A 57,671-nucleotide genomic window follows, 5' to 3' on the forward strand; every position below is an offset into this window, starting at 1 on the left:
CACCGAACTTGCGGTCCGCCTCCAGGGCGAACAGCGCGGCCGCCAGGACCGGGAAGGCCAGCAGGACCAGGACACCGGTCAGCAGGACGTTCCACACGAAGATCGGCATGCGGAACATCGTCATGCCCGGCGCGCGCATGCAGATGATCGTGGTGATGAAGTTGACCGAGCCGAGGATGGTGCCGAAGCCGGAGAAGGCCAGACCCATGATCCACATGTCGGCGCCGATGCCCGGGCTGCGGACCGCGTCCGACAGCGGGGAGTAGGCGAACCAGCCGAAGTCGGCCGCACCCTGCGGGGTGAGGAAGCCGGCGACGGCGATGAGCGAGCCGAACAGGTACAGCCAGTAGGCGAACATGTTCAGCCGCGGGAAGGCCACGTCCGGCGCGCCGATCTGGAGCGGCATGATCCAGTTCGCGAAGCCGGCGAACAGCGGCGTCGCGAACATCAGCAGCATGATCGTGCCGTGCATCGTGAACGCCTGGTTGAACTGTTCGTTCGACATCATCTGCAGGCCCGGACGCGCCAGCTCGGCGCGCATGAGAAGCGCCATCACGCCACCGATGCAGAAGAACACGAACGACGTGACCAGGTACAGCGTACCGATGGTCTTGTGGTCGGTGGTGGTGAGCCACTTGACCACGACATTGCCGGGCTGCTTGCGCCGGACCGGCAGCTCATTCTCGTAGGAGTCTTCAGCTGCCGCGGCACCCTGGGGTTCGTTGAGGATGCTCACAGGTTGTTCGTCTCCCGGTTCTTCTCGTGGGCGGTCTGCTCGATGCCCGCGGGAACGTAACCGGTCTGCCCCTTCTTGACGAGGTCCTTGAGGTACTGCTCGTAGCGCTCGGGGGAGACGACCTTCACGTTGAACAGCATCCGGGAGTGGTCGACACCGCACAGCTCGGCGCACTTGCCCAGGAAGGTGCCCTCATGGTTGGGGACCACCTGGAAGGCATTGGTGTGACCCGGGATGACGTCCTGCTTCATGAGGAACGGCACCACCCAGAAGGAGTGGATGACGTCACGCGAAGTGAGGACGAAGCGGACCGTCTTGCCCTCGGGGAGCACAAGGGTCGGGCCCGGGTTGTTGGTCTGCGGGTTCCGCTCACCGGGGACACCGCAGTTGTAGACACCGCCGGCGTCGGCCGGGAAGTCCTTCTTGAACCGGTCCGGGATCGCGGACAGGTTCGCGTCGGTCTTCGCGTCGCCGCTGGAACCGTCGACGTTCTCGATGTAGTTGAAGCACCAGCTCCACTGGAAGCCGACCACGTTGACCGTGACGTCGGGCTTCTTGTCGAGGCTCAGCAGCTTCGTCTCGTCACGTGCCGTGAAGTAGAACAGCACCGAGACGATGATGATCGGCACCACCGTGTACAGAGCCTCGATGGGCATGTTGTACCGGGTCTGCGGAGGAACTTCGACCTTCGTACGGCTGCGCCGGTGGAAGAAAGCACTCCACAGGATCAGGCCCCACACCAGCACGCCGGTGGCCAGCGCGGCCGCCCAGGAGCCCTGCCACAGGGAGAGGATCCGCGGAGCCTCTTCTGTGACCGGGGTGGGCATGCCAAGGCGGGGGAAGTCCTTGTATGTGCAACCGGTGGCGGTCGCCAGGACCAGGCCCGCGGTCATTGCCTGCAGCAGCTTCCGCCGCATCGGGCGCCGCGGCGAGCGGTCGGAGCCGTTGGGACTCACGTAGCGCCTTCCCGAGAGTCTCGCCCGCGCGGTTGGCTGCGGCCTGCCTTCTCGCTGGTCGGTCGCCGCCCTGCGTCGGGCAGGGGTTTGGATGTTTATGCGGACCAAACCCTAGCCGACGCCCTCCGGGGGTTCGCGGGGAGGGTGGCATACGCGCCGCCTGTCACCCCGAAGGGGTGGGAAGGGGCTCGGGAGGGGCGCCTAATAGCTCGTCAATGCGGCTTGTGCGGCGAGTGCGGCTTTGGTTGTGGCTGGTCGCGTCGCTCCCCGTGCCCCCGCACCGCGTCCCCACGTCTAACGTTGCGGTGTGTCCTACTTCGACGCCGCCTCCGCCGCTCCCCTCCATCCCGTCGCCCGGCAGGCCCTGTTGGCCTCGCTCGACGAGGGGTGGGCCGATCCCGCCCGGCTCTACCGCGAGGGGCGTCGGGCGCGGATGCTGCTGGACGCGGCACGGGAGGCCGCCGCCGAGGCCGTCGGCTGCCGGCCCGACGAGTTGGTGTTCACGTCCTCCGGGACGCGGGCCGTGCACAGCGGGATCGCGGGGGCGTTGGCCGGACGGCGGCGGACCGGACGTCACCTGATCGTGTCATCCGTCGAACACTCCTCGGTGCTCCATTCGGCCGAGACGCACGAGGCCGGCGGCGGCACGGTGAGCCGGGTGGAGGTCGACCGGGGCGGCGCGGTGTCCGCGGAGACCTACACGCGGGCGCTGCGGCCCGACACCGCGCTCGTCTGTCTTCAGTCCGCCAACCACGAGGTGGGGACCGAGCAGCCGGTCGCGGAGGTGGCCGACAGGTGCCGGGCCGCAGGGGTGCCGCTGCTGGTGGACGCCGCCCAGTCGCTCGGCTGGGGGCCGGTGGACGGGCCCTGGTCGCTGCTGACGGGCAGTGCGCACAAGTGGGGCGGGCCGTCCGGGGTGGGGCTGCTGGTGGTCCGCAAGGGGGTGCGGTTCGCTCCCCAAGGAGCCCTGGACGAGCGGGAGTCGGGGCGGGCCGCCGGGTTCGAGAACATCCCGGCCGTGGTGGCCGCGGCGGCCTCGCTGCGGGCGCTGCGGGCGGAGGCGGCGGCCGAGGCGGCCCGGCTGCGGGAGCTGACGGAGCGGATCCGGGCCCGGGTGGCGGCCGTGGTGCCCGATGTGGAGGTGGTGGGGGATCCGCGGCGGCGGCTGCCGGGGATCGTCACCTTCTCCTGTCTGTACGTCGACGGGGAGGCGCTGCTGCACGAGTTGGACCGGGAGGGGTTCTCGGTCTCCTCGGGGTCCTCCTGCACCAGCAGCACCCTGACGCCGAGCCATGTGCTCAGGGCCATGGGGGTGCTGAGCGAGGGGAACGTGCGGGTGTCGCTGCCGTTCGGGGCGGCCGAGGAGGACGTGGAGCGGTTTCTGGCCGTTCTGCCCGGGGCCGTGGCGGGGGTGCGGGAGAAGCTGGGGGCGTCGGCCCCGGTGGCGGACGTCCGCGGCGACGAGCTCGTCGTGGACGCCCTCGGCAAGCGCTGCCCGATCCCCGTCATCGAGCTGGCGAAGGTCATCGGGGACGTACCGGTCGGCGGCACCGTGCGGGTGCTCTCCGACGACGAGGCGGCCCGGCTCGACATCCCGGCGTGGTGCGAGATGCGGGGGCAGGAGTACGTCGGTGAGGAACCGGCGGACCACGGCTTCGCCTATGTGGTCCGCCGGGTGTCCTGACCCGGGCTTCCGCCGGGGTCAGGACACGGCTCAGGGGGCCTCAGCCGAGGTGCTTGCGGACCTCGGAGGCGGCCTCGTCGCCGTACTTGGTGGCGAAGCGGTCCATGAAGTGGGCGCGGCGCAGCTGGTACTCCTGCGTGCCGACCGTCTCGATGACGAGGGTGGCGAGCATGCAGCCGATCTGGGCGGCGCGCTCCAGGGAGACGCCCCAGACCAGACCGGACAGGAAGCCCGCGCGGAACGCGTCGCCGACGCCGGTGGGCTCGGCCTTGCGCTCCTCCTGCGGGCAGCCGACCTCGATCGGGTCCTCGCCGTCCCGCTCGATGCGGACACCGCGGGAGCCGAGGGTGGTGACGCGATGGCCGACCTTGGCGAGGATCTCCCGGTCGCTCCAGCCCGTCTTCGTCTCGATGAGGCCCTTCTCGTACTCGTTGGAGAAGAGGTACGTCGCCCCGTCCAGCAGGATGCGGATCTCCTCGCCGTCCATCCGGGCGATCTGCTGCGAGAAGTCGGCGGCGAACGGGATCGACCGGGAGCGGCACTCCTCCGTGTGGCGGAGCATCGCCTCCGGGTCGTCGGCGCCGATCAGGACCAGGTCGAGGCCGCCGACGCGGTCGGCGACGGTCTTCAGCTCGATGAGACGGGCCTCGCTCATCGCGCCCGTGTAGAAGGAGCCGATCTGGTTGTGGTCGGAGTCGGTGGTGCACACGAAACGGGCGGTGTGCAGGGTCTCCGAGATACGGACCGACTCGGTGTCGACACCGTGGCGGTCCAGCCAGGCCCGGTAGTCGTCGAAGTCGGAACCCGCGGCGCCGACCAGGACGGGCTGGGTGCCGAGCTGCCCCATGCCGAAGGCGATGTTCGCCCCGACCCCGCCGCGCCGTACGTCCAGCTTGTCGACCAGGAAGGACAGCGAGACCGTGTGCAGCTGGTCCGCGACGAGCTGGTCGGCAAAGCGGCCGGGGAAGGTCATGAGGTGGTCGGTTGCGATGGAGCCGGTGACTGCGATGCGCACGGCGTGGACTCTCCTGAGGGGAGGGGGATTGACAGTTCACGCTACCCGGTGGAGCAGCGCCACTGAAGCAGTCGAAACTACCCGATAGTAGATCTTTCTTCGCGGGCTCCAGCGTGCTTACGGTTCCGCTATGACGAACCTCGAGCTCCACGCGACCGCTCCGGCCGACTTCGAAGGCGGCCTGGCGTCGCTGCGGGGCGACTGCGCCCGGATGGTTCCGCACTGGGCGGCGCCGGAGAAGGTCGCCTCCCGCCCGGTCTCCCCCTCCCTCATCCACGGCGTCTCGGTCCCGGCGACCTCGGCCCGGCTGCTGGAGGCCATGCCGGACTACGGAAACTAGGACAGATCCCAGGAGCCCGCAGGACTTTCCGGGGTTTCCCGGGTTTTCCCGGGCCCCGCCCGGACTTTTTCCTTCGGCACGGCGCTCGGGAGGGAACCGTGCGCTCCCCCGCCGCGTCCCATCGCTGTCCCCCGTAAAGGGGATGTGGGGTACGACAGCAGGGCAGCCGAAGGAGCGATGCGGTGAACACCGAGCGACCCGAGAACGACGACGCCGCGCGCGAGCCGGAGCGGACGGGTTCCGGCGAGGCGACGACGGAGACCCCGGGGGCCGGGAAGGGCGTGGCCGGTCCCGAGGCGTCCGGGACCGAGCGGGCCGAACCGCTTGCGGAGCAGGCGGAGCAGGCGGAACAGGCCGAGGCCGGGGCTGCCGTGGGGGAGAAGGGCCCGGCCGAGGCCGACGGTCGTGTTCCCGCGGCGACCGGGGGCGGACAGGCCGAGGGCGAGAAGGAGCAGGCCGCCGACACCGACGAGGCCGACTCCGACTCCGACGCCGACGCCGGTGAGGTCGCCGGCGCCGATGACACCGCCGCCTCCGCCGTCGGCGCGCCGGCCGGTGCCGCCGGCACCGACGTCACCCCCGAGCCCGGCGCCGCCGCCCGGCCGGACGGTGGGTCCTCCCCCGCTCCTCGCCGCCGTTCCCCGCTCCTCGTCGCCTCCGTGGCCGCCGCGGTGCTGCTGGTGGGCGGAGGCGGGGCGTATCTCACGGCTCAGGCCGGTGGCGGTTCCGGTGGGGCCGGGGCGCCCTCGGGGGACGGGACTCCCCCGGCGCTCGCGCTGGACGACTACGCGGGGAACACCTCCGGTGGCGGTACGAGCGGTATCGCGCCCGGGGAGCCGAACCCGTACGGGGTGACGTACACGGCGGCCGGCGACCTGCCCGACGGGCCCGGTTCGGCGCCCGTGTACCGGGCGACGGGCACGGTCACGAAGGACGAGGTGGCACGGCTGGCGAAGGCGCTCGGGGTCGACGGGGCGCCGGTGGCCGACGGGGACGCCTGGAAGGTCGGCTCCGGCAACGACGGCTCCGGGCCGGTGCTGCGGGTGAACCGGCAGGCGCCGGGCATGTGGACGTTCACCCGGTTCACGCCGGGCACCGACAACTGCACCGGCGGCATCGCCAAGTGCACCAAGGACCCCGTGGCCCCGGCGGTCGACCCGGTGAGCGAGGCGGCCGCGAAGAAGGCGGCGGCTCCGGTCCTGAAGGCCGTCGGGCAGGAGGACGCCGAGCTGGACGCGAGCCAGGTCATGGGCGCCCAGCGGATCGTGAACGCCGACCCGGCGATCGACGGCCTGCCCTCCTACGGCTGGACGACCGGTGTCACGGTCAGCGCCCAGGGTGCGGTGGTGGGCGCGAACGGGCAGCTCAAGACGCCGGTGAAGGGTGACACGTACCCGCTGCTGAGTGCCGAGGAGGCGCTGGCGGCGATGAACGCGGCGCCGGGGACGGAACACCGGATGGGCATCGGCGGGTGCGCCAGCCCGGTGCCCCTGAAGGACCGGCTGGAAAGCCCCTGCGGGTCGTCGGCCGCCACCCCGCAGAAGCAGGAGACGGTCACGATCGAGGACGCGGTGCTGGGGCTCGCCCCGCACACCTCCGGCGGCCGGCAGGTGCTCGTACCGTCCTGGCTGTTCGACGTGAAGGCGTCGGGGGCCGCGGACGAGTACACGCTGACGCATCCGGCGGTGGAACCGGCGTATCTGGCGTCGGCCTCCACTCCGACGCCGACGGCGAGTGCCGGCGGGTCGTCGCGTGAGGTGCAGGTCGAGGACTACACGGCCGAGGGCGACGAGCTGGTGGTGAGCTTCACCGCCGGGGTGTGCGCCGACTACACGGTGACGGCGGACGAGAGCGGCGACCGGGTGAAGGTCACGGTGACCGAGACGCCCTGGCCCGACAAGGTCTGCATCATGATCGCCAAGGAGTACCACCGGACCGTACGGCTGGACGAGCCGCTCGGCGCCCGGCAGGTCGTCGGCTCGGACGGCACGTCGATCCCGCTGGAGAAGCCGGGGGCGCGGCTGCCGCAGTAACCCGCCGCAGGGACACGCGAAAGGCGGCGGCCCCCCTCACCGGGGGGCCGCCGCCTTTCGCGTACCGCGGCGCGGCCTAGCTGAAGGAGTCGCCGCAGGCGCAGGAGCCCGTCGCGTTCGGGTTGTCGATCGTGAAGCCCTGCTTCTCGATGGTGTCGACGAAGTCGATGGACGCGCCGCCCAGGTACGGGGCGCTCATCCGGTCGGTGACGACCTTGACGCCGTCGAAGTCCTTGACGACGTCACCGTCGAGCGAGCGCTCGTCGAAGAAGAGCTGGTAGCGCAGGCCGGAGCAGCCACCCGGCTGAACGGCGACCCGCAGGGCCAGGTCCTCACGGCCTTCCTGGTCGAGCAGGGCCTTGACCTTCGCCGCGGCGGCGTCGGACAGGATGATGCCGTCGGTGACGGTGCTGGTCTCGTCCGATACGGACATCTACATCTCTCCCGGGTTGTACGGAGACTGCTTGCCGACGGTTGCAACCGACGGGGCCGCGGATTCATTCCGGGCCGGGCACTTCTCTTTCGCCTGTCTCTTCATGCTCGCACACCGGCGCCGAAGCGAACAGCGACCGTCCGGCTCGGCGGAGGCACCTTTCCGGGATTCATGTCACATCGACGCAATGACCATCGTCAAAGTGACGTGAAGCAGGCTATCATAGATAGCGTCAGTTCGACGAAAAGTAGAAAGGGTGCGTGACGTGACCACCGCCCAGACCACGGAGCTCGACGTACAGCCGACTCCACTCGCCCTGTTGCTGCTCGGCCGCGAGGCCGACCCGAGGAGCGAGCGGGGCGTCGAGTGCCCCGGCGACCTGCCCTCGCCGTCCGACCCGGACCTGGTCGAGCGCGCCCGCGCGGCCAAGGAGAAGCTCGGTGACAAGGTCTTCGTGCTCGGCCACCACTACCAGCGCGACGAGGTCATCCAGTTCGCCGACGTCACGGGCGACTCCTTCAAGCTGGCCAAGGACGCGGCCGCCCGCCCGGAGGCCGAGTACATCGTCTTCTGCGGTGTGCACTTCATGGCCGAGTCGGCCGACATCCTGACGTCGGACGACCAGAAGGTGGTCCTGCCCGACCTCGCCGCCGGCTGCTCGATGGCCGACATGGCGACCGCCGAGCAGGTCGCCGAGTGCTGGGACGTGCTGACCGAGGCCGGCATAGCCGAGCAGGTCGTGCCCGTCTCGTACATGAACTCGTCCGCCGACATCAAGGCGTTCACGGGGAAGCACGGCGGCACGATCTGCACCTCCTCCAACGCCCAGCGAGCTCTGGAGTGGGCCTTCCAGCAGGGTGAGAAGGTCCTCTTCCTGCCCGACCAGCACCTCGGCCGCAACACGGCCGTGCGGGACATGGGCCTGTCCCTGGAGGACTGCGTCCTCTACAACCCGCACAAGCCGAACGGCGGGCTGACCGCCGAGCAGCTGCGCGACGCGAAGATGATCCTGTGGCGCGGCCACTGCTCGGTGCACGGCCGCTTCAGCCTGGAGTCGGTCGAGGACGTCCGCGCCCGCATTCCCGGCGTGAACGTCCTGGTGCACCCCGAGTGCCGGCACGAGGTCGTGGCCGCGGCGGACTACGTCGGCTCGACCGAGTACATCATCAAGGCGCTGGAGGCGGCCCCGGCCGGCTCCAAGTGGGCCATCGGCACGGAGCTGAACCTGGTCCGCCGCCTGGCGAACCGTTTCGCGCCGGAGGGCAAGGAGATCGTCTTCCTCGACAAGACGGTCTGCTTCTGCTCGACCATGAACCGCATCGACCTCCCCCACCTCGTCTGGACCCTGGAGTCCCTCGCCGAGGGCAAGCTGGTCAACCGCATCGAGGTCGACCAGGAGACCGAGACGTTCGCGAAGCTGGCACTGGAGCGCATGCTGGCGCTGCCGTAACCGGATCGCCGTGGACCCGGATCACCCCGACAGCGGCTCCCGGTCGGGGTGGGCCGGGTCCAGCGCGAACGCGGTCCCGTCGGGGGCGAGCACCACCAGGGAGCCCCCGTCGGGAAACACCCGCGCCGTGTGGAAACTCGTCGGGAAGACCTGCTCGGCCCGCGCCGGGGACTCCCACAGCAGCCGGCCCGTCGCCGTGTCGAGCGCGGCCGCCCGCCCGGAGGCACTGGCCGCGAACAGGGTGCGGCCCCGCTCGTCGGGGACGGGCCTGCCGGGCTGCTGGAGAGTGGTCGAGGTCGCCCACAGCCTCTTGCCCGTCCCGGGCGCGTGCGCGGTCACCCGTCCGCTGGAGGCGGCGAAGCAGAGCACTCCGCCCACCAGCGCGGGTTCGCCCCGTGGGCTGCCCGCGAGGCTCTTCCTCCGTACGGTCCCGGTGTCCGGGTCGATCAGCAGGACCGCGGTGTACGTCGAGTCCCCGGACAGCGCCTCGTCCTGTTCGCCGAACTCCAGGAAGACCAGATCGCCGTCGGCCTCGCCGACGTGCTCGAGCTCGCCGTCCGGCACGCTCACCTTCCGGGTCGTGCCGTCGGCCGGGTCCACGGCGTAGAACACGGTGCGCGACGGGTAGCCCGCGTCGGAGCAGCCGGCGTACGGAAGTCCGCCGATGTCGTGGAACTTGCAGGAATACGTCGGCCCGGCGGGCAGGTCCGTGGTCCAGCGCGCGGTGCCGTCGCGCGGGTCGCGGGCCGTCACGCGGCTGCCGTCCGGGGCCAGCAGCAGATCGCCGATGACGGCCGGCTCGACGGCCCGGCTGTCCATGGGGCGCGACCAGAGCCGCTCGCCGGTGCCGGAGTCGAGGGCCACGGCCTTCATCGTCGGGTCGCCGCCCGTGCTGCTCACGACCGACTGTCTCACCAGCACCACGCCGTCCCGCTCCCCCAGGACCGTGCTGTCGTACTCCTCCCGGGACACCCCCGAGGGCACGGAGTCCGCACGCCAGGCGAGCCGGCCCGTCGCCCCGTCCACGCGGACGGGGAGGACACCGGAGCCCCCGCAGTACAGGGCGTCCTCGCCCATCGCGCAGGACAGGGTGTTGCCGGAGAAAGCCCCGTCGTCGTTCATCGGCCGGGTCACGCCGGAGAGCGCGGCCCCGTAGACCGAGGTCCGCCACGGCTTCCAGCCGGTGGGCAGCGGATCCCAGCGGGACGTCCGCGGGGCGGTGGTGTCCGACTGCGCCTTCGCGTCGTTGCGCTGGAACGGGTCGAGCAGGACGTAGCCGGTGACCGCCACGGCCACGACACCCGCCACCGCCGCCAGGACCGGCCACCGGCGCAGCCGGGAGCGGCGGGGCGGCCGGGGCGCGGCGGCGGCCTGGGTGGGCTCCTCGCGGGTGGTGCGGGCCGGCGGCAGCCGCAGGGTCACCGTCGCGTCGTCGCCCGCCGCCGGCTCGGGCAGCGCCTCGGCGAACTCCCGGCCCAGTTCCTCGAGTCCGGGCCGGTCGCCGGCCTCCTTGGCCAGGCAACGGGTCAGGACCGCGCGCAGCGGCTCGGCGACGGCGTCCACCGACGGTTCCTCGTGCATGACGCGGTACGCCGTCAGGTAGGGGCTGTCGGCGTCGAAGGGGCCGCGGCCGGTGGCGGCGAACACCAGCAGCGCGCCGAGGGAGAAGACGTCCGAGGCGGGTCCGACCGAGCGGGCGTCCGCGAACTGCTCCGGGGACATGAACGGCGGGGTGCCGATCGCGTGGCCGGTCTCGGTGAGGGTCTGGTTCTCGGCGGCGCGCGAGATGCCGAAGTCGATGACCCGGGGGCCGTCCTCGGCCATCAGGACGTTGGCGGGCTTGAGGTCCCGGTGGACCACCCCGGCGCGGTGGATGTCCCGCAGCGCCTCCACCAGCCCGAGGGCCAGCAGCCGCAGCTCCGCGCCCTTGAGCGGGCCGGCGCCGCGGATCCGGGCGGAGAGCGCCGGGCCGGGCACGTACTGGGTGGCCATCCAGGGCCGTGCGGCCTCCGGGTCGGCGTCCACGACCGGGGCGGTGAAGGCGCCGCTCACCTTGCGGACGGCGTCGATCTCCTGCCGGAAGCGGGCCCGGAAGACCTTGTCCTCGGCGTACTGGGCGTGCACCACCTTGACGGCGACCTCACGCCCCGATCGGGACCGGCCCAGGTAGACGACGCCCATGCCCCCGGACCCGAGCCGGTCGACGATCCGGTATCCGCCGAGCGCCTTCGGATCGTCCTTGTGCAGCGGCAACGCCCCGTTTCCCTTCCCCCGCCGAGCAGTTCGAGCTCACAGGATATGAAACCCGTACGGGGGAAGGGACATCGGCGCGTCAGGAGCTCAGACTCCGGCCGGTTCCGGGGTCTTCTCGGGCTCCGCGGGCTGCCGCTTCGCCGCGCGCTTCTTCGCACGGCGCTCCTTGCGCAGCTCCAGCATCGCGTAGAGCGTCGGGACGAGGAGCAGGGTGAGCAGCGTCGAGGTGATCAGACCGCCGATCACGACCACAGCCAGCGGCTGGGCGATGAAGCCGCCCTCGCCGGTGACGCCCAGGGCCATCGGGAGCAGGGCGAAGATGGTCGCCAGCGCCGTCATGAGGATGGGGCGCAGACGGTGCCGCCCGCCCTCGACGACGGCCTCGACGACGCCGTACCCCTGCTTGCGGTACTGGTTGATGAGGTCGATCAGGACGATCGCGTTGGTCACCACGATGCCGATGAGCATCAGCATGCCGATCATCGCCGGGACGCCCATCGGGGTGCCGGTGACGATCAGCAGGCCGATCGCGCCGGTCGCCGCGAACGGGATGGAGACCAGCAGGATCAGCGGCTGGGCGAGCGAGCGGAACGTCGCGACCAGCAGCATGAAGACGATCGCGATCGCCGCGAGCATCGCGAGGCCCAGGTTGGCGAAGGCGTCGTCCTGGTCCTGGCTGACCCCGCCGATCTCGGCCGTGGCGCCCGCCGGGAGCTTCAGGGCGTCGATCTTCGACTGGAGCTTGGTGCTCACCGCGCCCGTGTTGTCGCCGGTCGGGCGAGCGGTCACGGTGGCCGCGCGCTGACCGTCGATCCGGGTCATGGAGACCGGGCCGTCGACCAGTTCGACGGTCGCGATGTCGCCGAGCTTCACCGCGCCGAGGCGCAGCGCCTTGAGCTGGGCGAGGGTCTCGGCGGGCTGCTCGGACCGGATGACGACGTCACGCTCGGTGTCGTCCAGGATCGCCTTCGCCGCCGTCGTGCCGCGGACCGCCTGGGCGACCGCCGCGCCGAGCGACTGGTCGTCGAAACCGGCCGCCGCGGCCTTGGTGTTCGCCTTGACCGAGATGCGCGGCACGCTCTGCGAGAGGTCGCTGGTCACGTCGGTGACGTGGTCGAGCCCGGCCACGGTCTTGCGGACCTGCTCGGCCGTCGTGCGCAGCACGTCCGCGTCGGCCGCCTTCACCACGACGCTCAGGTCCTGGTTGCCGAAGCCGTCACCGGCGGCCACGGTGGTGGTGCCGACGCCGTCGAGCTTCTTCAGCCCGTCCTCGATGCGGTCCTGGACGTCCTCGTAGGAGGCGGAGTCCGTCAGCATCACCTGGTAGGACGCCTGGTTGGTGTCCGTGCCGCCGCCGAAGGCCGCCATGAAGCCGGAGGAGCCGATGGTGACCTGGTAGTCCTTGACGCCCTCAATACCGGCGAGCAGCTTCTCGACCTTCTTCGCCTGGGCGTCGGTCGCCGCGAGGCTGGTGCCCGGCTCCAGTTCCTGCTTGACCGTCAGGACCTGCTGCTCGCCCTGGTCGAAGAAGTTGGTCTTGAGCAGCGGGGCCATGCCGAAGGTGCCGATCAGGACGACGACGGCGATGGCCACACTGGTCAGCCGGCGCCGGGTCGCGAAGCGCAGGACGGGGACGTAGAAGCGCTGGAGGCGGCTCTTCGCCTCCTTCTCCTCGGCCGCGCGGCGGGCCTCCTCGGCGTCCTCGGGGGTGCCCTTGGGGGCGCGCAGGAACCAGTACGACAGGACGGGGACGACCGTCAGCGAGACGAGCAGGGAGGCCAGCAGGGCCGCCGTGACCGTGAGGCTGAACGAGCCGAACAGGGCGCCCACCATGCCGCCGACCAGGCCGATCGGCAGGAACACGGCGACCGTGGTGAGGGTGGAGGAGGTGACCGCGCCGGCCACCTCGCGGACGGCGGTGATGATCGCGCTCTGGCGCTCCTCGCCGTAGCCGAGGTGGCGCTTGATGTTCTCCAGGACGACGATCGAGTCGTCGACGACCCGGCCGATCGCGATGGTCAGCGCGCCCAGGGTCAGCATGTTCAGGGAGAGGTCGCGCGTCCACAGGACGATCAGCGCCAGCACCACGGACAGCGGGATGGAGACCGCGGTGACCAGCGTCGAGCGGACCGACGCCAGGAACACCAGGATGACGAGGACGGCGAAGAGCAGGCCGAGCGCGCCCTCGGTGGTGAGGCCCTCGATGGCCTTGGACACGGCCGGGCCCTGGTCGCTGACGACCGTGATCGCGGCGTCGGAGCCGAGGTCCTCGCGCAGGCCGGGGAGCTTGTCCTCGACGGCGTTCGAGATGGCGACCGCGCTGCCGTCGTGGTCCATGGTGACCATGACGGCGAGGCTGGGCTCGCCGTCGGTGCGGGTGAGGGAGTCGGCCGGGGCCTCCTCCTGCTTCACCGTGGCCACGTCACCGAGGCGGACCGGCTTCGCGCCGCCCACGCCGGGGATCCGCAGGTTCTCGATCTGGGCGACGGAGGTGTAGCCGCCGCCGACCCGGACGGTGCGGTTGCTGCCGGCCTCGTCGAAGGAGCCGGCCGGGACGGTCGCGCCGCCCGCCTGGAGGGCCTGGGCCAGGGACGGCCCGTTGAGGCCGGCCTTCGCCAGCTTCGCGTCGTCCGGGGTGACGGTGACCTGGAGGTCGCGGACGCCGGTGACGGTGACCTGGGCGACGCCGTCGATGCCCTTGAGCTCCGGGACGACGGTGGTGTCGAGCTGGTCGGCGAGGGCCTGCTGGTCCTTGCCGGAGGTGACGGCGAGGACGACCGTCGGCATGTCGTCCGTGGAACCGGCGACGACCTGCGGGTCCACGGCGTCCGGGAGCTGGACGCGGGCCCGGTTGACGGCCTGCTGGACGTCGGCGACCAGCTGCTTGGTGTCGTTGCCGTAGTCGAAGGACGCCAGGATGACGGCGTTGCCCTCGCTGGCGGTGGAGGTGACGCCGGTGATGCCGTCGACCGCCTCGAGGTTGTCCTCGATCGGCTCGATCACCTGCTTCTCGACGACGTCCGGGGAGGCGCCCTGGTAGGGGGCGAGCACGGACACCATCGGCAGTTCGATGGTGGGCAGCAGCTGCTGTTTGAGCTGCGGGATGGCGATCGCGCCGAAGACGAGCGCGACGATGGACATCAGGCCTATGAGGGCCCGCTGCGCGAGGCTGAATTTCGACAGCCAGGACATGGGTGAAGGGTCTCTCTTCTGTGAGCGTCAGAAGCGGCACTCGCCGTGCCAGGTGTGATGTCAGGTGTGGCCCTTACACCCTGTGGCATCGCCGGACGCCGATCCGTAGGCCCCAGGTCCCGTTCCTTATGCCGCTCCTACTCCGCCCGCAGTACGGCCGGGTGGAGGTCAGTCCACCCGTGGGCGTACCAGCCCGGACTCGTACGCGATCACCACGAGCTGGGCGCGGTCGCGGGCGCCCAGCTTGGCCATGGCCCGGTTGACGTGCGTCTTCACGGTCAGCGGGCTGACTTCGAGGCGTTCGGCGATCTCGTCGTTGGAGTGGCCGCCGGCGACCTGGACGAGGACCTCACGCTCGCGGACGGTCAGCGCGTCCAGGCGCTGGGCGCGGGCCGGGTCGCGGTGGTCGCCGAGCGCGTCGCCCTGGGCGAGGAAGCGGGCGATGAGGCCCTTGGTGGCGACCGGGGAGAGCAGCGCCTCGCCGCCGGCGGCGATCCGGATCGCGCTCAGCAGCTCCTCCGGTTCGCTGCCCTTGCCGAGGAAGCCGGAGGCGCCCGCGCGCAGCGACTGCACCACGTAGTCGTCGACCTCGAAGGTCGTCAGGATGACCACCCGGACCTGCGCCAGCGCGGGGTCGGCGCTGATCAGCCGGGTCGCGGCGAGCCCGTCCGTGCCGGGCATCCGGATGTCCATCAGGACGACGTCGGGGCACTCCTCCCGCGCCAGCCGGACCGCCTCCGCGCCGTCCGAGGCCTCGCCGACCACCTCCATGTCGGGCTCGGAGTCGACCAGCACCCGGAACGCGCTGCGCAGCAGGGCCTGGTCGTCGGCGAGCAGGACACGGATGGTCATACGGGGTCCTTCGCGTCCGGGGTACGGGGCTTGACCGGCAGGATCGCATGGACGCGGAAGCCGCCTCCGTAGCGGGGGCCGGTGGTGAGGGTGCCGCGCAGCGCGGTGACGCGTTCGCGCATGCCGAGCAGGCCGTGGCCGCCGCCCTCCTGCGGTCCGAGGGCGTTCCCGGAGCCGTCGTCGAGGACGGTGATCTCCAGGCTCGGTCCGACGCGGACGACGCTGACCTCGGCCTTGGCCTCCGGGCCCGCGTGCTTCTGCACGTTGGTCAGGGCCTCCTGGACGACCCGGTAGGCGGCCAGGTCGACGGCGGCGGGCAGCCGGGTGCCGGCGTCGCCGCGGGCCACCTCGACCTGGAGCCCGGCGCTGCGGAAGGTGCCGGCGAGTTCGTCGAGGCGGTCCAGGCCGGGCGCGGGTTCGGTGGGGGCCTCGGGGTCGCCGGACTGGCGCAGCAGGCCGACGGTGGCCCGCAGCTCGTTCAGGGCGGAGCGGCTGGCCTCGCGGACGTGCGCGAGGGCCTCCTTGGCCTGGTCGGGCCGCTTGTCCATGACATGGGCGGCGACCCCGGCCTGGACGTTGACCAGGGCGATGTGGTGGGCGACGACGTCGTGCAGGTCCCGGGCGATGCGCAGGCGCTCCTCGGCGACCCGGCGGCGGGCCTCCTCCTCCCGGGTGCGTTCGGCCCGCTCGGCCCGCTCGCGGATGGCCTGCACCACCGCCCGCCGGCTGCGCACGGCGTCCCCCGCGGTGGCGCCGATGCCGGTCCAGGCGAGGATCCCGAGGTTCTCCTGGGCGTACCAGGGCAGTGGTCCGGCGAGCATGGCGGCGCCGGTGAGGACGGTCATGGTGAGCAGGGCGGCCCGCACGGTGGTGGGGCGGTCGGTGGTGGCGGCGACGGTGAAGAGGGCCACGACGGCGGACATCGCGACGGGGGCGCGGGGGTCGCCGGTGACGGACTCGGCGACGGAGACGGTGCCGGTGACGGCGAGGACCGCCATGGGGGCGCGGCGGCGGAAGACGAGGGCGACGGCGCCGAGGGTCATCAGCAGCAGGCTGAGGGGGTCCGGGGTGCGGATGCGCCAGCTGACGGTGTGGCCGCTGTGGGGGTCGACGAAGGAGCCGGCGAGCATGCACAGCAGGACACCCGCGGCGAGGGCGGCGTCCGCCGCGAGGGGGTGCGCCTTCAGCTGGCGCTGGGCTCGGGCGAGGGTGGTCACTGTTCAGTTACCGTCGCTTTCCGTGCCGTGGCCGGTGCTGAACGTCAGGCCGTGACACGGATCCTCATCCGGGAATCAGCCCGTCGTCGCTCAGCATCTCCCGGACCTCCTCCAGGCTCGCGTCCGGGGCCGGGAGGATCAGTTCGGAGGGTTCCAGGGCGTCGTCCGGGAGGGGTGCGCCGAGGCGTCGGACGGCGTCGAGGAGAGCGCCGAGGGTGCGGTGGAAGCCCGCGTCGTCGCCGCTCTCCATCTCTTCCAGCAGGTCGTCGTCCAGCGTGTTCAGCTCGGCGACGTGGGAGTCGGCCAGCTTCCACTGGCCCTCCCCCATGATCCGTACGATCATGTCGGCCTCCTCGGCTCCGGGCCCCGGCGCCGGACTGCGGCTACTGCTTGTCGAAGCGCGGGGTGTCCTGCGGCTGCTGCTGGGGCTGCGCCTGACCTGTGCCGCCTTCGATGGCCTGCTGACCGGAAGAGCTGCCGCCGGCCAGTTCCGCCTTCATGCGCTGAAGCTCCAGCTCTACATCCGTACCACCGGAGAGGCGGTCCAGCTCGGCCTGGAGGTCGTCCTTGGCGATGCCGGTCGGGTCGTCCAGGGCGCCGGAGGCGAGCAGCTCGTCGAGGGCGCCGGCCCGGGCCTGGAGCTGGGCGGTCTTGTCCTCGGCGCGCTGGATGGCCAGGCCGACGTCGCCCATCTCCTCGGAGATGCCGGAGAAGGCCTCGCCGATGCGCGTCTGGGCCTGGGCCGCGGTGTACGTGGCCTTGATGGTCTCCTTCTTCGTACGGAAGGCGTCGACCTTGGCCTGGAGGCGCTGCGCCGCGAGGGTGAGCTTCTCCTCCTCGCCCTGGAGCGTGGCGTGCTGCGTCTCCAGGTCGGTGACCTGCTGCTGAAGCGCCGCGCGGCGGGACAGGGCCTCGCGGGCGAGGTCCTCCCGGCCGAGCGCGAGGGCCTTGCGGCCCTGGTCCTCCAGCTTGGAGGACTGCGTCTGCAACTGATTGAGCTGGAGTTCCAGCCGCTTGCGGGAGGTGGCCACGTCGGCGACGCCGCGGCGGACCTTCTGGAGCAGCTCCAGCTGCTTCTGGTACGAGTAGTCGAGGGTCTCGCGCGGGTCCTCGGCCCGGTCAAGGGCCTTGTTCGCCTTCGCGCGGAAGATCATCCCCATACGCTTCATGACACCGCTCATGGGCTTCGCGCGCCCCCTTCTGACGTCCAGCTCCAGCTCTGCGACAGAACCCACAGTACGGGCCCTGCATCCATTGACGCACTGTTCGGGGACGGATGCGCTCCTCCCCAAGGACGACTGACCACGGCCTTGCTCCGGCGTAGGGAGTAGGTGGTCTTCAGGGTGACCGTGAAGTCACCGGACGTCCCTGTTCCTCGGTGTTCCCCGGTCTCGTCCGGGTCTGTCCCCTCTACAGACGACTGGTGTTGCCGGATCGTTCCCCGCCGGGCTGGGGTCCATGCCCCGAAGCGCTTACCCTTGGGTTTTGTGTTCCGTAGCCGTGCCAAGGAAGAGAAGGCCCCCGCCGACAAGGCCGTGGTGACCGACTCCAAGCAGACCCGCGACCCGCAGGCCCCCAAGGGCAGGCCCACGCCCAAGCGCAGTGAGGCCCAGTCCCAGCGCCGCAGCGTCGCCAGTACCCCGATGACGCGCAAGGAGGCGGGCAAGCGTCAGCGCGACGAGCGCCGCAGCCAGATGGAGCGCCAGCGCCAGGCCCTGGCGGGCGGTGACGAGCGCTATCTTCCGGCCCGCGACAAGGGTCCGGTGCGCAAGTTCGCCCGCGACTTCATCGACTCACGGTTCAACGTGGCGGAGTTCTTCCTGCCCATGGCCGTGATCATCCTGGTGCTGAGCATGGTTCGCGTGGGGTCGCTCCAGACCATCGCGCTGCTGCTGTGGCTGGTCGTGATCGTGCTGATCGTCCTCGACTCGATCCTCACCGGGTTCCGTCTGAGGAAGCGGCTCGCCGAGCGCTTCCCCGACGACAACCGTCGCGGCGCGGTGGCCTACGCGCTGATGCGCTCCCTCCAGATGCGTCGGCTCCGGCTGCCCAAACCGCAGGTCAAGCGCGGAGAGCGGCCCTGAGCACTGCGGCTTTCTCCGGGGGGGCGGCCGAGGCCTGGCTGAGCAGGCTGGGCGGGCTGCGTGATGTCGTACGGCAGGAGCTGGTGGCCCGGCAGCTCGACGAGCAGATGGCGGGGCGCTACCCGGTCGGGCAGCGGCTGCGGGTGCTCGACGTCGGAATGGGCCAGGGCACGCAGGCGCTGCGGCTGGCCCGGCTCGGCCACCAGGTGACCGGGCTGGAGCAGGACGCGACGATGGTCGCGGCGGCCCGTGAGGCCCTGGCGGGTGAGCCGGAGGGCATCCGGGAGCGGATGCGGATCATCGAGGGCGACGGCCGGGACACGGGCGTGCACTTCCTGCCCGGCAGTTTCGACGTGGTGCTGTGCCACGGTGTGCTGATGTACGTGCAGGAGCCGGACGCCCTGCTGGCGGGGCTCGCGCGGATGCTGGCCCCGGGCGGGCTGCTGTCGCTGCTGGTGCGGAACGCGGACGCGCTGGCCCTGCGGCCGGGGCTGAGCGGCGACTGGCCGGGCGCGGTGGCGGCCTTCGACTCCGTGACGTACCGCAACCGGCTGGGTCTGGACGTCCGGGCGGACCGGCTGGTCACGCTGACGGACGCGCTGGCCGGCATCGGGGCGCCGCTCCAGGCCTGGTACGGCGTGCGCGTGTTCACCGACACGGCCACCGACGGGGCCGAGATCCCCCAGGACCTTCAGACCCTGCTGACCGCCGAGGAGCGGGCGGGCCGCACGGATCCGTACCGGAGCGTGGCGGCACTGCTGCATCTGTGCGGGGTGCGCGGCTAGGGGCCGCGTCGGGCACGGGCGGGGCGGCCGTGGTGGCGGCCACCCCGTCGTGCGGCCAGGCGGCCGCGCCTACGACTCGTCGGCGTGCAGGCTCATCGGCCCGTAGATCTCGGTGGCGTCCTCGAACAGCCGCACCTGGTCCGCGCCGCCCTCCAGCAGGTCCTTCCACTGCTCCCCGATCCAGGACTCGGCGTCCCCCTGAGTGGTGAACTCCTCGGGCTGGACCGCGGGCTGGACCTCCGTCCCGTCGGCCTTCTCGAACCGCCACGTCCATGCCGCCATGTACGCCTCCCTGATGTGAACACGTGCAGAGCAGAAGCCGGATCTTGGTCCGGCTTCTGCTGTGCAGCCTAGTCGGATGCGCAAGACCAGGTCAGACAGGCGAAAATCTGTCCGTGGAAGTCACTCTTCTCGGTACCGGTGCCCCCGCGGGACTGCCCCGCCCCGACTGCTCCTGCGCGGTGTGCGCGCTCTCGCTCGCGGCACACGCGCGTGCGGCGACCGCCTTGCTCGTGGACGGGACGCTGCTGCTCGATCTCACCCCGGGCGCGGCCTTCGCGGCGGCCCGCGCGGGGCATTCCCTGGGCGGCGTGCAGCAGGTGCTGCTGTCGCATCCGCACGACGGTCCCGCCGTGGAGGTGCCCGCCGGGCTGCCGCAGCCGGTCCGGGTGCCGGACGGACGGGAGTTGACGCTGCTGACGGGGCATCGGGTGCGGGCGGTGGCGACGGACGCACCGGGCACGGGGTACGCGGTGCTCGGGCCTGACGGGCAGCGGCTGCTGTATCTGCCGCCCGGGAGCGCGCCGGCCGGGCTGGAGGAGGGGGCGAATCCGGTCGAGGGCTACGACCTGGTCCTCGGGGACGTCGTGGGCCGGCCGGACGCGCTGGCGAAGCTGCGGGCGGTGGGCGCCGTGGGACCGACCACGGACGTCGTCGCCGTCCATCTGGACCACGACGTGCCGCCGGGCGACGAGGTGCGGCGGCGGCTGGCCGCGGCGGGGGCGCGGGCGGTGCCGGACGGGACGACGCTGGCGGTGGGGGTGTACGAGGACGTGCCGGACGTACCGCGGCGGACGCTGGTGCTGGGCGGGGCCCGGTCGGGGAAGTCGGTGGAGGCCGAGCGCCGGCTGGAGTCGTTCCCGGACGTGCTGTACGTGGCCACGGGGGGCTCCCGGGGCGGGGACACCGAGTGGGCGTCACGGGTCGCCACGCACCGGGAGCGGCGGCCGGGGTCGTGGCGGACGGCGGAGACCTGCGATCTGGTGCCGCTGCTGGCGCAGGAGGGGGCGCCGCTGCTGATCGACTGTCTGTCGTTGTGGCTGACGGACGCGATGGACTCCGTGGGGGCCTGGGACGACGCGGTGTGGGCGGACGGGGGTGAGCGCGCCCTGCGGGCCCGGGTGGCCGAGTTGGTGGGGGCGGTGCGCGGGACCCGGCGGACGGTGGTGCTGGTGTCGAACGAGGTGGGGTCGGGGATCGTGCCCGCCACGGCCTCCGGGCGCCGGTACCGCGACGAGCTGGGACGGGTGAACGCGGCGGTGGGGGCCGAGTGCGAGCAGTTGCTGCTGGTCGTCGCGGGGCAGGCGGTGGTGCTGCGGGGGTGACCCGCGGCCTGGCCGGTTCGGGCCGGGCCCTTCGGCCGGGCCGGTTCGGTGGATCATGACGGACGGGCCCGGGCGGTCTTGCGTGCGACGACCCGGTACGCGTTCGAGAAGCGGGTGCGGCGCAGGGCCGGGGCCAGGAGGTGGTCCAGGGCCGCGGCCAGGGTGACGGCGGGACCGGTCAGGGGACGGAGGCGGCTGCCGGCCAGGCGGAGGGCGACGGCCGTCGAGAGGTCGTGGGGGGTGTGGGGGGTCCTGCGGTCCGTGCTGACGATGTCGCAGCCCTGGGCCTCCAGTTCGGTGCGGAGGTTGGCCAGCGGGATCAGGTGCAGGTGGCGGGGCTGGTCGTAGGGGTGCCACCACTTGCCGAGGACGGTCGCGGACGCGCTGGCGGGGTCGGAGAGTTCGAGGAGGAGGTGGCCGCCGGGGCGCAGGGCGGTGAGCGCGGCCGCGAGTTCCTCCTTCGGGTCCCGGGTGTGTTCCAGGTGGTGGAGCATGCTGACCACGTCGTAGCGGCCGCGCAGCCGGGCGAGCACCTCCGGGGTCGTCAGCCGGCCCCGGTGGGCCTCGTCCAGGCGGCCCGCCGCGCGCGCCCGCTCCACCCTGGGGGTCGGGTCCAGGCCGTCGAACGCCGTGTAGGTGAACAGTTCCTTCGCCGCCCGGGGGAAGGACGCGTCCCCGGTACCGACGTCCAGCCAGCTCTCCGGCTCCGGGAAGGGCAGCATCACCCGGGCCGTCGCCCGCAGGCGTCCGCGGCTGAACCGCGGGTCCCCGTCGGAGTCGTACAGCATCAGGCCCTCGGGGGTGAGGCGCGGGTTCTGGAAGGCGTGGGCGCAGTCCCGGCACTCGTCGACCACGAAGGTGCCCGGCCGGCGGTGGCGGAGGTCGGGGGACCGCAGTCGGGTGCGCAGGCGTTTCGAGCCGCACCAGGGGCAGTCGTCGCGGCGCGGATCGTGGATGGGCCTGGGCCGGGAGGGCATGAGCGGCTCCGGGGGGACGGCAAAGCACGAGACTGCGACATTCCGCAGCAAAGCGGAACGTATGGGATACGGATCTTGGGTGCAAAGACGTCGTGGGGGTGTGGTGCCCCTGTGGCGCTCTGACGTTCGGCCGGTGCCGGTACTGTTCGGCGAATGAGCTCGCTTAATCTCGACGACTTCACCGATCTGATCGAGCGCCCCGACGGCGGGGTGCGCCGCGACGCGGAGGCGCGCCGGGAACGTCAGATCGTGCCGCCCGGATCGCTGGGGCGCCTGGACGACCTGGGTGAGTGGCTGGCGGCGGCGCAGGGCGCGGTGCCCGTACGGCCGGTCGCCCGGCCCCGGGTGGTGCTGTTCGCCGGTGACCACGGTGTCGCCGAGCTCGGCGTGTCGGCCCGACCGGCGGGCAGCGCCGCGGAGTTGGTGCGGGAGATCCTGGAGGGCGGCCGCCCGGTCGCGGTGCTGGCCCGGCGGCTCGACGTGCCCGTGCGGATCGTCGACATGGCGCTGGACTGCGAGCCGGACACGTTCCCGGCGGACGTCGTACGGCACCGGGTGCGGCGCGGCAGCGGGCGGATCGACTTCGAGGACGCGCTGACCCTGGAGGAGACCGAGGCGGCCTTCCGCGCGGGCGTCGCGGTCGCCGACGAGGAGGCCGACTCCGGTACGGATCTGGTCGTGCTCGGCGATGTGAGCGTGGGCGGGACGACCGCCGCCGGCGTGCTGGTGGCCGCGCTGTGCGGGACGGACGCGTCCGTGGTGACCGGGCGGGGCGGCGAGGCCATCGACGACCTGGCGTGGATGCGCAAGTGCGCGGCGATCCGGGACGCGCTGCGCCGGGCGCGGCCGGTGCTCGGGGAGCAGCTCCAGCTGCTGGCGACCGTGGGCGGGGCCGACCTCGCCGCGATGACGGGCTTTCTGCTCCAGTGCGCCGTACGGAAGTTGCCGGTCGTGCTGGACGGTGTCGTGGCGGCCGCGTGCGCGCTCGTCGGGCAGCGGATCGCGTTCCGGGCGCCGGACTGGTGGCTGGCCGCGCACAGGAGCGGGGAGCCGGGGCAGGCGAAGGCGCTGGACCGGATGGCGCTGGAGCCGCTGCTCGACCAGGGCGTGAAGGTCGGGGAGGGTGCGGGGGCGCTGCTGGCCCTGCCGCTGGTGCAGGCCGCGGCCGCCCTGGCGGCCGAGCTGCCCGAGAAGCCGGTGAAGACCGAGAAGACCGAGAAGACCGAAGAGGCCGAAGAGGCGGAAGGGGCCGAAGGGGCCGGAGAGGCCGGAGAAGCCGGAGAGGCCGGAGAGGCCGAGGCTTCCGCCGAGGAGCGCGGAGGTCCCGGGGCCTGAGGGCCCGACGGGTCAAAAGAGACAGGCTGCACCAAAAGAGCGTTCTGGGTGAAGTACGCCCATATCATCACCGCTCATGGGACATCCCCGGGTCGCCGCCGCCGTCGCCGTCTGGTACCTGCGTGCCGTCGCGTTCGTCAACTTCCTCAGTGCGGTGTGGGTTTCGCTGGGGCAGGACGTGCGGCGGCACAACCAGGAGGACCTCTTCACGCCGTATCTGCTGACGGCCGGATTCGCCTCCGGGGTGTTCACCGCGTTCCTGGCCGTCACCATGCGGCGGCGCAAACGGGCCGCGTGGATCCTCAACCTCGGGCTGAGCGGGGCCTTCCTGGGGCTGCTGGCCCTCGCCATGGCGTTCCCGGAGATCCGGCGGCAGCCGCAGAACTGTGTCTCGCTCGGACTGACCGCCGTCTTCGTCGGCGCGCTGCTCGCCGGGCGGCGGGAGTTCTACGCCAAGGGCGACCGGTCCAACCCGAGGCTCGCCGCGGCCGTCGGGGCCGGCGGGCTCCTCGGGGCCTCGCTGCTCGCCGCGCTGCTGGTGACGGCCACCGACCGGTCGGCCGCCCCCGCCACCTTCCTCGACCGCTGGCGCTACGGCACGCTCCGGCTGGTCTCGGTCGCCGCCGACGACCCCTCCGTCACCGGGATCGCCCCGCCCACCTGGGTCGATGTCGCCGTCAACGTCCTGAGCACGGCCCTGGTCCTCGCCGTCCTGTACGCCGCCTTCCGCTCCCGGCGGGCCGTCGACCCGCTCACCGACGACGACGAGAAGCGGCTGCGGGAACTGCTCGACCGGCACGGCGAACGCGACTCGCTCGGCTACTTCGCCCTGCGCCGCGAGAAGAGCGTGTGCTGGTCCCCGACCGGCAAGGCGGCCGTCGCCTACCGGGTCCTCGCAGGGGTCTCCCTGGCGTCCGGGGATCCGCTCGGGGACCCGGAGGCCTGGCCCGGGGCGATCGGGCCGTGGCTCGCCGAGGCCCGCGCGCACGGCTGGATCCCGGCGGTGATGGGGGCGAGCGAGGAGGCCGGGACCGTGTACGCGCGTCATGGCCTGGACGCCCTCGAACTCGGGGACGAGGCGGTCGTCGACGTCGCCGAGTTCACCCTGGAGGGACGGGCCATGCGGACCGTGCGGCAGGCCTACAACCGGGTGCGGCGGGCCGGGTACACCGTGCGGGTGCGGCGGCACGAGGACATCCCGGCCGACGAGATGGCGACCCTCGTGCGGCGCGCCGACGACTGGCGGGACGGGGCCACCGAGCGCGGCTTCAGCATGGCCCTGGGGCGGCTCGGGGACCCCCGGGACGGCCGGTGCGTGATGGTCGAGTGCCGGGACGCCGACGGCCGCCTGCGGGCGCTGCTGTCCTTCGTGCCGTGGGGCCCGCGCGGGCTGTCGCTGGATCTGATGCGGCGGGACCGGGACTCCGACAACGGGCTGATCGAGTTCATGGTCATCGATCTGCTGCGGCGCGCCCGGGAGTACCGGATCACGCAGGTCTCGCTGAACTTCGCCGTGTTCCGGTCGGTCTTCGAGCGGGGCGCGCGGCTGGGCGCCGGGCCGGTGCTCCGGCTGTGGCGGTCGCTGCTCAGCTTCTTCTCGCGCTGGTGGCAGATCGAGTCGCTGTACCGGGCCAACGCCAAGTACCGGCCCATCTGGGAGCCGCGGTTCCTGCTGTTCGAGAAGAGCGCGCACCTGCCCCGCATCGGCGTGGCGTCGGCGCGGGCCGAGGGGTTCCTGGAGGCACCGGGGCTGCCGCGGTGGTGGCATCGCGGGCGGCTGGAGCCGCGTCGATGAGACACCGGCTCGCGCGCCGGGCCCGCGGCGAATGGGGACCGCTGTGCACGGCCGTGCGGGGGCCGCTGGTGGGGCGACGGTGGCGGGCGGCCCCGATGACCCTCGGGGCGGTGTGCCTGACGGCGGTGCTCCAGGTCGTGCAGAACCAGCCCTGGGGCTTTCGGCCGGTCCAGAACCTGGGGGCCGTCCGCGCCGCGGACCCGCTCGGTCCGGCCCTGCTGCGCACGCCCCTGTCGCTGTTCGTCCCCGCCCTCGATCTGCCCGTCTGGGGCGCGCTCGCCCAGATCCTGCTGGTCTTCGGCGTCGCGGAGATCTGCCTGGGCCGGTGGCGGACCCTCACGATCGCGTACGCCGCCACCCTCGCCGGCACGCTGTTCGCGCGCGTGGGCCTGGCTCTGGGCCTGCTGCCCGCCTCCGACGCCCGGATCGTCGACACCGGCCCGTCCGCCGCCGTGGTGGGCCTGGCGGTGTTCGTCCTGTGGCGCCACCGCGCGTACGTCACGGCGGCGGCGGTGACCGTGGCGATGGTCGCCGAGGTCCTGGTCGAGCCGAACCTGGCGGGCCGGGAGCATCTGGCGGCGATCGTGGCGGCGGCGGTGCCGTGCGCGCTCGCGTGGGCGCGCGGGCGTCAGCGCCGGTCGGTGGACTCGGCGAGTTCCTTGTCCGTCTTGCCGCCCAGCCAGTCCCCCAGCAGCCGACCCGGGCCGAACCAGCGCCGGTCGTGACGATAGGCGCGCAGTACCGCCTTCGCGCGGGCCCGGGGCCTGCGCCGGTAGAAGCGGCGGGCCCACGGCGAACCGGGCCGGGCCAGTCGCACCAGGCCGACCAGGCCCACGAACGGGATGAAAACACTGAAGACGGCCATTTTGATCTTGCCTTTGAACAGCACGGCCAGCGAAATGAGGAAGTTCACGGCGACGGTCAGGGCGACGGTCCCCCGGTCCTGGAGCTCGTCGTCGTTCATGTCGTTGACGCCGAACGGCGCGGACCCCACCAGCAGCAGTCCGACGAGTGCGGCCGTCAGCACCACGGCCTCCAGGCTCTTGCGTCCCGCCTCCGTCCAGTACACGTCGTCGAGGTGCAGAATCAGCGCGAACTCGTCGAGGACGAGCCCCGCACCGATGCCGAAGACCACCGCGAAGACGCCCGAGCCGAAGCCGCGCACGCCGCTCGCCACCGCGCCGAAGCCGCCGGCGACGGTCAGGACCACCCCGGGGACCACGTGGTGGATGTGCACCCCGCCGGAGCTGATGTTGCCGAAGGGCCCCTTGCCCGCCCGGATGAGACGGGTGATGACCCGGGTGATCAGGAAGGTGAGCACGAAGGCTGTCAGGGCGAGGAGCAGCGGGAGCTTGCCCGGTTCGACGATGTTGCGCTCAAGCCACTGGCCCATGCCCTCAGTTTCCCGGGGAGCGGGGTGGGCCGCCCGGCCGGTGCGGCGTCCGGGCTAGTCTGCGGCCGTGTCCATGACCCCGCCGCTCGACGGCCTCCGCTTCGCCTTCGGCACACTCACCGTGCTCCCGGTGCGGGTGACCCGCTGGGACCGTGCGGCCGCGCGCGGCGGCATGCTGGCCGCACCGCTGGTCGGGCTGGTCGTGGGCGGCGCCGCGGCCGGCCTCGGTCTGCTGCTGCTGTTCCTGGGCGCGGGCCCGCTGCTGGCCGCCGTGGCCTCCGCCGCCGTACCCGCCGTGCTCACCCGTGGTCTGCATCTGGACGGGCTGGCGGACACCGCGGACGGTCTGGGCAGCGGCAGGCCCGCCGAGGACGCGCTGCGGATCATGAAGCAGTCGGACATCGGCCCGTTCGGGGTGCTCACGCTGGTGTTCGTGCTGCTCGCCCAGGTGGGGGCGCTCGCGCAGCTCTACGACGACTCCTGGACCCGGGGAGCGGTCGCGGCTCTCGCCTCGGCGGTCGCGGCCCGGCTGGCGCTCACCCTGGCCGCCCGTGCCGGGGTGCCGGCCGCCCGGCCGGAGGGGCTGGGCGCGGCGGTCGCCGGGGTGGTGCCGGTACCGGGCGCGCTGGCCGTGGCCGCCGGGTGCGTCCTGGCGGCGGCGGCCTGGGGCGGCCTGCCGGGCGCGGACGGCGCCGTCCGTACGGGCGTGGCGGTCGTCCTCGCGCTCGGCGCCGCCGAACTCCTCCTGCGCCACTGCACACGCCGCTTCGGCGGGGTCACCGGGGACGTGTTCGGCGGGCTGGCGGAGACGGCGGCGACGACCGCGCTGATCGTGTCGGCGCTGGGGAGCTGACGGGCTCCCCGGTCTCACCGGTGGGCGGTCGCCCGGCCCAGCAGGGTGCGGACCAGCAGGGCCTGGACGACGGCCGCCGTGGCATACACCGTGAGGGCCACCACGTGCGGGTCGGCCGGGCCGGTGAGCAGGGCGAGCGTCTGGACGAGGGCCGCCGCGCAGCAGACGGCGGCCGTGCCGAGGACCGCGCCGAAGGACTGGAGCAGCAGCCCGGTCCACAGGACGACACCGAGCAGCAGCAGATCGGCGAGGCGTACGGCGGTCAGTGCGGGGGCGTGCGGCCACAGCGCGGTGGCGATCAGGCCGAGGGCCAGCAGGGCGAGCAGGTAGGCGGCCAGGCACTCGGCGCCCGTGCGCAGCGCCGCCCGCCGGAAGGCGCCCGTGGTGCCGGTGGTGCGCAGTCCGGTCAGGCTGCCGCTGCGGAAGCGGTACAGCAGCCATTCGGCGGGTCCCATGCTGAGCGTGAGCGCGACGGCGGCGGGCGCGGCCAGCGCGCTGTGCTCCTCGCCCGCGAGGACGTCCCCGAGGGCCGCGTACAGCACGAGGGCGCCGCTGCCCAGGCCGAACAGGGCGTACGGCAGGGAGGCCGCCGGGCGGGGGCCCTGCCGGGTGCCGGGGGCAAAGCGGCCGCCGGGGCCCGGCGGCGCGGGCACCACCTCCCGCAGGGCGAGCAGCACGACCGCCGCCAGGGAGCCCAGCAGCAGGGTGAGGCTCGCGGCCTGCGGGAGCGGGTGGACCATCGCCGCCAGGGCGCCCGCCGTCATCGGTGCCAGGGCGGCCAGCAGGGCGCGTTCGCGGCCGAGGACCAGCAAGGTGGTGGAGGCGCCGAGGTAGCAGGACTGGCCGGCGGCGAAGGCCACGGCGGCCGCGCTCGCCGTCCCGGCGAAGGCCGACGCGGTGAGCGCGCCGAGCAGGGCGCCCACCGGAGCCCCGACGAGGAGACCGCGGCGGGCCGCCGGGCGGTCGCCCAGGCCCAGCCGGACGTAGGCCCGGTGGGACAGGCCCTGGTTCCAGGTCCAGCCGAACAGGGCACCGGCCAGCAGCGGGACGGTGCCCGCCGGGAGACCGTCGCCGTCGGGCGGGCCGGCGAGCAGGGGCGCGCCGAGCACATAGGCGAAGCCGGGCAGCGCGAAGACCAGGCCGCGCAGCAGACACGCGAGCGGTCCGACCCGCCAGGGGTCGTGCGGCGGGGTGCCGGGTTCGGGGTGGCGGCGCGGGACGCGGGCGTAGAGGGCCTCGGCGAGCGCGAAGGAGTTCTTCACCCCGTACCGTTCGCGGATCTGGTCGTCGGAGAGGCCGTCGGACTCCAGCAGGGCGGCTATCTCGTCGGGGTGGACGGCGGCGGAGACGACGTCGTCGAGGTGGCCGGCGAGTGCGTCGACGGGGTCGGGGGCGGCCCAGGAGGGTGTCGTGGTGCGCTGCCGGGGGACGGCGGGCAGCCTGGTGGTGTCCCGGCTCACCAGTCGGTCCCGTCCGTCGCCACGGCCGCGTACCACGGGTCGCGGAGTTCGGCGGTCCAGTCGTCGACCGTCTCGACCGCGGGCTCGTAGACCTCGGGGAGGCCGGCGAGTTCCTGGTAGATCGTGCGGAAGTTGTCCACCGAACGGCGGAGCGTGAACCGGTCGATGACCCGTTGCCGGGACAGCTCGCCGAGTCTCAGGCGCCGCTCGTGGTCCTTGAGGAGGGTCAGGGCGGCGGCGGCCATCTTCTCCGGCTCGCGCGGCGGGACGACCAGGCCGGTGTCGCCGACGGCCTCGCGCACGCCGCCGACATCGGTCGACACCGTCGTACGGCCGCAGGACATGGCCTCGATGAGGGAGAACGGGAAGCCCTCCGAGATCGACGACAGCATGACGACGTGGCCGGCCGCGTAGGCGCGCCGGACCTCGGTGATCCGGCCCTCGAAGGTGACGCCGTCGGTGACGCCGAGTTCGGCGGCGAGCTTCGCCAGCCGGGTCGCGTAGGCCTCGCCGCCGGGCGGGACCGGGCCGAACAGCCTGAGGCGGGTGTCGGGGAGTTCGGCGCGGACCAGGGCGTAGGCGTGCAGCAGGGTCTCCAGGTCCTTGATGGGGTCGACGCGGCCGCACCAGGTCAGGGTGGGGACGTCGGGTTCGGGTCCGGCGTGCGGGAAGGCGTGCGGGTCGACGCCGTTGTAGACCGTACGGATCTTGCCGGGGTCGGCGCCCCCGCGCTCCTCCCAGCGGCGGTTGTACCGGTTGCAGGGGGTGATGAGGTCGGCGGCCCGGTAGCCGAGGGTGTTGAGGGCGCGGTGGAAGCCCAGCATGAACGCCTTCACCGGCCAGCGCTGGGGTTCCTGGCGCTGGCCCAGATAGCGCTCGCGCAGGTAGATGCCGTGCTCGGTGAGGAGGAAGGGCACACCGTCGAAGTGGCGGGCGGCGAGCGCGGGGAGGGTGGCGAGTCCGCTGCTGACGGCGTGCGCGACGGTGTCGGTCCCGATCCGTGCGCCCAGCGGGCGCAGGGCGTGTTCCAGCAGGTCGGTGGCGGTGAGGGCGTCGTGCACGGTCGGGCCGGCGGCCGCCGTGGGGACGTGCGGCATGGTCCAGATCCACATCAGGGAGCGCAGCGCGGCCTCGGTGCGCAGGGCCGCCGACAGCCGTCCGGCGCGGGCGAGTTCGGCCAGCTCGTAGAGGTTCTCGCCGAAGTCGCAGAAGGCCTCGGGGTCGAGGAAGGAGAGCAGGAGGCGTTCGTAGGTGTCGACGAAGCGGCGCAGGTCCCTGCCGTACGGGGGCCGGCCGCGGCCGGGGCGCGGTCCCCAAGTGGGCACGGAGGTGTGGCGGCGGACGTTGGGCGGCAGCTCCCAGGTGACGGGTTCGCGGCCGCTGCCGGAGAGCGAGACGATGTGGAAGTCGACCTCGGGCATGCCCTTGACGAGCTGGTCGCACCAGGTGCTGACCCCGCCGTGGACGAGTGGATAGGTGCCTTCGGTGAGCATGGTGACATGACGGCCGGTGCGCGGCATGCGCGGATTCCCCCCTGATGGAACAGCCGTTGGCATGGCCGGGCCCGCCCGGTGGGGGCGGGCCCGTGGGGGCGCACCCCGGCGGTCATGGACCGGGGTGCGCCCGTGGTGAGGCCCTACGAGGGCAGCTTCAGCGTGAGCGCGGACTGGAGCGCGGCCGGGGTGGCCCAGGCCGAGCGGGCGCCCGCGTACGGGGTGCCGAACACCGCGCCGCCGATGAGGTTCTGCTTCTTCGTCCCCTCCGGCGCGGTCACCGGGATCTGTGTCCCGGACGGCGCGGTGACGGTGACGGTGGTGCCGATCCGGTAGGCGGTCACCTTGTTGGCGGCGACGGCGGCCTGCCAGGCGGCGCGGCGCTGGAGTTCGGTGCCGATGGCGGACTGGCGGAGGTTCTCCAGCGGGGTGTTGTCCGCGAACAGTGCCTTGTAGTCGCCCAGCACCTTCTCCATCACCGGGTACAGCAGCCGGTCCTCGGCCAGGTTGGACTGGTGGGCGTAGTGCGGCCTGGGGTCGTTGCCGATGGCGTGGCCCAGGTCGGTGCGGGCCTCCTGCGGGACGATGTACGTGTCGTAGCCGGTGGCCGGGTCCAGCGGCTCGGCGAGGCACGTGGAGGCCGCGTTGGACTCGCAGACACCGCTGCCGCCGTCGGCCGCGGAGGTGTAGATCCAGTTGTACTCGTCGGCCATCTCGGCCTCGGTGCCCGTGTTGTAGTACACGTTCATCGGGTAGCGCGGCACGGTCAGCGCCTTGCCGACGGCACGTTGGTCGGGCTCGCGCGAGTTGTCCGAGGCGATCCACTTGACGCCGTTGTCGGAGAGCGCGCCGGACAGGTTCGGGTTGTCGTTCGGCTGCTGCGGCAGCGTCTTCAGGCCCGAGTGCTCGCCGGTGACCAGCTCGGTCCGGTCGATCGGCAGGCCCTTGGCGGCGGCCCAGTCGTTGTTGTCGCGGATCTGCGCGGAGATGTCCGCGCGGCTCATGTACTGGGTGGCGCCGGCGGTGTTCTTCGCGCAGCTCCACGGCACGGTGGAGGTGTCCTGCACACAGCCCAGGAACGGGTGCGTGTAGGTGTGGTTGATCCAGCGGTACCGGGCCTTGTCGGCGAGCAGCCGGTCGGCCATCGGGTCGGTGCCGCCGTTCTCGGTCTTCCACTCCTCCCCGGCGCCGGCGTTGTACACCATGTCCATGGTGAAGCCGTGCTCCTGCTGCCACTGGGCGGCGTAGGCCGCGTCGGCGGCCGTCATCCGGATCGGGGTGCCCTCCTCGCCGCCGCCCACGCAGTCGATGTCGCCGGGTGTGCAGTTGCGCTCGGCGTCCCAGCGGGCGTCGGGGGCGAAGACGTCGTCCACGTGCACCGCGAAGTAGTTGCGCGCCTGGCCCAGGTGGATGCCCTGGGTGAGCCATTCGACGATGCCCCGGGCCAGCAGCCGGAACTGCTGCTGGTACTGGTTGTAGGCGAACGTCACCACCAGTTCGCGGCGGCCGTCGTGGGCGTACTCGCCGACCAGGCTGCCGGTGCCGGTGCCCCCCGGCACGGGCGCGTCGACATAGCTGGTGAACCCGGCGCGGGGTGCGGCCAGGTAGCCGTAACTCTCGCCGATCGTGGGCGAGTTGTCCTCGAAGGTGAGTCCGCCGTCGAGGTAGCCGAACCAGCCTGCCTTGCCGGCCGTGGTGATCGACGCCGCCTGCCCGTCGAGGGAGCCGTTGTACGTGGCGTACTCCAGGCCGACCTCCGGGTGCGCCCAGGTGTAGGCGTCGACCTGCGGGATCCCGTACGTCCGCTCGTAGGCCTCCAGGGCGGTCTGTTCGGCCGAACCGGCCCCGAACGGTGCCTCGTTGGGCAGCACCACGCCCTGGAACCTGGCCCTCGGGGTCCCGCCCACGGTGTCCGCGAGGAAGGCCGCGGTCACGGTCGGCCGGCTCGCGTCGTTCAGATCGATCGTCGTGTACGGGATGCCGGTGCTCCTGAGCTGGGCGGTGATCGCCTGCACGGGGCTGTCCCCGTTGTCCACCACCAGGACCCTCAGGTCGATCCGTGGTGTCGCCGCGGCCGACGCGCCGGGTGCCGCCCCCAGACTCAGCGCCGTCAGCCCCGCGGCCGCCACGAAAGCGGCGGCGTTCGTGGCCTTCCTCCATCTGCGCGCACGGTGCGCCATGGTGTGTCCCTCCCCCAGAAATGGATCTCCGCGCGCGGGCATGGCTGTGCCCTGAGGGCGGAGATCCGTGGAAATCGTGCGGATCGGCGAGTTGATCTCCTCGCCGGAACCCGACGAGTGTGACTCAGGTCATGGAGTGTGAAGGTCGAGAAGTGGCTACGACGCCACTGACAGGTGAACACTCGCGTGCATGAGCGAACGCGCTGGCACGCGTACGCTCGTTGCGGGGTTCGTCACAGCGGTTCGCCGCGCCGGTGGGACCGACCCCGGTGGCGAGCGCGCCCTCGGCCCGGATCTAGGGTCGGCTCCCGGGCCCGGTCGACCCACCACATTCCGGCCACAGCAACTCCACATCGGAAGCGAGATTTCACCACCGTGACTGCTCTCACTCTCAGCACCGCCGCGGCGCCCGGCCTGCGGGCCGACGCGATCGTGATCGGTGTCGCCAAGGGCTCTGCCTCAGGGTCCGGGAAGCCGGTCGTCGCCCCGGGCGCCGAGGCCGTCGACCAGGCGTACGACGGCCGGCTCGCCGGCCTCCTGGAAACCCTCGGGGCCTCCGGCGCCGAAGGCGAGGTGACGAAGCTGCCCGCCCCGGCCGGCTTCAAGGCACCGCTCGTGCTGGCGGTGGGGCTCGGCGCGGAGCCCGAGAAGGACTCCTCCTTCGACGGCGAGGCGCTGCGCCGGGCGGCCGGTGTGGCCGCGCGCGCCCTCACCGGCTCCAAGAAGGCCGCCTTCGCCCTGCCCCTGACGGACGCCGGCGACATCGGCGCGGTGGCCGAGGGCGTGGTGCTCGGCGCCTACTCCTTCGACACCTACAAGGAGAGCGCCAAGGCCCCCAAGGCGAAGAACGGCAAGGCGCCGCTCGCCGAGGCCGCCCTGCTCGGCGGGAAGCCGCGCGACGCCGCCCACAAGGCCGCGCTCGCCCGCGCCACCGCCGTCGGCGAGGAGCTCAACCGCGCCCGCGACCTCATCAACATGCCGCCGAACGACCTCGACCCGGCCGCCTTCGCCGCCCTCGCGCAGACCGCGGCCAAGGAGCACGGCATCAAGGTGCAGGTGCTCGACGAGAAGGCGCTCGCCAAGGGCGGCTACGGCGGCATCCTGGGCGTCGGCTCCGGCTCGGCGTCGGCCCCCCGTCTGGTGAAGCTGTCGTACACGTCCGCCAAGGCGAGCAAGCACCTCGCGTTCGTCGGCAAGGGCATCACCTACGACTCGGGCGGCATCTCGCTGAAGCCCGCCGGGCACAACGAGACGATGAAGTGCGACATGAGCGGCGCCGCCGCGGTGTTCGCAGCGGTCGTCGCCGCCGCGCGGCTCGGCCTGGAGGTCAACGTCACCGGCTGGCTGGCGCTCGCCGAGAACATGCCCTCCGGCTCCGCCACCCGCCCGGGTGACGTGCTGCGCATGTACAGCGGCAAGACGGTGGAGGTGCTCAACACCGACGCCGAGGGCCGGCTGGTGCTGGCCGACGCGCTGTGGGCCGCCTCCCAGGACGCGCCGGACGCGATCGTCGACGTGGCGACGCTGACCGGCGCGATGATGCTGGCGCTGGGCAGCCGGACCTTCGGCGTCATGGCCAACGACGAGGCGTTCCGTACCGCGGTGTACGAGGCCGCCGAGGAGGTCGGCGAGCCGGCGTGGCCGATGCCGCTGCCGGAGCACCTGCGCAAGGGCATGGACTCCACCGTCGCGGACATCGCGAACATGGGCGAGCGGATGGGCGGCGGCCTGGTGGCCGGGCTCTTCCTGCGCGAGTTCGTGGGCGAGGGCATCACCTGGGCGCACCTCGACATCGCGGGCCCGGCGTTCAACGAGGGCGGCCCCTTCGGGTACACGCCGAAGGGCGGCACCGGTTCCGCGGTGCGGACGCTGGTGCGGCTCGCGGAGCTGACCGCGGCGGGTGAGCTGGGCTAGGGCCTTTCTTTCGGATCAGGCCGGCTCCGGTCCACGGGTACTTGCCGGCGCGGCCGAGCGGGGTCGTGGGGGCCCCTCCCGCTCGAGCGAAGCCGAGAGTGGGGGAGCGTGCAGCTGCAAGGCGGAGGAGGGCGGCAACGCGGTGGGGGCACCCCCGGCCGGAGGCTGGGGGACGTTGACAACCGACGACAACGCCGCTGGGGGTCCCCCCTCTGGGGGAGTGCGTGCCGGACCCCGCGACCCCGGCAAGATCCGAAGGAGAGGCCCTAGGGGGTGTCTCGTCGATCAGGCCGGATCAGGGAGCGGGGTCCGGTGCCGTGCATCGCAAGGCGGAGGAGGGCGTCATGGTGGAGCCATGGCAACCGACGACAACGCCGCGAGGCGCGGTGCCGGACCCCGCGAGCCCGGCATGATCGGCGAGACACCCCCTAGCCGCCCGGGCCGGGGGACTGTGCGCCTGATCACTCGGTTCCGTCCGTCCGTGTGGCGGGTGCGGGCCGTGTGTGGCTGGTCGCGCAGTTCCCCGCGCCCCTGAGGTGGGCACAGTGGGGCGTCTCACATAGGTGCCCCGTGTCTCGTCGGCCTCCGACAAGTGCGAGGATGGGCGTCGGCAGGACAGGGCCCCCACCACAGGGCCGAAGAAAGAGCGGCCGGACACCAGCCGCCGGCGGTCAGCGACGACCGGCGCACGGCGCACATGCATGGAGGACGTGACGTGGCGAACGACGCCAGCACCGTTTTCGACCTAGTGATCCTCGGCGGTGGTAGCGGTGGTTACGCCGCGGCCCTGCGCGGGGCGCAGCTGGGCCTGGACGTCGCCCTGATCGAAAAGGACAAGGTCGGCGGCACCTGCCTGCACCGGGGTTGCATCCCCACCAAGGCCCTGCTGCACGCGGGCGAGGTCGCCGACCAGGCCCGCGAGAGCGCGCAGTTCGGCGTCAAGGCGACCTTCGAGGGCATCGACATCGCCGGGGTCCACAAGTACAAGGACGGTGTCATCTCCGGCCTGTACAAGGGGCTCCAGGGGCTGGTCGCCTCCCGCAAGGTGACGTACATCGAGGGTGAGGGCCGTCTGTCCTCCCCGACCTCCGTCGACGTGAACGGCCAGCGGATCCAGGGCCGCCACGTCCTGCTGGCGACCGGCTCCGTGCCGAAGTCGCTGCCGGGCCTGGAGATCGACGGCAACCGGATCATCTCCTCCGACCACGCCCTCGTCCTGGACCGCGTGCCGAAGTCCGCGATCATCCTGGGCGGCGGTGTCATCGGCGTCGAGTTCGCCTCGGCGTGGAAGTCCTTCGGCGCGGACGTGACCGTCATCGAGGGTCTGAAGCACCTCGTCCCGGTCGAGGACGAGAACAGCTCCAAGCTGCTCGAGCGCGCGTTCCGCAAGCGCGGCATCAAGTTCAACCTGGGCACCTTCTTCTCGAAGGCCGAGTACACCGCCGACGGCGTCAAGGTCACCCTGGCCGACGGCAAGGAGTTCGAGGCCGAGGTCCTGCTCGTCGCGGTGGGCCGCGGCCCCGTGTCCCAGGGTCTGGGCTACGAGGAGCAGGGCGTCGCGATGGACCGCGGCTACGTCCTGGTCGACGAGTACATGCGGACGAACGTCCCCACCATCTCCGCCGTCGGTGACCTGGTCCCGACGCTCCAGCTCGCGCACGTCGGCTTCGCCGAGGGCATCCTGGTGGCGGAGCGTCTGGCCGGTCTGAAGGCCGTCCCGATCGACTACGACGGTGTTCCGCGGGTGACCTACTGCCACCCGGAGGTCGCCTCCGTGGGCATCACCGAGGCCAAGGCCAAGGAGATCTACGGTGCGGACAAGGTCGTCGCTCTGAAGTACAACCTGGCGGGCAACGGCAAGAGCAAGATCCTGAACACCGCGGGCGAGATCAAGCTCGTCCAGGTCAAGGACGGTGCCGTGGTCGGCGTCCACATGGTCGGCGACCGCATGGGCGAGCAGGTCGGCGAGGCCCAGCTGATCTACAACTGGGAAGCGCTGCCGGCCGAGGTCGCCCAGCTCATCCACGCCCACCCGACGCAGAACGAGGCGCTCGGCGAGGCCCACCTGGCCCTGGCGGGCAAGCCGCTGCACGCGCACGACTGACCCTCGGTCGACGAAGCGACGACACAGACTTCCGCAACTCGTAAGGAGCAACCGAAACCATGGCGGTTTCCGTAACCCTTCCGGCGCTCGGCGAGAGCGTCACCGAGGGCACTGTCACCCGCTGGCTGAAGGCCGAGGGTGAACGCGTAGAGGCCGACGAGCCCCTGCTCGAGGTGTCGACCGACAAGGTCGACACCGAGATCCCCTCCCCCGCCGCCGGCATCCTGGCCTCCATCAAGGTCGCCGAGGACGAGACGGTCGAGGTCGGCGCCGAGCTGGCCGTCATCGACGACGGCACCGGCTCCCCCGCCGCCGCCCCGGCCCCCGCCGCCGAGCCCGCCGCGGCTCCGGCTCCGGCCCCCGTGGCCGAGGCCCCGGCCGCCCCGGCGCCCGCCGCCGAGGCCCCCGCCGCGCCCGCCGCCGCCCCCGCCGGTGGCGCGTCCGGCACGGACGTGGTCCTGCCCGCGCTCGGCGAGTCCGTCACCGAGGGCACCGTCACCCGCTGGCTGAAGTCGGTCGGCGACAGCGTCGAGGCCGACGAGCCGCTGCTCGAGGTCTCCACGGACAAGGTCGACACCGAGATCCCGGCGCCCGCCTCCGGTGTGCTGCTCGAGATCACGGTCGGCGAGGACGAGACCGCCGAGGTCGGCGCCAAGCTCGCCGTCATCGGCGCCCCGGGTGCGGCTCCGGCCGCTGCCCCGGCCCCCGCCGCCCCGGCCCCCGCGCCCGCCGCCGCCCCGGCTCCGGCCGCTCCGGCTCCGGTCGCCCCGGCCGCCCCGGCTCCGGCGCCCGCGCCCGCCCCGGTCGCCGCCGCCCCGGCTCCGGCCGCCCCGGCCCCCGCGCCGGTGGCTCCGGCCCCGGTCGCGCCGGCTCCGGTCGCGCCTGCCGCGCAGGCCACCGACGAGGGCGCCTACGTCACCCCGCTGGTGCGCAAGCTGGCCGCGGAGAACGGCGTCGACCTGGGCTCCGTCAAGGGCACCGGCGTCGGCGGCCGGATCCGCAAGCAGGACGTCATCGCCGCCGCCGAGGCCGCGAAGGCCGCCGCCGCGGCTCCGGCCGCTGCGACTGCCGCGGGCCCTGCCGCCGCGAAGAAGGCCCCGTCGCTGGAGGCCTCCCCGCTGCGTGGCCAGACCGTGAAGATGCCCCGCATCCGCAAGGTCATCGGCGACAACATGGTCAAGGCGCTGCACGAGCAGGCCCAGCTGTCGTCGGTCGTCGAGGTCGACGTCACGCGTCTGATGCGGCTGCGCGCGCAGGCGAAGGACTCCTTCGCGGCCCGCGAAGGCGTCAAGCTCTCCCCGATGCCCTTCTTCGTGAAGGCGGCGGCCCAGGCGCTGAAGGCCCACCCGGTCATCAACGCCAAGATCAACGAGGCCGAGGGCACGATCACCTACTTCGACACCGAGAACGTCGGTATCGCGGTGGACTCGGAGAAGGGCCTGATGACCCCGGTCATCAAGGGCGCCGGCGACCTGAACATCGCCGGTATCGCCAAGGCCACGGCCGACCTGGCCGGCAAGGTCCGCGGCAACAAGATCACTCCGGACGAGCTGTCCGGCGGGACCTTCACCATCTCCAACACCGGTTCGCGCGGTGCGCTCTTCGACACGATCATCGTGCCGCCGGGCCAGGTCGCGATCCTCGGCATCGGCGCCACGGTCAAGCGCCCGGCCGTCATCGAGACGGAGGAGGGCACGGTCATCGGCGTCCGCGACATGACGTACCTGACCCTGTCCTACGACCACCGCTTGGTCGACGGTGCCGACGCGGCCCGCTACCTGACCGCGGTGAAGTCGATCCTGGAGGCCGGCGAGTTCGAGGTCGAGCTCGGCCTGTAGCCCCCAGCGGCCGTACCACGAAGGCCCCCGTCCGGAGCTTCTCCGGACGGGGGCCTTCGTGCCGTGCGCCGCGTCCACGCCCGTAAGCGGCGTGTAAGTCTCGTCTCACCTGCGTAAAAGCGCCCTTGTGCGCCCCTCCCGAAAGCGCTCGCGGCCGTATTGTTACTGAACGTCGAACGCCCCGGGGCCGGGCGGCCCCTCCCTAAGGAGCACTCATGACCGCGCCCGTCGTCCACTCGCTGCGCGAACAGATCCGCGAGCACATCGTGGAGGGGATCGTCAGCGGGCGCTGGAAGCCGGGCGAGCGGATCGTGGAGCGGCGGATCGCCACCGAGCTGGAGGTCAGCCAGACGCCGGTGCGGGAGGCGCTGCGCGAGCTGGAGTCGCTGCGGCTGATCGAGTCGGCGCCGAACAAGGGCGTACGGGTGCGGAACCTGACGGCGGCCGACCTGGAGGAGAGCTACCCGGTCCGGGCCGGTCTGGAGGCGATCGCCGCGGAGCTGGCGGCGGAGCGGCTGGCGCAGGACTGCTCGGCCCTGGAGCCGCATGTCGCCGCGCTCTACGAGGCCGACCGGCACGCGGACGGCACCGCCCAGGTGCGGCACACCGTCGGCTTCCACCGGGAGCTGGTGCGGGCGGCCGGGAACTCCGTGCTGCTGCACACCTGGGAGGGCCTCGGCATCGAGGTGTTCACGGCGCTGTCCATCCGCTGGCTGGGAACCGTGCAGCAGTCCTACGCGGAGGAGCACGAGGAGCTGGTGCAGGCGTTCCGGCGGCGGGATCCACGGATCGCGGAACTGGTGAAGGCGCACGTGCTGGGCTGCGCGCCGCGCGCCTGACACAGCCGAGCAGACCCCCGCTCACCTGCGGAAATCCTCCGTATTCGCGGCACCGGGTGCCCGCCCGAAAGGCACCCCGTGCCGACTTTCTCGTAATCGAGAGGTTTTGCCCCTGAACCCTTTGATCGATCATCGATCAGGGGGTTACAGTCACCGACGGGCCGCGTGGCGGAGCCACAGATCGGTACCGCACCAGAGCCCCACGCCCTGTCCTGCCAAAGACCAAGGGCACCCCCCGAAACACCTCACAGGGAACCCCCTTCGACTGAGGAAGGCGGCGAAATGACCGACCCCAACGCCATCCAGCCGAGCGCGCTCGACCAGCTCCCCGACCGTGACCCGGAGGAGACCGCCGAATGGCAGGCCTCGCTGGACGCGGTCGCCAAGGCGGCCGGGCCGCACCGTGCGGCGTACCTGATGCGCCGGACGCTGGAGCGTGCGGAGGGCAACGGCATCGCGCTGCCCAAGCTGCTCGAGACCGACTACGTCAACACCATCCCGACCGCCTCCGAGCCGTCCGCGCCCGGTGACGAGGAGATGGAGCGCCGGATCACCGCGTGGAACCGCTGGAACGCGGCCGCGATGGTCACCCGCGGTGCCAAACACGGCGTCGGCGGCCACATCGCCACCTTCGCCTCCGCGGCCTGGCTGTACGAGACCGGCTTCAACCACTTCTTCAAGGGCAAGGAGGCCGACGGCTCGGGCGACCAGCTCTACATCCAGGGCCACGCCTCCCCCGGCATCTACGCCCGCGCCTTCCTCGACGGCCGGCTGAACGAGGCGCACCTCGACAACTTCCGCCAGGAGTCGGGCGGCAACGGCCTCCCGTCCTACCCGCACCCGCGGCGGCTGCCCTGGCTGTGGGAGTTCCCGACGGTGTCGATGGGCCTCGGCCCGCTGTCGGCGATCTACCAGGCGCGCTTCAACCGCTACCTGACCAACCGCGGCATCAAGGACCTCTCCGCCTCCCACGTCTGGGCCTTCCTCGGCGACGGCGAGATGGACGAGCCCGAGTCGACGGCGGCACTCGCGCTCGCCTCCCGCGAGGGTCTGGACAACCTGACCTTCGTCATCAACTGCAACCTGCAGCGCCTCGACGGACCGGTCCGCGCCAACTTCAAGATCGTGCAGGAGCTGGAGGCCCAGTTCCGCGGCGCCGGCTGGAACGTCGTCAAGACGCTGTGGGGCACCGCCTGGGACGAGCTGTTCCAGCTCGACACCACCGGCGCGCTCGTCCGCCGGCTGCGCGAGGTACCCGACGCGCAGGTGCAGACGTACCAGACGCGCGGCGCCGCCTACATCCGCGAGGACTTCTTCGGCAAGGACCCGGCGCTCGCCGAGATGGCGAAGCTGCTGAGCGACGACAAGATCCTCGAGTGCTTCCACCTCTCCCGCGGTGGCCACGAGGCGCGCAAGGTCTACGCGGCCTACAAGGCGGCGGTGGAGTTCAAGGGCGCGCCGACCGTCATCCTGGCCCAGACCGTCAAGGGCCACACCCTCGGCGAGGGCTTCGCGTCGAAGAACGCCAACCACCAGATGAAGAAGCTCTCGGTGGACGAGTTCAAGACGATGCGCGACCTGCTGGAACTGCCGATCCCGGACAGCGCGTTCGTCGACGGCGTGGTCCCCTACGGCCACCCGGGCGCCGACTCCCCCGAGGTCCGCTACCTCCAGGAGCGCCGCGCGGCCCTCGGCGGCCCGGCCCCGGCCCGCCGCACGCACGCGCTCGCCCCGCTGCCCGCCCCCGCCGAGAAGGCGTTCGCCTCCTTCGACAAGGGCTCCGGCTCGCAGAACGTGGCGACCACCATGGCCTTCGTCCGCCTGATCAAGGACCTGGTCCGCGACAAGGAGACCGGGAAGCGCTGGGTGCCGATCGTCCCCGACGAGGCGCGCACCTTCGGCATGGAGAGCCTCTTCCCCTCCCTGGGCATCTACTCGCCCAAGGGCCAGACGTACGAGCCGGTCGACCGCGACCAGCTGATGTACTACAAGGAGGCCAAGAACGGCCAGATCCTCAACGAGGGGATCACCGAGGCCGGTTCGATGGCCGACTTCATCGCCGCGTCCACCGCGTACTCCACGCACGGCGAAGCGATGATCCCGTTCTACATCTTCTACTCGATGTTCGGCTGGCAGCGCACGGCCGACCAGATGTGGCAGCTCGCCGACCAGCTCGGCCGCGGCTTCCTCGTCGGCGCCACGGCCGGCCGTACGACCCTGACGGGCGAGGGCCTCCAGCACGCCGACGGCCACTCCCCCGTCATCGCCGCGACCAACCCGGCCGCCCTCACCTACGACCCGGCGTTCGCCTACGAGGTCGCCACGATCGTCAAGGACGGTCTGCGCCGGATGTACGGCGAGGCCGCCCCGGGTGAGGACCCGAACGTCTTCTACTACCTGACGGTCTACAACGAGCCGATGCCGCAGCCCGCCAAGCCGGCCGGCCTCGGCATCGACGAGGGCATCGTCAAGGGCCTGTACCGCTTCAACACGGCGGAGTCGGCGGGGCTCTCCCCGGCCGCCAACGCGCCGCGCATCCAGCTCCTCGCCTCCGGCACGGCGATCCACTGGACCCTCCAGGCGCAGAAGCTGCTCGCCGAGGAGTGGGGCGTGGCCGCCGACGTGTGGTCCGCGACCTCCTGGACCGAGCTGCGCCGCGACGCGCTGGAGGCCGACGCGGCCCTGCTGCGCGGCGAGGAGCGGGTGCCGTACGTCCGTCAGGCGCTCCAGGGCGCCGAGGGCCCGGTGCTCGCGGTCTCCGACTACATGCGCCAGGTCCCGGACCAGATCGCGCAGTGGGTCGAGCAGGACTGGTCATCGCTGGGCGCGGACGGCTTCGGCCTCTCCGACACCCGCGCGGCCGCCCGCCGCCACTTCGGCGTCGACGCGGAGTCGGTCGTCGTCGCGGCCCTGGCCCAGCTCGCCCGGCGCGGCGAGGTCAAGGCCACCTCGGTGAAGGAGGCGCGGGACCGCTACGGCCTGTAGAGGGCGGCGTTTCGGTCGAAGGGGCACGGCACTGCGCCGTGCCCCTTCGTCGTCGGCGGGCCCGGCATCATGGGCATCATGCGTGCTGCCCGCCTCATCAAGATGGTGCTGCTCCTGCAGTCCCGGCCCGCCATGACCGCCGCCGAGCTGGCCCGTGAGCTGGAGGTGTCCGAGCGGACCGTCACCCGGGACGCGCAGGCGCTGTCGGAGGCGGGGGTCCCGGTGTACGCGGAGCGGGGGCGGACCGGCGGGTACCGGCTGGTCGGCGGGTACCGCACCGGGCTGACCGGGCTGGGCCGGGGCGAGGCCGAGGCGCTGTTCCTGAGCGGGGTGCCGGGCGCGCTGCGGGAGATGGGCCTCGAGGACGTGGCCTCCGCGGCCCGGCTGAAGGTGTCGGCCGCCCTGCTGCCGTCCCTGCGGGACGCGCCGCGGGCGGCGGCGCAGCGGTTCCATCTGGACGCGCCCGCGTGGTTCCGGGAGCCGGAGGTGCCCGCACTGCTGGCGGTGGTCGCGGACGCGGTGTGGGACGACCGCCGCGTGAGCGCCCGCTACCGGCGCGGGGACGGTGAGGTCGAGCGGGACCTGGAGCCGTACGGGCTCGTGCTGAAGGCGGGGGTCTGGTATCTGTGCGCCCGGGTTCGGGAGAGGGAGCCGGAGACGGAGCCGAAGGCGGCGGCGGGTTCGGGGGCGGTCGGTTCGGCGGGGGCCGGGGACCTGCGGACCTACCGGATCGACCGGTTCGTCGCGGTCGAGGTGCTGAAGGATCGTTTCCACCGGGACGAGTCCTTCGATCTGCCCGGGTTCTGGGGCGAGCAGGCCGAGCGGTTCGCGCGCTCGATCCTGCGGGCCGAGGCCGTCGTACGGCTCTCGGAGACCGGGGTGCGCAGACTGGTCCACACGGTGGATCCGGTGGCCGCGCGGGACGCGCTGGCGGGGGCCGGGGAACCGGACGGGCACGGGTGGGTCACGGTCACCCTGGGCGTGGAGTCGGAGGACGTGGCGCACACCCAGCTCGCCGCGCTCGGCGCCGAGGCGGAGGTGATCGCCCCGCCGTCGCTGCGGGCGCGGTTCGCCGCGGACGCGGCACGGCTGGCGGGCTTGTACCGCGCGTGACAATCCCCGGCACTCCGGGTGCGCCGCACCCCTCCAGGCACGATGCTGGACGCGTGATGGACGAGACGGAGTTCTGGGAGCTGGTGGACGCCTCCCGCGAGGGCGCCGAGGGCGACCCGGAGGATCAGGCCGACCTGCTCGTGGACCGGCTGGTCCGGCTGGACCCGGAGTCCGTGCTCGACTTCGCCCGGCACTTCGAGGCGCGCTACAGCCGCGCCTACACCTGGGACCTGTGGGGCGCCGCCTGGGTGCTGCTCGACGGGGCGAGCGACGACGCCTTCGACTTCTTCCGCTGCTGGCTGATCGGGCAGGGCCGCGACGTGTTCGAGGGCGCGGTGCACGATCCGGACGCGCTCGCCGAGCTGCTGGGCGACTTCGACGAGGAGCTCGACGGGGACGGCGAGGACCTCGGTTACGCGGCCGACGAGGCCTACGAGCAGCTCACCGGGGCCGTCGCGCCCGATCTGGGCATCCCGCCCGCGGCCGCGGAACCCGCCGGCACGCCGGTCGACTTCGAGAACGAGGGGGCGCTCGCCGAGCGGTACCCCCGGCTGTGGAACCGCTTCAAGGAGTGAGTCCTCCTCCCCCTCCTCACAGGGTGACCCGGCGGCGCGTGGTGTCCGCCGGGATGTAGGCCTGCTGCTGGTCGGCCCGGACGGCGTGGTGCAGCGGCGCCTTGTTGGCCTGTTCGAGGGCGGACGCGGTCGTGGCGGCCGGGCCCAGGACGACCGCGGCGACGGCGCACAGGACCGTCCAGGGGCTGCGGGCGGCCCGGGCCCAGCCGGCGTCCCGCTCCGTGGCACCCGCGGACCCCGTGAACCCGGTGGACCCCGTGGACTGCGTGCGACTGCTGTTCATCTCTCTCCCCGCCTCCGGTCGGCTTGTGTTGTGCATGACCGTAGGAGGCGGGGATGGGAGGAGTCTGAATCCTGCCTAAGGGGTTCCTGTGAGCCCGCGCGCGCCCGCTCCCGCGCCCGTCCCCTTGACCGGGCGGCCCTGGAGCCGGGCGGCCGTCTGGCGGATCTCCGGCAGCCGGGCGGAGAGGGCGGCGCCGGGGCAGCTGGTCATGTAGCCGTCGTCGTGGCCGGCGAGGGCGGGCAGGGTGGCGGTGGCGCCGGCCCGGTAGCGGCTGAGGCTGTTGCTGGAGGTGAGACGGGCCTGGGTGCGCGGGTCCACGTCGGACAGACCGAGCTTCCAGGCGGCGACCGCCGCGATCGAGTCGACCATCGCCTGCGGGACCTTCACCCCGGCGGTGAAGGTGCCGAGCGCGGCGATGCCGGCCGTGCGGTGGTTGAAGCCCTGGGTGTGGGCGCCGGTGACGGGACGGTCGACGCCGCCCGCGCGGCCCTCGTAGACGGTGCCGCACTTGTCGACGACGAAGTTGTAGCCGAGATCGTCCCAGTCCCGGGCTCCGGTCTGGCCGGCGTACAGGTAGCGGATGATGCGGGGCGCGTCGGCGCAGTCGTAGCTGTTGGGCGAGTCCGTGTGGTGGACGAAGACGGCGACGACCTTGTCGTCGTAGCGCGGCGGTGGCTGCTTGCGGCGGCTGACGTCGTCCAGCCAGGCCGTGCGCGGCACGATGCGCGGCTTGACGGCCGTGTGGGCGGAGGCGGGGCGCGCGGCCGGGGGGCGCAGGGCGCGGGCGGCCTGGGCGGAGGTGGCGGCGCGGTCGACGCCGTCCGCGCACAGTCCCAGCGCGGCGACGGCTGCGAGGCCGGGCACGCAGCCCAGCAACACCATGAGCGGGCCCGGTATCCGTGGCGGGCGCCGCCTTCGTGTTCCCCGCGATCGGCGGGGGACCGGTCGGTTGACACACATGGACCCACTGTCGACCGGATCCGCCCGGCCCGCGATGTGTGCTCTGCCACCTGGTGGAACCGACGTCCCGGTCCGCGGCGTTTTCCGAGGTACACGCACACGTGGCCGATTCCGGGCGCCGCGCGCGCGTGGCTGATCACTGGGCCCGTCCCCCGCGTACTAAGGGGTCTGAGAGAAAGGCGGCTCTGTGGACCTGCTCGACATCCTGCTGGTACTGGCGATCCTGGCCTACGCCGGCTCGGGCTACCGGCGCGGACTGGTGGCCGGCTGCGTCTCGCTGGCCGGGTTCGTGGGCGGCGCGGTGGTCGGCGTGTGGGTGCTGCCCTGGATGATGGACCTGGTGACACCGGGGACGACGGCGGCGACGGTGACGGCGGTGTTCACGGTCCTCGTCCCGGCGGTGGTGGGGCACGAGCTGGCGGGGCGGCTGGCGCTGCGGCTGCGGCGCGAGCTGGACCGGGGGCCGCTGCGGGTGGCCGACGGGGTCGGCGGGGCGGCGGCCAACGCGGTGGCGGTGCTGATCGTGGCGTGGGTGGCGGCGAGCGTACTGGGCGCGTCCTCGTCGCCGCTGGTGACCTCGTCGATCCGGGACTCCCGGCTGCTCGGCGCGGTGCAGGACGCGATGCCGGACACCACCCCGGCCTGGTTCTCCGACGCGACGTCGGCGCTCACCCAGGCGGGCTTCCCGCAGGTCTTCAACCCGTTCGAGAACGAGTCGACGGCGGAGGTCGCCGAGCCCAGCGGCGACAGTGTCACGGCGAGCGCGACGAACGCGGCGAAGCTCAGCACGGTCAAGATCGAGGGCGTCGCGGGCGACCAGGGCCGTGAGGGCAGCGGTTTCGTGTACGCCCGCGAGCATGTGATGACCAACGCGCACGTGGTGGCGGGCATCGACGACCCGACGGTGCGGATCGGCGGCGTGGGCCGGACGTACGACGCCCGGGTGGTGCTCTTCGACCCGGACAAGGACGTGGCCGTGCTGTACGTGCCCAAGCTGCGCGCGCCCGTGCTGCGCTTCGACGACACCGCGAAACGGGGCAACGAGGCGGTCGTGGCGGGCTATCCGCAGGACGGCGACCTCAACCTCCAGGCGGCGACGGTCGCGAGCCGGGTGAAGGCGACCGGCCGGAACATCTACAACGACGAGATCGTCACCCGTGAGATCTACTCGATCCGCTCCACGGTCCGCCCGGGCAACTCCGGCGGCCCGCTGCTGACCACCGACGGCCGGGTCTTCGGCGTGGTGTTCGCCCGCTCCACCTCGGACGACGAGACCGGGTACGTGCTGACGGCCGCCGAGGTCTCCGGCGACGCCGAACGGGCGGCGAAGTCGACGGCACCGGTGGACACCGGCCGGCTGACCAGCTCCTGACCGTCGTACGGGGCGGCCGGCGGCCGGCCCGCGGGCGTCGCCACGGCCGGCCGGTCCCCGGGGGTCACACCGGCCGGCCCATGAACACGTCGTCCACGTACGCCCCGTCCAGCAGGAACTCCTCCGGCAGGATCCCCTCGACCACGAACCCCTCGGACGCGTACAGCGCGCGGGCCGGGGCGTTGTGGGCGAGGACGCGCAGGGTGATCCGGCGGGCGTCGCACCGGCGGGCCTCCTCGACGGCCGCGCGGACCAGCGCCCGTCCGACACCTCGGCCGCGTGCCTCGTCGGTGACGGCGAGGCCCTGTATCTGGCGGACGTGCGCGTTGCAGGCGAGCGGGGTGGGGTGGGCGAGGCGGATGTAGCCCACGGGGCGCCCGTCCAGCTCGGCGACCAGGAAGTCCTCGGGCGGGTGGCGTTCGTCGAAGAGGGGAGCGTAGGGCGGCTCCGGCTTCGGCATGACGGCGTGCAGCGGCGACCAGGTGAGCCGGTCGATGAGGGAGAGCGCGTCGTCGTCGGCGGGCGTCGCGGTGCGGATACGGAGTTCGGCGGATGCGGACATGCGCGTCACCCTAGGGGGTGTCTCGTCGATCGGGCCGGATCAGGGAGCGGGGTCCGGTGCCGTGCATCGCAAGGCGGAGGAGGGCGTCATGGCGGAGCCATGGCAACCGACGACAACGCCGCGAGGCGCGGTGCCGGACCCCGCGAGCCCGGCATGATCGACGAGACACCCCCTGAGGCGCGGAGGCCGGATCCCGGCCGGGGATTTCTCCGGTCACGGGGCAGGATGGGCGCATGGAACTGGAACGTAGGCGAATCGCGGTGGCCGGCGCGTCCGGTCTCATCGGCAGCGCGCTGGTGCGGTCCCTGACCGCCGACGGGCACGAGGTGGTCCGCCTGGTGCGGCACACGCCCCGCGATGCCCAGGAGGTGCGGTGGGACCCCGAGCGGGGGCAGGTGGACGCGGCGGGGCTCGCCGGGTGCGACGCGGTGGTCAATCTGGCGGGCGCGGGCGTGGGCGACCGGCGCTGGAGCGAGGCGTACAAGCGGCGCATCCACGACAGCCGGGTGTACGGCACACAGGGTCTGGCCAGGGCGGTCGCCTCGCTCGACGAACGGCCGCGGGTGTTCGTGAACGGCAGCGCGATGGGCTTCTACGGCGAGACCGGCGACCGGGTGGTGGATGAGCGGTCGCCCGCCGGGAGCGGGTTCCTGCCGGAGCTGTGCGTGGAGTGGGAGGCGGCCGCGGAGCCGGCCGAGGCGGCGGGCGTGCGGACGGTGTTCACCCGGACCGGGCTGGTCGTGGCGCGCGAGGGCGGGGCGTGGGGGCGGCTGTTCCCGCTCTTCCTCGCGGGGCTCGGCGGGCGGATGGGCGACGGGCGGCAGTACTGGTCCTACATCGCGCTGCACGACGAGGTGGCGGCGATCCGGCATCTCCTGGACCGGGACGACCTGTCGGGGCCGTTCGACCTGACCGCTCCCGAGCCGCTGACGAACCGTGAGATCACGGCGGCGATGGGGCGGGTGCTGCGCCGGCCGACGCTGTTCACGGTGCCCGCGCCGGTGCTGCGGACGGTGCTGGGCGAGATGGCCGGGGATGTCCTGGGCAGCGCGCGGGTGGTGCCGAAGCGGCTCCTGGAGTCGGGGTTCACCTTCGCGTTCCCCGGGATCGAGGATGCCATCCGGGCGGCGTGAGCGGCCTCGTGCGGCTGCGTGCGACCGGCTGTGCCGACCCGGGGCGATCGCATGCGACCGTCGTGCGACCGTGCCCTGTCCATGCGCGACTGTTCCCGACCGATCACAGCCCTAACCTCGATCCGAACTCGGGCATCCCGGAAGCCAGTTGGGGGCATGACGTCTCCACCGGCCGCGCAACCTCGAGGAGGGGCACGTGCTTGAGCCCGCGTACCAGGCAGACGTCGTCGTCGTGGGAGCCGGAGTCGCCGGCCTCTCCGCGGCACATCGCCTCATCAGCGCAGGAGTAACGACCGCAGTCCTGGAGGCCGCCCCTTACGTCGGCGGCCGCATGTCGACCGAGAAGGTCGACGGCTTCCGGCTCGACCGCATCGGACAGCTGCTGTCCACGGCGTATCCCGAACTGGGCCTGACTCCGGGGCTCGACGCGCTCGTCCTGCGCCCCTTCGCCCCCGGGGTCCTGCTGCACAGCGACGGACGCCACCACCGCGCGGGCGCACAGGCGGGCGCGGGGAGCGCAAGGGGCGCACTCCACGCCGTACGCGCCCTGGCGAGCGCCCCACGGCCGGGTGCGCTGCCCCGGCCGCGCCCGGCCGCCGCCCGGCCCGTGCCGCCGCCCAGGGTCCGGCCGGGAGCCCCGCTGGGCACCGCCGTCGACCAGGCGCGGCTCGGCGCCGCGCTCACCCGGATCGCGGCCACACCCGCCGAACGGCTGCTGCGCCGCCCGGAGTCCCCGGCCGGCGAGGCCCTCGCGGCCCGCGGACTGCCCGCCCGCACGATCGACGGGTTCCTGCGCCCGCTGCTGGCCGCGCTGCTCTGCGACCCGGACCTCAGCACCTCCAGCCGGTGCGCGGACCTCGCGCTGCGCTCCTTCGCGGCGGGCCGGCTGTGTCTGCCGGAGGGCGGCGCCGAGGTGCTGCCGGAGCTGCTCGCACGGACCCTGCCGGCGGGCACCCTGCACACCGGCGTGCGGGTCACCTCGGTCTCCACGACCTCGGTGACCACCGCCGAGCACGGCGAGTTCCGCTGCCGGGCCGTCCTGGTCGCCACCGACGCCCGCACCGCGGCCGAGCTGCTGCCGGGCCTGCGGATGCCCGACTTCCACCCGGTGACGGTCGTTCACCACACCACGGACGAGCCGCCGTCGACCGGCGCCTCGCTGCTGCTGGACGCCGACCGCGGCGGCCCGGTCGCGCACACCGCCGTGGTCAGCGGCATCGACCCGAGCCGGGCGCCCGCGGGCCGCGCGCTGATCTCGTCCACCGTCCTCGGCACCCCGCCCGACGGCGTCGACACCGCCGTACGGATGCACCTGTCCCGGCTCTACGGCGTCCCGACCGCGCGCTGGGAGACCCTCGCCGTCCACCACACCGCCGAGGCCGTGCCCGCGATGCGGCCGCCGCACGACCTGCGGCGGCCGGTGCGGCTGCTGGCGGGCCTGTACGTCTGCGGCGACCACCGGGACACCAGCACCGTCCAGGGCGCCCTGCACTCGGCCCACCGGGCGGCGTCGGCGATCGTGGCCGACCTGGGGGCGGCGGGGTCCCTGCACCGGGCGGACCCCGCGCCCAGCGCCGCGCAGGCGGCGTAGTCAGCCCATGGCCGCCACCTTGTCCCGGTAGGTGCGCACCGGAGCCGCGTCCTTGTACGGCTCCAGCCTCCGCTCGAAGTCCCTGACGTACTCGACCGCCCGCACCGAGCGCATCTCGGCCGCCTGGCCGGCCGCCTCGGCGGCCAGCTGGCAGGCCTGGTCGAGTTCGCCGAGGCCGAGGCGGGCGGAGGCGAGGACGACGCGGCAGAAGAGGCGGCTGCGGGCATAGGCGGCGGGGCGCAGCTGGAGGGAGCGTTCGGCGTGCTGGACGGCGGCCCGGAACTGCTGGAGGTCGCGGTGGCAGTGCCCGAACTCGTCGGCCAGCTGCGCCTCGTCGAAGAACCGCGCCCAGTGCGGCACCTCGTCCCCGGCCCGGGCCGCCTCCAGCGCGCGCTCGGCCCGCACCAGCGCGGCCGTGCAGGCCCGCACCTCGCCGAGCACCCCGTGCCCGCGCGCCTCGGCGCAGTGCAGCAGCGCCTGGACGACCGGCGGCGCGCCGGAGCCGACGCCCTGCTGGGCCACCCGCGCGAGCTGGACGGCCTCCCGCCCGTGGCCGAGGTAGACGGCCTGGCGGCTCATGGTGACCAGCACGAACGAGCCGTACGCCCGGTCCCCGGCCGCCTGGGCGAGCCGCAGGGCCTGGACGAAGTAGCGCTGGGCGAGGCCGTGCGCGGCGATGTCGAAGGAGGTCCAGCCGGCCAGCCGGGTGAGGTCGGCGGCGGCGGCGAAGAGCCGGCGGCCGGTCTGTTCGCCGTAGGTGCCGCGCAGCATGGGCTCGCACTCGTGCTCCAGGTAGCGCACGAGGGCCTGACGGGCGTGGCCGCCGCCGTACATGTTGTCCAGGGTGCGGAACAGCTCGCCGACCGAGCGGAGCGCGGAGATGTCGCCGGGGGTGACCCGCTGGCCGGGGCCGCGCTCGACGGTGCCGCGCTGCCGCGGGACGGCCACCGGCGGTGCCGCCGGGGCCGGGGGCGCCTTCGGGGCCGAACGGCTCTGGACGGGCACCCGGGCGGACTGTTCGCCGCGGGCGACCCGCTCGTCGGCCCGTCCGATCAGCCAGTCGCGGCTCGGCACGACGAGCCCGGCCGGAGTGAAGGCGATCTTGCGGAGTTCGGCGTGGCTGCCGGAGTCCTTGCGCCACAGCCCGCCGACGATGTCCACGGCCTCCTCGGGGGTGCCGGCGAACTCCAGTCCCGCGTAGACGGGGGCGCAGGCGTCCAGACCGAGGTCCTGGGCCGTCAGCCGGCGGCCGAGGCGCCGGGTGAAGACCTCGGCGATGAGGGCGGGGGTGGTGCCCCGGGGCTGCTGCCCGCGCAGCCACCGGGTGACGGAGGTCTTGTCGTATCTGAGATCCAGCCCGTGTTCGAGCCCGAGCTGATCGACCCGACGGGCCAGACCCGCGTTGGAGAAGCCCGCTTCTGCGATGAGCGCGGCGAGCTGGCGGTTGGGAGTGCGCTGCGCGGGTCGTTCCGTCATCTGCGGTGCGGTCTCCTGCCTCCCGGGCCTCTGACATGCCCGGATGAAGTGCCCTGATGGTGTGATCAGCCCTTTTGGCCTCGCGAACGGCGCGAATGTAGCGGAGCGTAGCCACTCGGCTGCATATCTCGACCCTCATTCATCCGATCGTGTGAGAATCGACCACCGGGCTGACGTGCGACGCGCGGACGTACAGTGGCTTGGGCGCGCCACGCGCCTTACGACCTTCCAGGGAGGCGCTCGCCGTGAGTGAGTTGCGGTTCGTCCGTATGGGTTTCGGAGCCGACGCCGTGGAGTACCAGGAGGCCTGGGACGAGCAGCGCCGGGTGCACGCGGCCCGGTTCGCCGACGAGCTCCCCGACACCGTGCTGCTCCTCGAACACCCGCCGGTCTACACGGCGGGGCGGCGCACCGCCGACAGCGAGCGCCCGCTCGACGGCACCCCGGTCGTCGACGTGGACCGCGGCGGCAAGATCACCTGGCACGGTCCGGGCCAGCTGGTGGGCTACCCCATCCAGAAGCTCCCGCGCCCGGTGGACGTCGTCGCGCACGTCCGGCGGCTGGAGGAGGCGCTGATCCGCACCTGCGCGGAGTTCGGCCTGGAGACCACCCGGGTCGAGGGCCGCAGCGGGGTGTGGGTGCTGGGCGACCCGGTGCAGCAGCGCCCCCTCCTGGGCGGCCTGTCCCTGGACTTCGACCCCCGGCTCACCGACGACGAGTTCGACCCGCGGCTCAACGGCCCCGAGTACGCCCCCTCCAACGCCGGACAGCGCCGCGAGGACCGCAAGATCGCGGCGATCGGCATCCGGGTCGCCAAGGGCGTGACGATGCACGGCTTCGCACTGAACGTGAACCCCGACAACAAGTGGTTCGACCGGATCATCCCGTGCGGGATCCGGGACGCGGGCGTCGCCTCCCTGGCGAACGAGCTGGGCCGCGACGTCACGATCGCCGACGTGCTGCCGGTGGCGGAGCGCCATCTGGCCGAGGTCTTGGAGAACGCCGTCCTCGCGCCCAGGGTGATCGAGAAGACACCGGCCGCCTGACGCGGGCAGCGGGCTTTCAAATCCACGGGCGTACCCTGGGGGACGCCAAAGAATCAATCGCTAGGGAGCCGGTCGTGTCCGCAGTCGCACCCGACGGACGCAAGATGCTGCGCCTCGAGGTCCGCAACAGCCAGACCCCCATCGAGCGCAAGCCCGAGTGGATCAAGACCCGGGCGAAAATGGGCCCCGAGTACACGAAGATGCAGAACCTCGTGAAGAGCGAGGGCCTGCACACGGTGTGCCAGGAGGCCGGCTGCCCCAACATCTACGAATGCTGGGAGGACCGCGAGGCCACCTTCCTCATCGGCGGCGACCAGTGCACCCGGCGCTGCGACTTCTGCCAGATCGACACCGGCAAGCCCGAGGCCCTGGACCGGGACGAGCCGCGCCGGGTCGGCGAGTCCGTCGTCACCATGGACCTGAACTACGCCACCATCACCGGCGTCGCCCGCGACGACCTGGAGGACGGCGGCGCCTGGCTGTACGCCGAGACGGTCCGCCAGATCCACGAGCAGACCGCCGCCCGGGAGGGCGGCCGCACCAAGGTCGAGCTGCTCGCCCCCGACTTCAACGCCGTACCGGAGCTGCTGGCCGAGGTCTTCGCCTCGCGTCCCGAGGTCTTCGCGCACAACGTCGAGACGGTCCCGCGGATCTTCAAGCGGATCCGTCCCGGCTTCCGCTACGAGCGCTCGCTGAAGGTGATCACCGACGCCCGCGACTACGGCCTGGTCACCAAGTCCAACCTGATCCTCGGCATGGGCGAGACCCGTGAGGAGGTCAGCGAGGCGCTGAAGCAGCTGCACGCGGCCGGCTGCGAGCTGATCACGATCACGCAGTACCTGCGTCCGTCCGTGCGCCACCATCCGGTGGAACGCTGGGTGAAGCCGCAGGAGTTCGTGGAGCTGAAGGAGGAGGCCGAGCAGATCGGCTTCTCGGGCGTGATGTCCGGCCCGCTGGTGCGCTCCTCGTACCGCGCCGGGCGGCTGTACCAGATGGCCGTCGAGAAGCGCGGCACGTACATCGCCGTACAGGCCGTGTGACCTGGGCGACAGTCGTCGGGGCCGTTGCTCCGTACGAGCGCGGGACATACGTGTGAACTCGCGCACAAGATGTTACCGGCCAGTAGTGGCCGATACGACGCGGTCCCGACCGTCCTCGCAGATGAGGACCCCGGTCGGGACCGCGTCGGCGTTCCCGGGCCCCGGAATGCCCCTCATCAAGGCTTCATGGGCGTTTGACCGGTCGGTCACGCCCTGGTAACACCGAACAGTGACGCTGGTGTCACACCACGTAGACCCGCACCGACCCGCACCGACCCGCACCCACTGCCGTCCGAGGGGGCTCCCACCATGCAGGCCGCGCCCGTTCGCGCCACCGCGATCCCGTCCTTCACCACCGCCCTGCGCGCCGTCGAGTCGCTCCTCATGAGCGGCGGACAGCGCACCGCCCGCCAGAACGCGTGGACCTCCGTGCTGGAGGACCGCCGTCGCGCCAAGGACCGTGTCGAGGCGCAGCGCGTCCTCGAAGCGGTCACCTCCGCCCGCCCCTGACCCCGCGCCGCACCTCCGCGGCCCACACCTGCCCCACACCTGCCCCACATCTCCCCCGCCCTGCCCTCGCCCCGCCCCGGCCCTTCCCCGCGCCGGAGCCGGCCCTGACCCGCCCGCCGGTCGGTCCGCGATCCGCACCTCCCGGACACTGCCGTCGTCGGCACTTCCGGGGCCACGTAGACTTCGTGGCATGGCGAGAAGTGACAGTGCGGCGGAGGCCGCGAACACCGGGCGACTGAAGCAGATCGCCCTGACGTACAAGATGACCCGCAGGGCCGACAAGAAGATCGGCTTCATCCTCGCGGGTGTCTTCCTCATCATCCTCGGTGTCTTTCTCGCGATCGGTTTCCTGATCGGGCACCCGGTCTATCTCGGCATCCTGGGCTTCCTGCTCGCCTTCCTCGGAACGGCGATCGTGTTCGGGCGCCGGGCCGAGCGGGCCGCCTTCGGTCAGATGGAGGGCCAGCCGGGCGCCGCCGCGGCCGTGCTCGACAACATCGGCCGGGGCTGGACGACCACCCCCGCGGTGGCGATGAACCGCAGCCAGGACGTGGTGCACCGCGCGGTCGGCAAGGCCGGCATCGTGCTGGTCGCCGAGGGCAACCCGAACCGGGTGAAGACCCTGCTGGCCGCCGAGAAGAAGAAGATGAACCGCATCGTCGCGGACGTCCCGGTGCACGACGTGATCGTGGGCACGGGCGAGGGCCAGACGGAGCTGAAGAAGGTGCGGACCACCTTGATGAAGTTCCCGCGCGTGCTGACCGGCCCGCAGGTGACCGCGACCAACGACCGGCTGCGCGCCATGGGCGACCTGATGAGCAACATGCCGCTGCCCAAGGGGCCGATGCCCAAGGGCATGCGCATGCCGCGGGGCGGCCCGAAGGCCCGCTGATCCCCGGACATGACGAAAGGGGGCGCCCGGATCACTCCGGGCGCCCCCTTCGTCGTGACCGGCCCGCGGCGGGACACGGCCTAGATCCGCACCTCGACCGTGCGGGCCAGACGGTCGTGGAGGCCGCGGCCGTCGCGGTCCCAGACCAGGGCCGGGATCGCCAGGCAGAGCAGGACCGAGCGGGCCGCGGAGCGCAGCGGGCTGACGGTGCCGGTCTCGGCGGACACCACACGCAGGCCGAAGAGGCGCTTGCCGGGCGTGAAGCCGACCGTACTCACCGTGAGGAGGCTCGTCACGAGGAAGACGAGCAGGGTCCAGTTGCTGGTGGCGGGCGTGTAGCCGTCCGTGATCAAGCTGTATGCGATCAAGAGGCACAGGCCCCAGTCCACCGCCAGGGCGCCGAGCCGCCGTCCGGGGCGGGCGATCGAGCCCGGCCCCTCCTCCGGCAGACCGAGCTGCTCGCCCCGGTATCCGAAGTCGGCACCGGCGTCCTCCATGGCCGCGCGGGGTCCGGAGAGCCACGATCCGAGTGCTTGCCTGTTGTCCACCCGTCCACGGTACTGCGCACCCATATGACCGGGGGACGGCGGGGTGTGTCCGGGCTACGGTGGAGGGGTAGCCGGTTAACTTGTGCGAAACAAATGGGTCACGCCCGAGAAATCACGCGTCCCTAGGGTCGGCATCAGCGTGTGCCACCGCACTGGCCGCACGAACGAACTACCACCCCGGCTCGACGGCCGGGAGTAGGAGGAGCTGGATGTTCCAGAACGCCGACGAGGCCAAGAAGTTCATCGCGGACGAGGACGTCAAGTTCGTCGACGTCCGGTTCTGCGACCTGCCGGGCGTCATGCAGCACTTCTCGCTGCCCGTCGAGGCGTTCGACCCGGACGAGGAGCTCGCGTTCGACGGTTCGTCGATCCGCGGCTTCCAGGCCATCCACGAGTCCGACATGGCGCTGCGCGCCGACCTGTCGACCGCGCGGATGGACCCGTTCCGCCGCGACAAGACGCTCAACATCAACTTCTTCATCCACGACCCGATCACGGGCGAGCAGTACTCCCGTGACCCGCGCAACGTGGCGAAGAAGGCCGAGGCGTACCTGGCGTCGACCGGTATCGCCGACACCGCCTACTTCGGTCCCGAGGCCGAGTTCTACGTCTTCGACAGCGTGCGCTTCAAGACCTCGGAGAACGAGTCCTTCTACCACATCGACTCCGAGGCCGGCGCCTGGAACACCGGTGCGCTGGAGGACAACCGCGGTTACAAGGTCCGCTACAAGGGCGGCTACTTCCCGACCCCGCCGGTCGACCACTTCGCCGACCTGCGTGCGGAGATCTCCCTGGAGCTGGCCGCGTCCGGCCTCCAGGTCGAGCGCCAGCACCACGAGGTGGGCACCGCCGGCCAGGCCGAGATCAACTACAAGTTCAACACGCTGCTCGCCGCGGCCGACGACCTCCAGCTCTTCAAGTACATCGTGAAGAACGTCGCCTGGCGCAACGGCAAGACCGCGACCTTCATGCCGAAGCCGATCTTCGGCGACAACGGCTCGGGCATGCACGTCCACCAGTCGCTGTGGAGCGGCGGCTCCCCGCTGTTCTACGACGAGGCCGGTTACGCGGGCCTGTCGGACATGGCGCGCTACTACATCGGCGGCATCCTCAAGCACGCCCCGTCGCTGCTGGCCTTCACCAACCCGACGGTGAACTCGTACCACCGTCTGGTGCCGGGCTTCGAGGCGCCGATCAACCTGGTCTACTCGCAGCGCAACCGCTCCGCGGCCATGCGTATCCCGATCACGGGCTCGAACCCGAAGGCCAAGCGCGTCGAGTTCCGCGCGCCCGACTCCTCCGGCAACCCGTACCTGGCCTTCTCGGCCCTGCTGCTCGCGGGCCTCGACGGCATCAAGAACAAGATCGAGCCGGCCGAGCCGATCGACAAGGACCTCTACGAGCTGGCCCCCGAGGAGCACGCGGGCGTCGCCCAGGTCCCGACCTCCCTCCCGGCCGTCCTCGACTCCCTCGAGCGCGACCACGAGTTCCTGCTCGCCGGTGACGTCTTCACGTCCGACCTGATCGAGACGTGGATCGACTTCAAGCGCCAGAACGAGATCGCCCCGCTCCAGCTGCGGCCGCACCCGCACGAGTTCGAGCTGTACTTCGACGTGTGATCGACCCGTAGCGCCACGCCTTTCGGCGACGCCCTCGTTCCGGTTTCTCGGGACGGGGGCGTCGTCGTATCGTGCCGGGGTACGGATGTTCGAGATGGGGGAACGGGGATGTCTCAACAGGACGACGCGGAGCGCGAGTTCGACCTTCGGTGGGCGGACGGGGCCGAGCACAAGGAGCCCTCGGCGCGGGCCCGGATGTTGGCCGCGCGGTGGAAGGAGAACCCGCCGGAGCCGGTGCCGTTCCGTGGTGATCCGCGGCCGGTCGCGCCCCGCAGGTCGTCGTGGGTGTCGACGACGATCGTCCTCGGCATCGTGGCGGCGGTGATCCTGCTGCTGGGGTACGCCCGCTTCCAGGCGCCCTACTAGGAGAGGCCCCCGCCGGAATATCGCGCGACCGGGTGCCGCCCGGAACCCTACGATCGCCGGACACATCGAAGGCGGTCGGGGGCGGGCATGGTCCGGAGCACGGCGGACGGGGAAGCGGCGGCGGCACGACTCGCCCAGGGGGAGCCGGTGCGGCAGGTGCTGCCGGGGGACGACGCCTCGGCCTGGACCGCGCTGGACGCCGGGGTGCGCGCCTGCCACCTCGACGAGCGTCTGTGGCTGCCGGACTGGGAGAGGATCCCGGACGGCCGGATCGTGGCCGCTCTCGTGCGCGAGCGTCGGCCCCTCACCGAGGCGCAGCTCGCGCTCGCCCTCTGCCACCGTGACGGCAGGATCCGGTGGGCGGCCCTCGGCCGGGCCGCCGAGCACCCCGGCCTGCTGCCCCTGGTCGTCGTGCGCTGTTCCGACTGGGTTCCGCAGGTGCGCGAGCCCGCCCGGCGGCTGCTGGCCGAGACGCTCGACGCCGGGACGGCCGTCCGGCTGCTGCCGCTGATCCTGCGTGTCGGGCGCCGGGACCGGGGCGACTTCGCCACCGGCCTGGCCACCGCACTGCTGCGCACCGCCCCTCCCAGGACCCTCGCACCGCTGTACACGCACGACGACCGTGCCGCACGCCGGTACGCCCACCGCCTCGCCGTCGACGAAGGGCTCCTCTCCCCCGCCGAGCTGGCGCGCACGGCCGCCCGGGACTCCGACACCGTCGTGCAGTCGCTGTGTGCGGACGCCGCGCTCGCCGCGCTCGCCGACGGGGCCCACGGCGACGTACT

Annotated in this window: 49 protein-coding genes (1 of these 49 running past the window's edge); 28 read left to right on the forward strand and 21 right to left on the reverse strand. The window is 72.5% G+C overall.

The genetic code is table 11. The features are described 5' to 3' along the window. Together IE275_RS28230 and ctaC are read right to left on the reverse strand one after the other, a co-directional pair. On the reverse strand, positions 1–736 hold a 736-nt coding region (locus tag IE275_RS28230; RefSeq protein ID WP_189714257.1), incomplete at its 3' end, for a cytochrome c oxidase subunit I. After that, positions 733–1,692: an aa3-type cytochrome oxidase subunit II gene (gene ctaC / locus IE275_RS28235; protein ID WP_189714258.1), complete on the reverse strand. Its 960-nt coding sequence runs from the start codon at positions 1,690–1,692 to the stop codon at positions 733–735. The genes ctaC and IE275_RS28230, both read right to left, overlap by 4 nt. Positions 1,693–1,999: 307 nt before the next feature. On the opposite strand from ctaC, the gene IE275_RS28240 reads away from it, so the two are divergent. Then, positions 2,000–3,376 (forward strand): cysteine desulfurase/sulfurtransferase TusA family protein, encoded by a 1,377-nt coding sequence (locus IE275_RS28240; protein ID WP_189714259.1) that lies wholly within the window; start codon positions 2,000–2,002, stop codon positions 3,374–3,376. Positions 3,377–3,416: 40 nt separating this feature from the next. On the opposite strand, the gene IE275_RS28245 is transcribed toward IE275_RS28240, so the two are convergent. Beyond that, positions 3,417–4,391, reverse strand: a complete 975-nt coding sequence (locus tag IE275_RS28245) for a carbohydrate kinase family protein (protein WP_189714260.1) — start codon at positions 4,389–4,391, stop codon at positions 3,417–3,419. Between the two features lie 130 nt (positions 4,392–4,521). On the opposite strand from IE275_RS28245, the gene IE275_RS28250 reads away from it, so the two are divergent. Further along, positions 4,522–4,731, forward strand: a complete 210-nt coding sequence (locus IE275_RS28250) for a hypothetical protein (protein ID WP_189714261.1) — start codon at positions 4,522–4,524, stop codon at positions 4,729–4,731. A 182-nt stretch (positions 4,732–4,913) separates the two neighbouring features. After that, positions 4,914–6,764, forward strand: coding sequence for a hypothetical protein (locus IE275_RS28255; protein WP_189714262.1), 1,851 nt, complete (start codon positions 4,914–4,916; stop codon positions 6,762–6,764). Positions 6,765–6,840: 76 nt separating this feature from the next. Here the strand turns inward: IE275_RS28255 and erpA are convergent, their stop codons facing one another. Beyond that, positions 6,841–7,197, reverse strand: a complete 357-nt coding sequence (gene erpA, locus IE275_RS28260; RefSeq protein WP_030039301.1) for an iron-sulfur cluster insertion protein ErpA — start codon at positions 7,195–7,197, stop codon at positions 6,841–6,843. Between the two features lie 265 nt (positions 7,198–7,462). Between erpA and nadA the strand changes: the two genes are divergently transcribed. Then, positions 7,463–8,647, forward strand: a complete 1,185-nt coding sequence (nadA, locus tag IE275_RS28265; RefSeq protein WP_189714263.1) for a quinolinate synthase NadA — start codon at positions 7,463–7,465, stop codon at positions 8,645–8,647. A 21-nt stretch (positions 8,648–8,668) separates the two neighbouring features. Here the strand turns inward: nadA and IE275_RS28270 are convergent, their stop codons facing one another. The 6 genes from IE275_RS28270 to IE275_RS28295 form a co-directional block, all read right to left on the reverse strand. Next, complete coding sequence (locus IE275_RS28270) at positions 8,669–10,900, reverse strand: protein kinase domain-containing protein (protein ID WP_189714264.1); 2,232 nt, start codon at positions 10,898–10,900, stop codon at positions 8,669–8,671. A gap of 87 nt (positions 10,901–10,987) precedes the next feature. Continuing rightward, positions 10,988–14,092 carry an efflux RND transporter permease subunit gene (locus tag IE275_RS28275; protein WP_189714265.1) on the reverse strand — a complete coding sequence of 1,035 codons (3,105 nt, stop codon included), beginning with the start codon at positions 14,090–14,092 and terminating at the stop codon, positions 10,988–10,990. A gap of 168 nt (positions 14,093–14,260) precedes the next feature. Further along, a complete protein-coding gene (locus IE275_RS28280; RefSeq protein WP_189714266.1) occupies positions 14,261–14,944 on the reverse strand; it encodes a response regulator in 684 nt (227 codons plus the stop codon). Continuing rightward, positions 14,941–16,161 (reverse strand): sensor histidine kinase, encoded by a 1,221-nt coding sequence (locus IE275_RS28285; RefSeq protein WP_189714267.1) that lies wholly within the window; start codon positions 16,159–16,161, stop codon positions 14,941–14,943. Before IE275_RS28285 ends, IE275_RS28280 begins: the two co-directional genes overlap by 4 nt. 64 nt (positions 16,162–16,225) lie before the next feature. After that, a complete protein-coding gene (gene pspAA, locus IE275_RS28290; RefSeq protein ID WP_189714268.1) occupies positions 16,226–16,504 on the reverse strand; it encodes a PspA-associated protein PspAA in 279 nt (92 codons plus the stop codon). A gap of 40 nt (positions 16,505–16,544) precedes the next feature. Next, positions 16,545–17,315 (reverse strand): PspA/IM30 family protein, encoded by a 771-nt coding sequence (locus tag IE275_RS28295; RefSeq protein WP_229870679.1) that lies wholly within the window; start codon positions 17,313–17,315, stop codon positions 16,545–16,547. Between the two features lie 333 nt (positions 17,316–17,648). Between IE275_RS28295 and IE275_RS28300 the strand changes: the two genes are divergently transcribed. Together IE275_RS28300 and IE275_RS28305 are read left to right on the forward strand one after the other, a co-directional pair. Further along, entirely contained in the window at positions 17,649–18,245 is a 597-nt protein-coding gene (locus IE275_RS28300; RefSeq protein ID WP_189714270.1) for a DUF3043 domain-containing protein, read from the forward strand. Positions 18,246–18,328: 83 nt separating this feature from the next. Next, on the forward strand, positions 18,329–19,030 hold the full coding sequence (locus IE275_RS28305) for a class I SAM-dependent methyltransferase (protein WP_189714271.1): 702 nt from the start codon (positions 18,329–18,331) through the stop codon (positions 19,028–19,030). 69 nt (positions 19,031–19,099) lie between these two features. On the opposite strand, the gene IE275_RS28310 is transcribed toward IE275_RS28305, so the two are convergent. Then, positions 19,100–19,312 carry a hypothetical protein gene (locus IE275_RS28310; protein ID WP_189714272.1) on the reverse strand — a complete coding sequence of 71 codons (213 nt, stop codon included), beginning with the start codon at positions 19,310–19,312 and terminating at the stop codon, positions 19,100–19,102. A gap of 113 nt (positions 19,313–19,425) precedes the next feature. Between IE275_RS28310 and IE275_RS28315 the strand changes: the two genes are divergently transcribed. After that, entirely contained in the window at positions 19,426–20,634 is a 1,209-nt protein-coding gene (locus IE275_RS28315; RefSeq protein ID WP_189714273.1) for a bifunctional adenosylcobinamide kinase/adenosylcobinamide-phosphate guanylyltransferase, read from the forward strand. Between the two features lie 53 nt (positions 20,635–20,687). On the opposite strand, the gene IE275_RS28320 is transcribed toward IE275_RS28315, so the two are convergent. Then, complete coding sequence (locus IE275_RS28320; protein WP_189714274.1) at positions 20,688–21,611, reverse strand: class I SAM-dependent methyltransferase; 924 nt, start codon at positions 21,609–21,611, stop codon at positions 20,688–20,690. A gap of 153 nt (positions 21,612–21,764) precedes the next feature. On the opposite strand from IE275_RS28320, the gene cobT reads away from it, so the two are divergent. The 3 genes from cobT (at position 21,765) to IE275_RS28335 (ending at position 25,466) form a co-directional block, all read left to right on the forward strand. Next, positions 21,765–22,946 carry a nicotinate-nucleotide--dimethylbenzimidazole phosphoribosyltransferase gene (gene cobT, locus IE275_RS28325; RefSeq protein ID WP_189714275.1) on the forward strand — a complete coding sequence of 394 codons (1,182 nt, stop codon included), beginning with the start codon at positions 21,765–21,767 and terminating at the stop codon, positions 22,944–22,946. Positions 22,947–23,022: 76 nt separating this feature from the next. Next, complete coding sequence (locus tag IE275_RS28330; RefSeq protein ID WP_189714276.1) at positions 23,023–24,741, forward strand: phosphatidylglycerol lysyltransferase domain-containing protein; 1,719 nt, start codon at positions 23,023–23,025, stop codon at positions 24,739–24,741. Further along, positions 24,738–25,466, forward strand: coding sequence for a hypothetical protein (locus IE275_RS28335; RefSeq protein ID WP_189714277.1), 729 nt, complete (start codon positions 24,738–24,740; stop codon positions 25,464–25,466). Before IE275_RS28330 ends, IE275_RS28335 begins: the two co-directional genes overlap by 4 nt. Here the strand turns inward: IE275_RS28335 and IE275_RS28340 are convergent. Next, positions 25,370–26,134 (reverse strand): hypothetical protein, encoded by a 765-nt coding sequence (locus IE275_RS28340; protein WP_189714278.1) that lies wholly within the window; start codon positions 26,132–26,134, stop codon positions 25,370–25,372. The two genes, IE275_RS28335 and IE275_RS28340, sit on opposite strands and share 97 nt — an antisense overlap. Positions 26,135–26,207: 73 nt before the next feature. Between IE275_RS28340 and IE275_RS28345 the strand changes: the two genes are divergently transcribed. After that, positions 26,208–26,987: an adenosylcobinamide-GDP ribazoletransferase gene (locus tag IE275_RS28345; protein WP_189714522.1), complete on the forward strand. Its 780-nt coding sequence runs from the start codon at positions 26,208–26,210 to the stop codon at positions 26,985–26,987. 14 nt (positions 26,988–27,001) lie between these two features. Here the strand turns inward: IE275_RS28345 and IE275_RS28350 are convergent, their stop codons facing one another. The 3 genes from IE275_RS28350 to IE275_RS28360 form a co-directional block, all read right to left on the reverse strand. Beyond that, the gene (locus IE275_RS28350) at positions 27,002–28,447 is read right to left on the reverse strand and encodes a hypothetical protein (protein ID WP_229870656.1); all 1,446 of its coding nucleotides are present in this window, start codon (positions 28,445–28,447) and stop codon (positions 27,002–27,004) included. Then, positions 28,444–29,967 (reverse strand): GT4 family glycosyltransferase PelF, encoded by a 1,524-nt coding sequence (gene pelF, locus IE275_RS28355; RefSeq protein ID WP_189714279.1) that lies wholly within the window; start codon positions 29,965–29,967, stop codon positions 28,444–28,446. Before pelF ends, IE275_RS28350 begins: the two co-directional genes overlap by 4 nt. Before the next feature lie 116 nt (positions 29,968–30,083). After that, entirely contained in the window at positions 30,084–32,120 is a 2,037-nt protein-coding gene (locus IE275_RS28360; RefSeq protein ID WP_189714280.1) for a hypothetical protein, read from the reverse strand. 375 nt (positions 32,121–32,495) lie between these two features. On the opposite strand from IE275_RS28360, the gene IE275_RS28365 reads away from it, so the two are divergent. From IE275_RS28365 to IE275_RS28395, 7 genes are all read left to right on the forward strand, one after another. Then, the gene (locus IE275_RS28365) at positions 32,496–34,034 is read left to right on the forward strand and encodes a leucyl aminopeptidase (RefSeq protein WP_189714281.1); all 1,539 of its coding nucleotides are present in this window, start codon (positions 32,496–32,498) and stop codon (positions 34,032–34,034) included. Between the two features lie 715 nt (positions 34,035–34,749). Continuing rightward, a complete protein-coding gene (gene lpdA, locus IE275_RS28370) occupies positions 34,750–36,138 on the forward strand; it encodes a dihydrolipoyl dehydrogenase (RefSeq protein ID WP_189714282.1) in 1,389 nt (462 codons plus the stop codon). A gap of 59 nt (positions 36,139–36,197) precedes the next feature. Continuing rightward, complete coding sequence (gene sucB, locus IE275_RS28375; RefSeq protein ID WP_189714283.1) at positions 36,198–37,976, forward strand: 2-oxoglutarate dehydrogenase, E2 component, dihydrolipoamide succinyltransferase; 1,779 nt, start codon at positions 36,198–36,200, stop codon at positions 37,974–37,976. Between the two features lie 215 nt (positions 37,977–38,191). After that, positions 38,192–38,815, forward strand: a complete 624-nt coding sequence (locus IE275_RS28380) for a GntR family transcriptional regulator (RefSeq protein ID WP_189714284.1) — start codon at positions 38,192–38,194, stop codon at positions 38,813–38,815. Positions 38,816–39,097: 282 nt separating this feature from the next. Further along, positions 39,098–41,800, forward strand: a complete 2,703-nt coding sequence (aceE, locus tag IE275_RS28385; protein WP_189714285.1) for a pyruvate dehydrogenase (acetyl-transferring), homodimeric type — start codon at positions 39,098–39,100, stop codon at positions 41,798–41,800. Positions 41,801–41,878: 78 nt separating this feature from the next. Next, entirely contained in the window at positions 41,879–42,913 is a 1,035-nt protein-coding gene (locus IE275_RS28390; RefSeq protein WP_189714286.1) for a helix-turn-helix transcriptional regulator, read from the forward strand. Between the two features lie 56 nt (positions 42,914–42,969). Next, on the forward strand, positions 42,970–43,488 hold the full coding sequence (locus IE275_RS28395; RefSeq protein ID WP_189714526.1) for a DUF4240 domain-containing protein: 519 nt from the start codon (positions 42,970–42,972) through the stop codon (positions 43,486–43,488). A gap of 16 nt (positions 43,489–43,504) precedes the next feature. On the opposite strand, the gene IE275_RS28400 is transcribed toward IE275_RS28395, so the two are convergent. Next, complete coding sequence (locus tag IE275_RS28400) at positions 43,505–43,771, reverse strand: hypothetical protein (protein WP_189714287.1); 267 nt, start codon at positions 43,769–43,771, stop codon at positions 43,505–43,507. A gap of 75 nt (positions 43,772–43,846) precedes the next feature. Then, on the reverse strand, positions 43,847–44,650 hold the full coding sequence (locus IE275_RS28405; RefSeq protein WP_229870681.1) for a peptidoglycan recognition protein family protein: 804 nt from the start codon (positions 44,648–44,650) through the stop codon (positions 43,847–43,849). Positions 44,651–44,918: 268 nt separating this feature from the next. Here IE275_RS28405 and IE275_RS28410 point away from each other — a divergent pair, with 268 nt between their 5' ends. Further along, on the forward strand, positions 44,919–46,103 hold the full coding sequence (locus tag IE275_RS28410; RefSeq protein ID WP_189714289.1) for a MarP family serine protease: 1,185 nt from the start codon (positions 44,919–44,921) through the stop codon (positions 46,101–46,103). Positions 46,104–46,167: 64 nt separating this feature from the next. On the opposite strand, the gene IE275_RS28415 is transcribed toward IE275_RS28410, so the two are convergent. Next, complete coding sequence (locus tag IE275_RS28415) at positions 46,168–46,665, reverse strand: GNAT family N-acetyltransferase (RefSeq protein WP_189714290.1); 498 nt, start codon at positions 46,663–46,665, stop codon at positions 46,168–46,170. Between the two features lie 233 nt (positions 46,666–46,898). Here IE275_RS28415 and IE275_RS28420 point away from each other — a divergent pair, with 233 nt between their 5' ends. Both IE275_RS28420 and IE275_RS28425 read left to right on the forward strand, forming a co-directional pair. Further along, a complete protein-coding gene (locus IE275_RS28420) occupies positions 46,899–47,798 on the forward strand; it encodes a TIGR01777 family oxidoreductase (protein WP_189714291.1) in 900 nt (299 codons plus the stop codon). Positions 47,799–47,994: 196 nt separating this feature from the next. Next, a complete protein-coding gene (locus IE275_RS28425) occupies positions 47,995–49,389 on the forward strand; it encodes an NAD(P)/FAD-dependent oxidoreductase (RefSeq protein WP_189714292.1) in 1,395 nt (464 codons plus the stop codon). Here the strand turns inward: IE275_RS28425 and IE275_RS28430 are convergent, their stop codons facing one another. Then, on the reverse strand, positions 49,390–50,865 hold the full coding sequence (locus IE275_RS28430; protein ID WP_189714293.1) for an NsdA family TPR-like regulatory protein: 1,476 nt from the start codon (positions 50,863–50,865) through the stop codon (positions 49,390–49,392). A gap of 245 nt (positions 50,866–51,110) precedes the next feature. Here IE275_RS28430 and lipB point away from each other — a divergent pair, with 245 nt between their 5' ends. The 4 genes from lipB (at position 51,111) to IE275_RS28450 (ending at position 54,353) form a co-directional block, all read left to right on the forward strand. Continuing rightward, on the forward strand, positions 51,111–51,911 hold the full coding sequence (gene lipB / locus IE275_RS28435; protein ID WP_189714294.1) for a lipoyl(octanoyl) transferase LipB: 801 nt from the start codon (positions 51,111–51,113) through the stop codon (positions 51,909–51,911). A gap of 74 nt (positions 51,912–51,985) precedes the next feature. After that, positions 51,986–52,951 (forward strand): lipoyl synthase, encoded by a 966-nt coding sequence (gene lipA / locus IE275_RS28440; protein ID WP_189714295.1) that lies wholly within the window; start codon positions 51,986–51,988, stop codon positions 52,949–52,951. Between the two features lie 309 nt (positions 52,952–53,260). Further along, on the forward strand, positions 53,261–53,461 hold the full coding sequence (locus tag IE275_RS28445; RefSeq protein ID WP_189714296.1) for an SCO2195 family GlnR-regulated protein: 201 nt from the start codon (positions 53,261–53,263) through the stop codon (positions 53,459–53,461). 190 nt (positions 53,462–53,651) lie between these two features. Continuing rightward, positions 53,652–54,353, forward strand: a complete 702-nt coding sequence (locus IE275_RS28450) for a DUF4191 domain-containing protein (protein ID WP_189714297.1) — start codon at positions 53,652–53,654, stop codon at positions 54,351–54,353. Between the two features lie 80 nt (positions 54,354–54,433). On the opposite strand, the gene IE275_RS28455 is transcribed toward IE275_RS28450, so the two are convergent. Further along, complete coding sequence (locus IE275_RS28455; protein WP_189714298.1) at positions 54,434–54,901, reverse strand: RDD family protein; 468 nt, start codon at positions 54,899–54,901, stop codon at positions 54,434–54,436. A gap of 209 nt (positions 54,902–55,110) precedes the next feature. On the opposite strand from IE275_RS28455, the gene glnA reads away from it, so the two are divergent. The 3 genes from glnA to IE275_RS28470 form a co-directional block, all read left to right on the forward strand. Then, the gene (gene glnA / locus IE275_RS28460) at positions 55,111–56,520 is read left to right on the forward strand and encodes a type I glutamate--ammonia ligase (RefSeq protein ID WP_189714299.1); all 1,410 of its coding nucleotides are present in this window, start codon (positions 55,111–55,113) and stop codon (positions 56,518–56,520) included. A gap of 108 nt (positions 56,521–56,628) precedes the next feature. Beyond that, positions 56,629–56,886 carry an SCO2583/SCO2584 N-terminal domain-containing protein gene (locus IE275_RS28465; protein ID WP_189714300.1) on the forward strand — a complete coding sequence of 86 codons (258 nt, stop codon included), beginning with the start codon at positions 56,629–56,631 and terminating at the stop codon, positions 56,884–56,886. Between the two features lie 87 nt (positions 56,887–56,973). Further along, positions 56,974–57,671, forward strand: the beginning of a protein-coding gene (locus IE275_RS28470; RefSeq protein ID WP_189714301.1) for a hypothetical protein. 712 nt of this gene lie beyond the right edge of the window; 698 of the gene's 1,410 nt are visible here — the first part of the coding sequence; the start codon lies at positions 56,974–56,976; its stop codon lies off the right edge, out of view.

Origin of the sequence: Streptomyces phaeofaciens, assembly GCF_014648915.1 — a bacterium.
Classification (GTDB): domain Bacteria; phylum Actinomycetota; class Actinomycetes; order Streptomycetales; family Streptomycetaceae; genus Streptomyces; species Streptomyces phaeofaciens.

Bases quoted from the DNA above. Each gene is read 5' to 3' on its own strand.
- IE275_RS28430 (WP_189714293.1), bottom strand. From the start codon at position 50,865: ATGACGGAACGACCCGCGCAGCGCACTCCCAACCGCCAGCTCGCCGCG.
- IE275_RS28330 (WP_189714276.1), top strand. From the start codon at position 23,023: ATGGGACATCCCCGGGTCGCCGCCGCCGTCGCCGTCTGGTACCTGCGT.
- IE275_RS28280 (WP_189714266.1), bottom strand. From the start codon at position 14,944: ATGACCATCCGTGTCCTGCTCGCCGACGACCAGGCCCTGCTGCGCAGC.
- IE275_RS28395 (WP_189714526.1), top strand. From the start codon at position 42,970: ATGGACGAGACGGAGTTCTGGGAGCTGGTGGACGCCTCCCGCGAGGGC.
- IE275_RS28345 (WP_189714522.1), top strand. From the start codon at position 26,208: ATGACCCCGCCGCTCGACGGCCTCCGCTTCGCCTTCGGCACACTCACC.
- pelF (WP_189714279.1), bottom strand. From the start codon at position 29,967: ATGCCGCGCACCGGCCGTCATGTCACCATGCTCACCGAAGGCACCTAT.
- IE275_RS28450 (WP_189714297.1), top strand. From the start codon at position 53,652: ATGGCGAGAAGTGACAGTGCGGCGGAGGCCGCGAACACCGGGCGACTG.
- IE275_RS28415 (WP_189714290.1), bottom strand. From the start codon at position 46,665: ATGTCCGCATCCGCCGAACTCCGTATCCGCACCGCGACGCCCGCCGAC.
- IE275_RS28250 (WP_189714261.1), top strand. From the start codon at position 4,522: ATGACGAACCTCGAGCTCCACGCGACCGCTCCGGCCGACTTCGAAGGC.
- IE275_RS28320 (WP_189714274.1), bottom strand. From the start codon at position 21,611: ATGCCCTCCCGGCCCAGGCCCATCCACGATCCGCGCCGCGACGACTGC.
- IE275_RS28295 (WP_229870679.1), bottom strand. From the start codon at position 17,315: ATGATCTTCCGCGCGAAGGCGAACAAGGCCCTTGACCGGGCCGAGGAC.
- pspAA (WP_189714268.1), bottom strand. From the start codon at position 16,504: ATGATCGTACGGATCATGGGGGAGGGCCAGTGGAAGCTGGCCGACTCC.
- IE275_RS28275 (WP_189714265.1), bottom strand. From the start codon at position 14,092: ATGTCCTGGCTGTCGAAATTCAGCCTCGCGCAGCGGGCCCTCATAGGC.
- IE275_RS28340 (WP_189714278.1), bottom strand. From the start codon at position 26,134: ATGGGCCAGTGGCTTGAGCGCAACATCGTCGAACCGGGCAAGCTCCCG.
- aceE (WP_189714285.1), top strand. From the start codon at position 39,098: ATGACCGACCCCAACGCCATCCAGCCGAGCGCGCTCGACCAGCTCCCC.
- IE275_RS28390 (WP_189714286.1), top strand. From the start codon at position 41,879: ATGCGTGCTGCCCGCCTCATCAAGATGGTGCTGCTCCTGCAGTCCCGG.
- IE275_RS28400 (WP_189714287.1), bottom strand. From the start codon at position 43,771: ATGAACAGCAGTCGCACGCAGTCCACGGGGTCCACCGGGTTCACGGGG.
- erpA (WP_030039301.1), bottom strand. From the start codon at position 7,197: ATGTCCGTATCGGACGAGACCAGCACCGTCACCGACGGCATCATCCTG.
- IE275_RS28380 (WP_189714284.1), top strand. From the start codon at position 38,192: ATGACCGCGCCCGTCGTCCACTCGCTGCGCGAACAGATCCGCGAGCAC.
- IE275_RS28445 (WP_189714296.1), top strand. From the start codon at position 53,261: ATGCAGGCCGCGCCCGTTCGCGCCACCGCGATCCCGTCCTTCACCACC.
- sucB (WP_189714283.1), top strand. From the start codon at position 36,198: ATGGCGGTTTCCGTAACCCTTCCGGCGCTCGGCGAGAGCGTCACCGAG.
- IE275_RS28465 (WP_189714300.1), top strand. From the start codon at position 56,629: ATGTCTCAACAGGACGACGCGGAGCGCGAGTTCGACCTTCGGTGGGCG.
- cobT (WP_189714275.1), top strand. From the start codon at position 21,765: ATGAGCTCGCTTAATCTCGACGACTTCACCGATCTGATCGAGCGCCCC.
- IE275_RS28335 (WP_189714277.1), top strand. From the start codon at position 24,738: ATGAGACACCGGCTCGCGCGCCGGGCCCGCGGCGAATGGGGACCGCTG.
- glnA (WP_189714299.1), top strand. From the start codon at position 55,111: ATGTTCCAGAACGCCGACGAGGCCAAGAAGTTCATCGCGGACGAGGAC.
- IE275_RS28310 (WP_189714272.1), bottom strand. From the start codon at position 19,312: ATGGCGGCATGGACGTGGCGGTTCGAGAAGGCCGACGGGACGGAGGTC.
- IE275_RS28420 (WP_189714291.1), top strand. From the start codon at position 46,899: ATGGAACTGGAACGTAGGCGAATCGCGGTGGCCGGCGCGTCCGGTCTC.
- IE275_RS28360 (WP_189714280.1), bottom strand. From the start codon at position 32,120: ATGGCGCACCGTGCGCGCAGATGGAGGAAGGCCACGAACGCCGCCGCT.